General features: G+C 67.7%; 34 protein-coding genes, 1 tRNA gene and 2 pseudogenes. 21 read left to right on the forward strand and 16 right to left on the reverse strand.

Annotation, left to right across the window (positions count from 1 at the left end; all coding sequences use genetic code 11):
- The first annotated feature begins 196 nt into the window (after positions 1 to 196).
- Complete coding sequence (locus tag CcI156_RS18665) at positions 197 to 1,768, forward strand: aldehyde dehydrogenase family protein (protein WP_076807237.1); 1,572 nt, start codon at positions 197 to 199, stop codon at positions 1,766 to 1,768.
- Here the strand turns inward: CcI156_RS18665 and CcI156_RS18670 are convergent.
- A complete protein-coding gene (locus tag CcI156_RS18670; RefSeq protein WP_076807202.1) occupies positions 1,753 to 2,562 on the reverse strand; it encodes a polysaccharide deacetylase family protein in 810 nt (269 codons plus the stop codon). The genes CcI156_RS18665 and CcI156_RS18670 overlap by 16 nt on opposite strands.
- A gap of 315 nt (positions 2,563 to 2,877) precedes the next feature.
- On the opposite strand from CcI156_RS18670, the gene CcI156_RS18675 reads away from it, so the two are divergent.
- Positions 2,878 to 3,615, forward strand: coding sequence for an SGNH hydrolase domain-containing protein (locus CcI156_RS18675; protein WP_076807205.1), 738 nt, complete (start codon positions 2,878 to 2,880; stop codon positions 3,613 to 3,615).
- 106 nt (positions 3,616 to 3,721) lie between these two features.
- Here the strand turns inward: CcI156_RS18675 and CcI156_RS18680 are convergent, their stop codons facing one another.
- Positions 3,722 to 4,036 (reverse strand): hypothetical protein, encoded by a 315-nt coding sequence (locus CcI156_RS18680; RefSeq protein WP_011435485.1) that lies wholly within the window; start codon positions 4,034 to 4,036, stop codon positions 3,722 to 3,724.
- A 144-nt stretch (positions 4,037 to 4,180) separates the two neighbouring features.
- Positions 4,181 to 8,146 (reverse strand): ABC transporter ATP-binding protein, encoded by a 3,966-nt coding sequence (locus CcI156_RS18685; RefSeq protein WP_083718658.1) that lies wholly within the window; start codon positions 8,144 to 8,146, stop codon positions 4,181 to 4,183.
- Positions 8,147 to 8,687: 541 nt separating this feature from the next.
- Here CcI156_RS18685 and CcI156_RS18690 point away from each other — a divergent pair.
- Positions 8,688 to 8,760, forward strand: a tRNA-Lys gene (locus CcI156_RS18690).
- 52 nt (positions 8,761 to 8,812) lie between these two features.
- A complete protein-coding gene (locus tag CcI156_RS27125; RefSeq protein ID WP_035941847.1) occupies positions 8,813 to 9,220 on the forward strand; it encodes a hypothetical protein in 408 nt (135 codons plus the stop codon).
- Positions 9,221 to 9,316: 96 nt separating this feature from the next.
- Here CcI156_RS27125 and CcI156_RS27130 read toward each other — a convergent pair.
- The 3 genes and pseudogenes from CcI156_RS27130 to CcI156_RS18720 all read right to left on the reverse strand — a co-directional run.
- Positions 9,317 to 10,387: pseudogene (locus CcI156_RS27130) on the reverse strand (recombinase family protein); the annotation flags it as partial.
- 30 nt (positions 10,388 to 10,417) lie between these two features.
- A complete protein-coding gene (locus CcI156_RS18715) occupies positions 10,418 to 10,663 on the reverse strand; it encodes a hypothetical protein (protein WP_023841658.1) in 246 nt (81 codons plus the stop codon).
- A gap of 20 nt (positions 10,664 to 10,683) precedes the next feature.
- A complete protein-coding gene (locus tag CcI156_RS18720) occupies positions 10,684 to 10,899 on the reverse strand; it encodes a hypothetical protein (RefSeq protein ID WP_023841657.1) in 216 nt (71 codons plus the stop codon).
- 1,677 nt (positions 10,900 to 12,576) lie between these two features.
- Here CcI156_RS18720 and CcI156_RS18730 point away from each other — a divergent pair.
- From CcI156_RS18730 to CcI156_RS18785, 12 genes are all read left to right on the forward strand, one after another.
- Entirely contained in the window at positions 12,577 to 13,200 is a 624-nt protein-coding gene (locus tag CcI156_RS18730; protein WP_023841655.1) for a hypothetical protein, read from the forward strand.
- A gap of 166 nt (positions 13,201 to 13,366) precedes the next feature.
- Complete coding sequence (locus tag CcI156_RS18735; protein ID WP_232235197.1) at positions 13,367 to 13,777, forward strand: alkaline phosphatase family protein; 411 nt, start codon at positions 13,367 to 13,369, stop codon at positions 13,775 to 13,777.
- A 132-nt stretch (positions 13,778 to 13,909) separates the two neighbouring features.
- Positions 13,910 to 15,367 (forward strand): NF041680 family putative transposase, encoded by a 1,458-nt coding sequence (locus CcI156_RS18740; protein ID WP_076807207.1) that lies wholly within the window; start codon positions 13,910 to 13,912, stop codon positions 15,365 to 15,367.
- Between the two features lie 53 nt (positions 15,368 to 15,420).
- Positions 15,421 to 16,065 (forward strand): alkaline phosphatase family protein, encoded by a 645-nt coding sequence (locus tag CcI156_RS18745; protein ID WP_076807209.1) that lies wholly within the window; start codon positions 15,421 to 15,423, stop codon positions 16,063 to 16,065.
- A 722-nt stretch (positions 16,066 to 16,787) separates the two neighbouring features.
- A complete protein-coding gene (gene rfaE2, locus CcI156_RS18750; RefSeq protein WP_254847512.1) occupies positions 16,788 to 18,833 on the forward strand; it encodes a D-glycero-beta-D-manno-heptose 1-phosphate adenylyltransferase in 2,046 nt (681 codons plus the stop codon).
- On the forward strand, positions 18,830 to 19,942 hold the full coding sequence (locus CcI156_RS18755; RefSeq protein WP_076807214.1) for an NAD-dependent epimerase/dehydratase family protein: 1,113 nt from the start codon (positions 18,830 to 18,832) through the stop codon (positions 19,940 to 19,942). Before rfaE2 ends, CcI156_RS18755 begins: the two co-directional genes overlap by 4 nt.
- A complete protein-coding gene (locus CcI156_RS18760; protein ID WP_139341542.1) occupies positions 19,854 to 20,969 on the forward strand; it encodes a hypothetical protein in 1,116 nt (371 codons plus the stop codon). Before CcI156_RS18755 ends, CcI156_RS18760 begins: the two co-directional genes overlap by 89 nt.
- Positions 20,966 to 22,255, forward strand: a complete 1,290-nt coding sequence (locus CcI156_RS18765) for a cytochrome P450 (protein ID WP_076807218.1) — start codon at positions 20,966 to 20,968, stop codon at positions 22,253 to 22,255. Before CcI156_RS18760 ends, CcI156_RS18765 begins: the two co-directional genes overlap by 4 nt.
- A gap of 5 nt (positions 22,256 to 22,260) precedes the next feature.
- A complete protein-coding gene (locus tag CcI156_RS18770; protein ID WP_076807221.1) occupies positions 22,261 to 23,526 on the forward strand; it encodes a hypothetical protein in 1,266 nt (421 codons plus the stop codon).
- Positions 23,523 to 24,719 carry a glycosyltransferase family 9 protein gene (locus CcI156_RS18775; RefSeq protein WP_076807223.1) on the forward strand — a complete coding sequence of 399 codons (1,197 nt, stop codon included), beginning with the start codon at positions 23,523 to 23,525 and terminating at the stop codon, positions 24,717 to 24,719. The genes CcI156_RS18770 and CcI156_RS18775 overlap by 4 nt, the downstream gene beginning before the upstream one ends.
- A gap of 24 nt (positions 24,720 to 24,743) precedes the next feature.
- Positions 24,744 to 26,474, forward strand: coding sequence for a carbamoyltransferase C-terminal domain-containing protein (locus CcI156_RS18780; RefSeq protein WP_076807225.1), 1,731 nt, complete (start codon positions 24,744 to 24,746; stop codon positions 26,472 to 26,474).
- A 103-nt stretch (positions 26,475 to 26,577) separates the two neighbouring features.
- Positions 26,578 to 27,975, forward strand: coding sequence for a GDSL-type esterase/lipase family protein (locus CcI156_RS18785; RefSeq protein ID WP_023841644.1), 1,398 nt, complete (start codon positions 26,578 to 26,580; stop codon positions 27,973 to 27,975).
- Between the two features lie 67 nt (positions 27,976 to 28,042).
- Here the strand turns inward: CcI156_RS18785 and CcI156_RS18790 are convergent, their stop codons facing one another.
- From CcI156_RS18790 to CcI156_RS18800, 3 genes are all read right to left on the reverse strand, one after another.
- Positions 28,043 to 28,612 carry an HAD-IIIA family hydrolase gene (locus tag CcI156_RS18790; protein WP_023841643.1) on the reverse strand — a complete coding sequence of 190 codons (570 nt, stop codon included), beginning with the start codon at positions 28,610 to 28,612 and terminating at the stop codon, positions 28,043 to 28,045.
- A gap of 942 nt (positions 28,613 to 29,554) precedes the next feature.
- Entirely contained in the window at positions 29,555 to 29,770 is a 216-nt protein-coding gene (locus CcI156_RS18795) for a DUF397 domain-containing protein (protein ID WP_023841641.1), read from the reverse strand.
- The gene (locus CcI156_RS18800; RefSeq protein WP_023841640.1) at positions 29,767 to 30,633 is read right to left on the reverse strand and encodes a helix-turn-helix transcriptional regulator; all 867 of its coding nucleotides are present in this window, start codon (positions 30,631 to 30,633) and stop codon (positions 29,767 to 29,769) included. The genes CcI156_RS18795 and CcI156_RS18800 overlap by 4 nt, the downstream gene beginning before the upstream one ends.
- A gap of 153 nt (positions 30,634 to 30,786) precedes the next feature.
- On the opposite strand from CcI156_RS18800, the gene CcI156_RS18805 reads away from it, so the two are divergent.
- The 4 genes from CcI156_RS18805 to CcI156_RS18820 all read left to right on the forward strand — a co-directional run bounded on the left by CcI156_RS18805 (position 30,787) and on the right by CcI156_RS18820 (position 34,654).
- Positions 30,787 to 31,473, forward strand: a complete 687-nt coding sequence (locus CcI156_RS18805) for an ATP-binding protein (protein WP_083718664.1) — start codon at positions 30,787 to 30,789, stop codon at positions 31,471 to 31,473.
- Positions 31,474 to 31,553: 80 nt separating this feature from the next.
- A complete protein-coding gene (locus CcI156_RS25105; protein WP_139341543.1) occupies positions 31,554 to 32,063 on the forward strand; it encodes a hypothetical protein in 510 nt (169 codons plus the stop codon).
- A gap of 840 nt (positions 32,064 to 32,903) precedes the next feature.
- Positions 32,904 to 33,464: a hypothetical protein gene (locus tag CcI156_RS18815; protein ID WP_018639434.1), complete on the forward strand. Its 561-nt coding sequence runs from the start codon at positions 32,904 to 32,906 to the stop codon at positions 33,462 to 33,464.
- A complete protein-coding gene (locus tag CcI156_RS18820; RefSeq protein ID WP_254847513.1) occupies positions 33,455 to 34,654 on the forward strand; it encodes an ATP/GTP-binding protein in 1,200 nt (399 codons plus the stop codon). The genes CcI156_RS18815 and CcI156_RS18820 overlap by 10 nt, the downstream gene beginning before the upstream one ends.
- Positions 34,655 to 35,052: 398 nt before the next feature.
- Here CcI156_RS18820 and CcI156_RS18825 read toward each other — a convergent pair whose 3' ends face one another.
- From CcI156_RS18825 to CcI156_RS26310, 3 genes are all read right to left on the reverse strand, one after another.
- The gene (locus CcI156_RS18825; protein WP_023841634.1) at positions 35,053 to 36,138 is read right to left on the reverse strand and encodes a hypothetical protein; all 1,086 of its coding nucleotides are present in this window, start codon (positions 36,136 to 36,138) and stop codon (positions 35,053 to 35,055) included.
- 134 nt (positions 36,139 to 36,272) lie between these two features.
- The gene (locus tag CcI156_RS18830) at positions 36,273 to 36,524 is read right to left on the reverse strand and encodes a hypothetical protein (RefSeq protein ID WP_076807230.1); all 252 of its coding nucleotides are present in this window, start codon (positions 36,522 to 36,524) and stop codon (positions 36,273 to 36,275) included.
- Positions 36,521 to 36,703: a hypothetical protein gene (locus CcI156_RS26310; protein WP_023841632.1), complete on the reverse strand. Its 183-nt coding sequence runs from the start codon at positions 36,701 to 36,703 to the stop codon at positions 36,521 to 36,523. Before CcI156_RS26310 ends, CcI156_RS18830 begins: the two co-directional genes overlap by 4 nt.
- Positions 36,704 to 37,076: 373 nt before the next feature.
- Here CcI156_RS26310 and CcI156_RS26315 point away from each other — a divergent pair, with 373 nt between their 5' ends.
- The gene (locus CcI156_RS26315; protein WP_217697720.1) at positions 37,077 to 37,241 is read left to right on the forward strand and encodes a hypothetical protein; all 165 of its coding nucleotides are present in this window, start codon (positions 37,077 to 37,079) and stop codon (positions 37,239 to 37,241) included.
- 21 nt (positions 37,242 to 37,262) lie between these two features.
- Here the strand turns inward: CcI156_RS26315 and CcI156_RS18845 are convergent, their stop codons facing one another.
- The 4 genes and pseudogenes from CcI156_RS18845 to CcI156_RS18865 all read right to left on the reverse strand — a co-directional run.
- On the reverse strand, positions 37,263 to 38,090 hold the full coding sequence (locus tag CcI156_RS18845) for a hypothetical protein (protein WP_139341544.1): 828 nt from the start codon (positions 38,088 to 38,090) through the stop codon (positions 37,263 to 37,265).
- A 161-nt stretch (positions 38,091 to 38,251) separates the two neighbouring features.
- Positions 38,252 to 39,118 (reverse strand): hypothetical protein, encoded by an 867-nt coding sequence (locus CcI156_RS25110; RefSeq protein ID WP_023841629.1) that lies wholly within the window; start codon positions 39,116 to 39,118, stop codon positions 38,252 to 38,254.
- Between the two features lie 31 nt (positions 39,119 to 39,149).
- Positions 39,150 to 39,574 (reverse strand): annotated as a pseudogene (locus CcI156_RS18855) (Tn3 family transposase); the annotation flags it as partial.
- 490 nt (positions 39,575 to 40,064) lie between these two features.
- Positions 40,065 to 40,586: transposase (locus CcI156_RS18865; RefSeq protein ID WP_139341545.1), on the reverse strand; the 522-nt coding region annotated here is incomplete at its 5' end.

Raw genomic sequence — 40,586 nt, forward strand, 5'->3', positions numbered from 1 at the left:
CAGCACCAGCAGCACCAGCAGCACCAGCAGCACCAGCAAGATCATTGGATATCGAGCGGGGGCGATGAGTGACCACATGACGATTTATGCAGGAAATTACCGAGAGTTATTAATCTGATACAGTCATCTAAGAATCCTCGAAATAGTGGGCCGCTTTGCCTGGCGTGATCGGCGGATGACCGTCAATATCACCGGTATGGCCGCAGCATCCAGCAGCTCCCAGCCACGACTCCACATTAAGCCGGGTACCACCTGGTCCGAGGCGTTCACCACCTGCCGCCAGGTTGCCCCCGAGGCGTTCGACGAGGACCGCCTCCGTAATCTCTGGGGCGGGCACTGGCATCGAACTGGAAATCCACTGCACAGCCTGTCCCCCGTCGACGGCACACCGATCGCCGGGCCCCCGATGATCGAGCAGGACGAGGCCCGGGATGCGATCCGGGCCGCTCTCGACGACCACAAGCACTGGCGCGACGTGGCGCTGCCCGAGCGCAAGGCCCGAGTACGCGCCGCCGTTGACGCCATGGACGCCCACCGCGACCTGCTGGCTCTCCTGCTCGTCTGGGAGATCGGCAAGCCCTGGCGACTGGCGCGCACCGACGTCGACCGTGCCCTCGACGGGGTGCGCTGGTACATCGACGAGATCGACGGCATGATCGCCGGGCGCACCCCGCTACCCGGTCCGGTGAGCAACATCGCCAGCTGGAACTACCCGATGAGCGTGCTCATGCATGCCGTGCTCGTCCAGATCCTCGCCGGCAACGGCACCATCGCCAAGACCCCGACCGACGGCGGCGCCGCCTGCCTGACCCTGGYGAGCGCACTGGCCCGCCGGGAGGGTCTGCCGGTCTCGCTGGTCTCCGGATCGGGTTCCCGGCTGAGCTCGGCGCTGGTCCGCGCCCCCGAGATCGGCTGCCTGGCCTTCGTGGGCGGYCGGTCGGCGGGTGGCCAGGTCGCCGCTGCCCTGGTCGACACCGGTAAGCGCCACTTCCTAGAGCAGGAGGGCCTCAACGCCTGGGGTATCTGGGATTTCTCCCAGTGGGACGTGCTCGCCGCCCATCTGAAGAAGGGCTTCGAGTACGGCAAGCAGCGCTGCACCGCCTACCCCCGCTACGTCGTCCAGCGCCAACTGTTCGACAGGTTCCTCCAGATGTACCTGCCGGTGGTCTCCGGCGTCCGGTTCGGCCATCCCCTCGCCGTCGCCGACGACACCGACCAGCTGCCCGAGCTGGACTACGGCCCGGTCATCACCGCGGACAAGGCGACCGAGCTGGCCGCGAAGATCGACGAGGCGATCACGAAGGGCGGCGTGCCGATCTACCGCGGAGACCTCGCGGACGGCCGGTTCATCCCCGGGCAGGACACCTCCGCCTACGTGCCGCCGGTGGCGATCCTGAGCCCGCCGGCGTCGTCCGCGCTGCACCACGCGGAGCCGTTCGGCCCGGTCGACACCATCGTCGTCGTCGACTCGGAGGCTGAGCTGCTGGCGGCGATGAACGCCTCCAACGGCGCGCTGGTTGCCTCACTGGCCTGCGACGACGAGTCCCATGCCCGCCGGCTCGCCGGGGAGCTGCAGGCGTTCAAGGTCGGAGTCAACAAGCCGCGCTCCCGCGGCGACCGGGACGAGCCGTTCGGTGGCCGCGGCGCCTCCTGGAAGGGGGCCTTCGTCGGCGGTGTCCATCTGGCCAGGGCCGTCACCGTAGGCACGGACGCCGACGAGCGGCTCGTCGGCAACTTCCCGAGCTACTCCCTCTACCCGGCCGTCTGACCTGCCCGGCCGCTCCTGCCAGAAGGAGGATTCGACCAGGCCGGTAGGCCGTGCTCGGCGAGTGGTCCAAGGCGCAGGCCGGCGTCGTCGCAGCGCGCGGCGATCCCGGGCAGAGCCCCGAGCGCGCTGCGCCAGGCCCCGGGGGCCGATGTGCAGTCACAGTCGTGCAGCAGCACCGTGGCGCCCCCGCACAGGTCGGGGGCGAGGGTGCCCAGCACGCTGCCCGGCGTCGCCTCGGCCGTCCAGTCGCGTCCCCATGCCGACCACAGGACGGGGCTGAGGTCGAGGCGGCGGGCCGCGACGAGCAGCCCGGCCGAGAGGATGCCGTGYGGCGGCCGGACGAACCGCGGCGCGCGACCGGTGATCTCGACGACCAGGTCCCGGGTGCGGGCGAGATGGTCGTGCGTGGAGCGGGGACCGCGCAACAGCATCGGGCGATGATCCCAGCCGTGCACGGCCAGCTCGTGCCCGGCGGCGGCCATCTCCCGCGCCAACGTCGGTGCGCGTTCCAGCAGACCACCGAGGACGAAGAACGTCGCCCGCACGTCGAGTTCGGCGAGCACGTCGAGAAACTGTGGCGTGGACACGGGATCCGGACCATCGTCGAAGGTGAGCGCGACGTGATCGGGCGCGCCGAGCCCTGYGAGCGCCGGCGTCCACCGCAGCCGTAGTCGACGCAGTGTGGTGAGCGACGGAATGCCGTAGGTGAGCCCGGCCGCGCCGCCCAGGGTCAACGCCGTGGCGGCGGCACGGCGTGCCATGGCGGGCCTGCGCGTCGCAACGGACCGCGTCATGGCAAAAACTCTCCCACAGATCCGGTCTCGCCTTCCGACCGGCGCCCCCATGCCCACCGCCACGGGTACCGCCATGCCCCGCCCCCAGCCTCCGTCTCGGCCACGACCGCCCGCGCTAGCGGAGCTACTCGGGTCTCTGGATAGAACAGCTATGGGCGGTACGTTCAGTAATGTCCGCTCGTGGGGACGGCACACCCGTCACCAGAACAGCGCCGGGCAGGAAGCACGATGAGGTGGTGGGCAGCCGGGCAGGGTCGGACGTGATCGGGGATCCGGTGATACCGGCCGGCGCGGCGGGGCAGGAAGGGGCGGACCGTGCGGATCGGACGGYGGGGACCGATCGGCTGGCTGTTCGTCGTCGCGATCGTCCTGGTCGGGGGTGCCCTGGTGGTGAACAGGACCTCCGACGACAGGCCACGGGTGGCGTTGTGGGGCGACTCGCTCGCCTGGGAGGCGGGTGACGCCTTCGACGAGGCGGCCCGCGCGGACGGCGGGACCGCCGTGCTGGTGCGCACCTGGGGTGGCACGGCTCCCTGCGACTGGCTCATGGACATCCGCGACCAGGCGCGGCGTTGGCGGCCGACCACCGCGGTTCTGGTGTTCTCCGGCAACCAGGTGACGCCCTGTATGCAGGGTCGTGACCTGGTGACGGCCTACCGGGAGGACGTGACGAAGGCCGTCACGATGCTGACGAATCAGGGCATCGAAGTCGTCCTCGTGGATGCGCCGCCACGGCGTGACCAGACGGTCGACGAGGCCGGGATGACCCCGTTGGACCGCCTGTGGCGCCAGATCGCCGCGGAGCACGAACGTACCCGGGTGGTCCCCGCGGGTCGGGTCCTGACCATGGACGGCCGGTTCACCTCGACGATGCCCTGTGCCGCGGGCGAGACCTGCGAGCCCGGCGGGGTCGTCACGGTCCGCAGCCCCGACGGGGTCCACTTCTGTCCGTTGCCCCAGAAGCCGATGACAGCCTGCCCGGTCCCGTCCCCTGGCGCCGTCCGCTTCGGCACCGCGATCGCTCGGGAGACCCTCCAGCCGGCCGCGGGCTGACCGCCAGCCGACCGATCGGGGGCTGACCGAGGGCTGACCGGGCCGATCCACCATCTTCTAGGCTTCCCGGGCTTCCCGGGACCTCGTCGAGAATTCGCCGGAATGTTCAGGCGACCTTGCGGTGCATCCCGATCCGACGGCCGCTCAGCGAACGACGATGATCACCCAGCTCGTCGTGCCAGGAGAGGAACGTCTGATCGGGCGCGCCAACCTGGGAGAGCTTATAGGCGAGTTCGGCAGCGAGCGCCTCGACCTGGTGCGGCTGGTGGACCCGGACCCACAGACCGTGCTCGTCGAACGCGGCGACCCTGGCGCGGTCCCGCAGGTCGGCGTCCAGCCGGTCGGCGAGTTCACCTGGTGTGGCGATTCCGCTGGGCAGCCGTGGCCAGGCGATCTCCATCAACAGACCGTTCGCCTTCATGATCCCCTCCTCTGATCGCCGCCGGCCCCGGGTGACCGCTCGGTCGATCGGGGCGGCGGGCGGGCTCGCTCGTCGCCCCGTGAGGGCATCCCCTCAGACTTGAGGGCGAACCATGACATTACGGAATGAGGTCGCCCTCGCCGGTCAGCCAGCCGCTCGCCGGTCAGCACCGCTGTCCGCGGTCGGGCTGAGATCCACGGGCGTGACGGACTCCGCGGGCGTGACCGACTCCGCGGTGAAGGMGGCCCACAGGCGGGAATACGGGCCGCCGGCGTGCACCAGCTCGGCGTGCGGCCCCTGCTCGACCACCCGGCCGTCCGCCATCACGACCACCCGGTCGGCCCTGGCCGCCGTGGTGAGCCGATGGGCGACGATGATCGTGGTCCGCCGGGTGGCCACCGCCTCCGAGGCTGCCGTGACCGCAGCCTCCGTCGCGAGGTCGAGCGCCGCGGTCGCCTCGTCGAACAGCAGGATGTCCGGGTCGGCGAGCTCCGCGCGGGCGAGCGCCAGGAGCTGACGCTGGCCGGCGGACAGTCCCCGGCCGCGTTCGCCGACCAGATGATCGTAGCCGTCGGCCAGGCGGGTGATGAACGCGTGGGCGCCGACCGCCCGCGCCGCCGCCACGACCTCGGCGTCGGAGGCATCCGGCCGAGCGTAGGCGATGGCGTCCCGGACCGTGCCGGAGAACAAGAACGGCTCCTGCGGAACGACGCCGAGCCGTCGCCGGTAGGCGGGCAGGTCGAAGTCGCGCACGTCAACACCGTCCACCCGCACCGCGCCCTCGGTCACGTCGTAGAACCGGGCGATCAGCTTCACCACCGTGGACTTGCCCGCGCCGGTCTCCCCGACCAGGGCGACTGTCTCCCCCGGGGCGATGCGCAGGCTCACCCCGTTCACGGCGTTTCCCGCCGGCCCCGCGTTTCCCGCCGGCCCCGCRTTCTCCGTCCGCGCGGCAGTGCCTCCCACGTAGGCGAACCGGACGCCGTCCAGGACCACCTCGCCGGCCAGCCGTCCGACCGGTCGCGGGTACTCGGCCGACGGCGTCGAGGTCGGAGTCCGCAGCAGCTCGGAAAGCCGGCGCAGACCGACCCGGGCCTGCTGATAACCGTCGAACACCTGGGACAGTTGCTGCACCGGCGCGAAGAAGAGGTCCACGTAGAGCAGGAACGCGAGTAGTGCTCCCGGCGACAGGGATCCGCCGACGGCCAGGTGGGCGCCGATTCCCAGCACGAGAGCACCCGCGATCCGGGAGAGGAACTCGACGAACGGGAAGTAGAGAGCGATCATCCGTTGTGCCCRCAGCCGCGAGCGGCGGTAGCTGTCCGCGAGCTCGCGGAACCTCGCCTGGTTGACCGCTTCCCGGCCGAACGCCTGGGCGATGCGCAGCCCGGTCAGGTTCTCCTGCAGCGATGCGTTGACGGCGCTGACCCGTTCCCGGGACTCGGTGTAGGCGGCGGAGGAGCGACGCCGGAACACCACCGTCACCACGATCAGGATCGGCAGTACGGCGACGACGACCAGGGCGAGCTCGGCGTCCAGCACGATCAACGCCACCAGGACGCCGAAGAAGGACAGCAGGCTGACGATGGCGGTGGTCAGGCCGGTCTGCAGGAAGGTCGACAGGGCGTCGACGTCGGTCGTCATCCGGGTCATGATCCGGCCGGCGAGCTCGCGCTCGTAGTAGTCGAGCCCGAGGCGCTGCAGCTGCGCAAAGGTCTTCACCCGCAGGATGTAGAGCAGCCGCTCCCCCATCCGGCCCGTGACACGGGTCTGCCACACCTGCACCGCCCAGTTGACCAGCACCACCGCCAGCGCGACACCGGCGGTGGCGAACAGGACGTCACGTGCCCCGACGCTCACGCCGGCGTCGACGGCATGCCGCACCAACGCTGGCAGGGCGAGACCCGCGACGGCGTCTGCCGCCACCAGCAGCAGGCCCAGGATGAGCGGCCAGCGGACCACGGCCAGCAGCCGGTGCAGCGAGAATGCCGGGTCGGGGGCGGCCGCCGCAGCCTGGTCGACCCGCGGCTCGTCGAGCGCCGGGGGCAGGGCGTCGACCCGGGCGAGCAGGTCGGGGGTCGCCGGCATGTCACCGAAGGGGCCCCCGCCGCCGAGCCCCCGGCCGAGACCACCCCGGGTAGCACCACCCCGGAGAACATTTCCCTTTCTTTTCCCTTGCCTACTTCCTTTCCCTTGCCTACTTCCTTGCCTATCCAGAGCCTTTTGCGTCTGATTTATCCCTCTGGACAGGCAAGAAAGGCCGGGGTCGGGAGACGGGGACGGGGACGAGAGCTGGTCGGGAAGGCCCTCGCCGGGGCCGGCGAGCAGATGGCGGAACAGAGGACATCGGGCCGTCAGTTCGGCCTCGGTCCCGACGTCGACGATCCGGCCGGCGTCGAGCACGGCGATCYGGTCGGCAAGGCGCAGGGTGGAGCGCCGGTGCGCGATGAGCAGAGTGGTGCGGCCACGCATGATCGTCCGAAGCGTGTCATGGATCTCGGCCTCGATCCGGGCGTCCACGGCCGAGGTCGCGTCGTCGAGGAGCAGGACGCGGGGATCGGTGAGTAGCGCGCGGGCGAGCGCGACGCGCTGGCGCTGGCCGCCGGAGAGGGTCAGGCCCTGTTCTCCCACGACGGTGTCATAGCCGTCGGGCAGGCCGCGGATGAAGACGTCCGCCTGCGCCGCCCGCGCGGCCGCGATGATCTGGTCGTCCGTGGCACCCGGCCGGCCGTAGGCGATGTTCGCGCGCACCGTGTCGGAGAACAGGAAACTGTCCTCGAAGACGACCCCGATCTGCGCCCGCAGCGACGACAGTGTCACCGTGCGGATGTCCACACCGTCAAGGCGGACCGTCCCGGCCTGGGGGTCGTAGAACCGCGGCAGCAGCATCGCGACCGTCGACTTACCCGAACCGGACGTGCCGACGAGGGCGACCGTCTCCCCCGGTTCGATCCGCAGGCTCACGTCCCGCAGCACGGGGCGAGACGGAGCGTAGCCGAACGTGACACTGTCCAGGTCGACCAGCCCGCGGATCCGGCCAAGGCGCACGGCGTCCGGCCGGTCCGTGATCGCCGGCTGCGAATCGATGATCTCGAAGATGCGTATCGTGCTGGCCTTGGCCTGCTGGCCCACGGTGAGCAGACCGGCGAGGGTCCGCGTCGGCCCGATCAGGGCGCCGAGATAGGTGCTGAACGCGAGGAAGGTACCGAGGGTGATCCGGTCCGTCAGCGCCAGCCAGCCGCCGAGCGCCAGCACCGCGACCTGGCCGAGCGCGGGAACGGCCTGCATCGCCGCACCGAACCTGCTGGTGATGCRCACCGCACGCATCCGAAGCGCGAACAGCCACCGGGCGTCCACCGCCAGCCGGTCCAGCTCGCGGGCCTCCTGTCCGAACCCCTTCACCACCCGGACGCCGGCGACGGCCTCTTCGACCGCTCCGGCAACCTCGCCAGCCTGCTGCTGCGCCGCCCAGGTCGCCGGGAAGACCGTGCGTCGGGCGCTGTAGCCGACGATGAACAGCGCCGGCCCCAGCGCGAGCGCGATGACAGTGAGCAGCGGGGACAGCCAGGCCATCACCACAAGGGACACGACGAAGAGCACCAGGTTGCCGCTCATCATCGGCAGGTAGGACAGCAGACCCTGGACCACGGTGACGTCCGAGATCGCCCGGCTCACCACCTGCCCGGTCTGGAGCTGGTCCTGCCGGGCCCCGTCGAGGCGCTCGATGGCGCTGAAGACGGCGTCGCGCAGGTCGTACTGGACGTCGAGGGAGAGCCGACCACCGACGTAGCGTCGGACGAACGCGGCGGCGAAGACGACGACCCCGGCCCCGAGCAGAATGGCGACGTAGGGTGCGAGAGAGTGGCGGTGCGTGACTACGACGTTGTCGATGACCTGCCGCTCGACCAACGGGACGGCGGCCGTGACGAGCGTGCCGAGCAGCGCGGCGCCGAAGGCCAAGGCGGCGTTGCGGCGGTACACGAGGATCTCGCGGAGAATCCTGCGCAGCCAGCCGGCCGCCGGTTTCTCCGGCCCGGCCTCCTCGGCTTTCTCCGGCCCGGGCGCGGCAGGCTCCTCGGCTGGTTGGGGCCGTGGGCGTGGGCTGGGCAACTGCGATCGCTCGACGGGAGCCGGAGCCGGATGCGGACTGGGGTCCGGCCGATCCGGCGGTCCGTGCGAGGGACGGGCCGTGTCAGCGGACGATGCTTCGGAGCTCGCGGTGGGCCTCCAGGTCGTCAGGTCCGATTCGGTACCCGCGTGACGCCGGTCCGGATCGGACGCGAAGGCTGGGACGAGACGCCAAAGCCGCCGCGTCCCAGCCTCACCGCGGTGTCCCAGCCTGACCGTACGTCCGGCAGGCCCGCGGCGTCGGCCACGTCATGTCTATCAGCGAAACATTCCTGGAACCCCGCTGATGCCCGTCACGGCTCCGAGCCGAGACCACAGGAAGCCGCGGGTCCCGAGCAAGGTCCCGAGCGAGCAAGGTCCCGAGCAAGATCAGCCCCGGAGGACACACAGGGACCCCGGAGCCCCCGCCATCGGCGATCTCCAAGGTGGCCGCCGGTACCGAGCGCCGCGCCCGCACCCCCCGGCCACTCGTCTCCAGCGCCTGGTAGAGTTCTGCATGTCGCCGCGGGGACGCGGAGGCAACGCGCCGCTAGCTCAATTGGYAGAGCAGCGGACTCTTAATCCGCGGGTTCGGGGTTCAAGTCCCTGGCGGCGCACCCGGGTATTCATTGCGCGAACCGGTCCCTTCGGGGCTGTTGTGGCTGGTGGGTGGGCTGCGACGGCGGTCAGGGTGGGTGGCTGGTCGTCGTCGGGGTCGGGTTGTGGGATGCGGAAGACGGGTATGAGCCGGTCGGGTCCGCTGATCTTGACTTCGGCGATGAGTGCTTCGATGAGTGCTTTGCGTTGCTGGTTGGTGCCGGTCTTGATGACGATCGTGATGTTCGCGGCGATGGTGTCGAGGGCGGCGGGGGCGGGTGTGACGGGTTCGCGGGCGATCTGATCGGTCAGTTCGCTGTGGCGGTTGCGGAGCTGTTTCTGTTGGGTGCGGAGTTTCGCGAGGCGTTCCCCGATGGTTTCTTCGTCGATGGTGCCATGTTCGAATGCGGTGAGGTAGCGGTCGATCGCCCGGTTGGTCTGGGTGAGTTCGGTGTCGACGGTGGTGAGTTCGGTGCGTAGGTCACCGCGGGCGTTGCGGTGGGCCTGCTGGGCCCTTTTGACGGCGTCGGCGATGAGGGTGTGCTGCTCGCGGTAGAAGTCGGCGAGGGCTTCGAGGACGGCGTGGTCGATGGCGTCGGCGTCCAGTCGGGGGGCGTCGCAGCGGTCGGAGCCGTAGCGGTTGCGGGTGAAGCAGGTGTAGTAGCGGTATTTGCGGCCATGGCGGCCGGTGGCGCGGGTCCCGAGCATGGTTTTGCCGCAGCGGGGGCAGCGCATCCGGCCGGTGAGGTGGTAGTCGGAGGCGTTGGAGGCCCGGCGGGAGTGGGCTTCGCTGCGGGCGGTGAGCAGCCGCTGGGCGTCGTCGAAGATGGCCCGGTCGATGATCGGCTGGTGGGTGTCGACGACGACGATGTCCCGGAACGATGCTTCGCCGAGGTAGACGCGGTTGTCGAGGTAGCGCAGGACCTGGTGACCGGTCCACTGGTTACCGCTGCGGGTGCGGTGTCCGCGGTCGTTGAGGGTGGTCGCGATCGCGCGGGCGCCGAGCCGGCGGCGGGTGTAGAGCTCGAAGATCGCCCGGATGATCGCGGCTTCGGGTTCGTAGGGGATGAGGGTCCAGGTGGGCTTGTCGACGTGGTAGCCGTAGGGGGCTTGGGTGCTCATCCAGCGGCCTTCGCGGGCTTTACGTTCCATCCCGGCGACGACGCGRTCGATGATGGTGTCGCGTTCGAACTGGGCGAACATGGCCAGCATCTGCAGGAGCATGCGGCCCATCGGGGTGGAGGTGTCGAACGGCTCCGTGGCGGACCGGAACACGACGCCTGCCTCGTCGAGGTCTTCCAACAGTTGGACGGTGTCGCGCAGGTTGCGGGAGAGCCGGTCGACCCGGTAGACGAGCAGGACGTCGATGAGTCCGTTGCGGGCGGCGGCCAGTGCGCGGTGGAGATCTTTGCGGTCGGTGCTGGCGCCGGAGGCGTCGTCGGAGAACCGCAGCGTGATCTCCCAGCCGGGTTGGGAGTCGACGTAGGAGCGGAGCCGGTCTTCCTGGGCGTCGAGGGTGTAGCGCTGGTGGTCGTCGTCGGTGGAGCGGCGTAGGTAGATCCCGACGCGGACGGTGGCGGGCAGGGTGCTGGCGAAGGCGTCGCGGGTGCGGGGGCTGGTGACGCGGCGGGCGTTGGAACGGGGCATGGCCGGGCGGCTCCAGGGTTCAGACGGGGGTCAGACGTGTCGCCGGGGCGGGGTGTGGACGTCGTGCCGGTGGGGGCCGGTGGCGGGCTGGTCGGGGATGAGATCCCGCCCGAGGTGGGCGTCGAGGAACGCGCGGATCCGGTCGTGCTGGGCGTCGAGGGAACCCGGGCCGGCGGCGTCGGGCCGGTGCCGCTGGTAGACGGCGACCCGCAGCAAACCGGGTGGGCTGGCGGCGGGTCGGCGCCGCCAGGGCAGGCGTTGGCGGGTGATGGGCATGGCGTTACCCCCCCGGGGTATTAGGCGGCGTCGTCCTTGGCAGGTGGGGCGGGCCGCTGCTGCTGCCAGTAGGTGATGAGCGCGGCGAGCGCGCGGATGGCGGCACGTTCCTGGTCGTCGGTCATCGGTTCGGTCTCGATCCGTTCGATCTCCACGTGGCGGGTGTCCCGCAGCGGCACCACGCCGCTGTCGTCGTCGGAGTCGTGGGGGTGACCAGGGGTGGTGCCAGCCGTCATATCGCCTCCAGGCGTCGGGAAAACGAGGGGTGCGCAGGGCAGGGGTGAACAGCCGCTGCCGGCGGGGCACGGAGCGGTGTCCGGGGTGGTTCTGGAAAGAGTAACGCCATGCCGGGCCGGATGATGCCCAGGAAAGCAGGGAAAGAAACCCGATTCGGGATCGGATCGTGGACAGAGGAACACCGGAGCCGGGTGCGGATTCCCCTCGCCGGGAAAGCCGGGGGTCGGACCGGGAACGGGTCCGGGTCCGGACCCCGACTCACCCCGGGGTGTTCGTGGGGAATCCGACCGCGGCGGCGGGTCGACCGCTGCCGGCGGCGGCCCCGCAGGCGGCTCGGGCTGCGGCTGCGTGCCGCTGGCCTCCTGTGCTGCAGGTGATGCGGGCCGCAGGGCCCGCGGTGGGTGCGGGTCGGGTGGGCCGGTGCGGCCGGGATCGGGGTGGGCCGGGTCGGGCACGAGGCGGTCTCCTCCACGGGCCGAAAATTGCCGTCGTAGAGGAGACCGGTTTCTGGGCCTGTTTTTGCCATTCACCCTCCAACTTTATTGATAGATCTTTTTTATGGGTCGCGTGCACGGTCCCGCTGTGCATGCCCAGCGGGCCGCTGTGCATCGCCGATTTTCGCTGCTGATTAGTCAAGAATGGCGACCACCCACCGGACCACCAGAGGTAAAGATCGACATGTGCCGCGACGTGCATTCACAGCGATTTCTAGTCTGCATGAACTAGTTCACCCGAACCATGATCGCTGGGCACAGCGATCATGCCCGCGAAGATCGCTGTCATGTCCCAACAGCAGGCACGGACCGACTCCCTCCGCAAGCTGCAGACCGCACGCCACGCCCTGCCGTCGGGTGCCTTCCAGAGGCCATCACCCACGAGGAACCGGTGTCCGGCGCCCGCCGGCCTGCCACATGCTGGCGACCTCGACCGGCATGCCGGTCGAGGCCCTTACCCCAAGACGACCCGCGCACCGCCCCGACCGTCCGGGGGAGCACCAACCGGATCAGCACCACCCTCCGTCGTCCGCACGCCGACCCCGGGGTCCGGGTCCGGACCCGGACCCCGGGGTCGGTCGACAGACTGGGCCGTATCCCGACCGGCTAGGCCGACCACAGACCCACCCGCAGCCGTCAACCGCGGCCCCGCCCGACCGGACCCGAAGCGACACGGAACGCCCGGCCCGGCCAGAACGGCGTCGCCGACGCGACAGCAAGACCCGAAGGATCGACACCACCGGCGGCGGAGCCGGCCGAGACGACCGGCGGAACCAGGAACCAGGAACCAGCGCCACCGCCGGGATTGGACGGAACCAGCTCGCCCAGCACGACCGGCGGGGACCGGCCAGAACGGGGGCACCCGCGGGACCGTGCGTCGTCGAAGAAGCCGGCCTCTCGGTGACGGACCGCGGCGCGGCTGGCGGCTCGGCCTACGTGGCCCATCCGCTGGTCACGGCCCCGCAGCCCTCTCGCTGTGCGGACGCTGGCATGCCCGCGCCGGCCAACCGCCGTACCACCAGCCGCCTGCCGTCTTCCCTGCTCAGCGGGGCACTACCAGCCGGTCTATCTGGCCATGACGCGTACGACCGCGGGTCCGCACGCGCAATTCTCACCCAACAAAGACGAAACCGCTACGCACAGCGATACCGGTGTCCGTTATCCTTCCGGGATATGGCACGTGTGACGCCCGCTCTGGACCGTCTCACCGAGACCGCCAGAGCCGATTACCTGCGCAACATCACCCATCCGGAGATGGTGGGGACCGGCCTGCCCCAAGGGATGACCATGGGTGAGATGCTCGCGTCCAAAACGATCGCCTCAGCAGGCGCGAACAGCTACCTGCAACTCAGCTCCCTCGTCACCATGGCCGTACCACGGCTGTACAACCTCAGGCGTGGGCAAGCCCCTTTCGAATCCGACGAGAAAATCCTGGAGCAGGCAATAGGCGACCCCGCCCTACACGGCGTCGGCAAAGAGATCACCGCGAACGTCGGCGCACTGGTCTGGGACGTCGACGACTATCTGACCGGCCTGCTCTCGCAGACCGTCACCCAGCTTCCCGACCCGCAGGTGAGCGCGCTCCTGCTGGAGCTGTGGCACATCCGTGAGGAGGAGTTCGACCCCGACGCGCCCGGCAGTGAAGTCGACCTCAACGCCGACGATGCCATGTCCGCTACTTTCGATCATCCCCAGCACTACCTGCTGGACCTGATCGTGGACACGATCATCGCTCGGCTCATGAAACGCCACGGCCCCGAACTTCTCCTGGCCTGGGCAGACGCCGTCGGCAAAGCCAGCCGATAGCACCCGCCAGCCTGAGATGATCTGTGATCGCAGCTGGGCGAAAAGACAAGTATCCATCCGTTTTAAGCGAAAGCCGCAAATCATGAGATCACCGGTGCCGGCCTGTCCGAGGGGCACTCTCGCTGACGTCATGCCGTCGTTGCTGGCAGGGCTGGGGGTTCCGGGCATGACAAACGTTCTGGGGCTACCCGGAGCGTCCAGGGTGTGTCTGCTCTTGGTAGATGGCTTGGGATGGCGGCTGCTGCAATCGTACGACACCGAGGCGCCATTTCTATCCGCGCTGGCTACGGACCGCGAACCAATCATCTCAGGATTCCCGACGACGACGGCAACGAGCATCGCCGCGCTCGGCACCGGCGTTCCCTCCGGCGAGCACGGAATCGTGGGCTACACCTTCGCCGTCGGCGTCGGCGCCGACGCCGACGCCGACGAGCTGCTCAACGCGCTGCGATGGCAACGACACGGGCAAGGACCACCCATCGACCTGCGGGCGCGGATCGTTCCCGAGCAGGTGCAGCCACGTCGAACCGTCTTCGAGCGTGCCATCGACGCCGGTGTGGAGGTGCGTCTAGCTTGATCTTTAACCTTGGGCGTCGAACGAGCCGTCGTCTGTGATCACTCGGCTCGGAGGCCACTGTTCATGTAGGCAGCCTTCGGCTGATCATGTTTTCCGACCAAGGCGCACACGCTCGGCACGAAAGCTGTGAGGATGAGTCTGCTGCATGATGCTGCCCGGCAGGAGYCGTTCGCGGAACTGTCTCGTTTCCGGTACGAGTTCTACTCCTGCCTGACCCGGCGAGCCGATGCGTTGTTCGAGCTGGCTGACGCCGTMCTGTGCGCGGACGGCCCTGTGCGCTCGCTGGTGGAGCTGTCGCTGGTGGGCGAACACCGGCGCGGGCACGGTGGCCTCTACGATGCGGTGGCGGCCGGACGGGTGGACATCGCCCGGCTACAGCGGGCCGTGGCCGGGGTGTCGTTGCCACGGGCGGCCGACGGCCGGCTGGTCCTAGCCGCCGATGTCACCTGCTGGCTGCGGCCCGACGCGCACACGTCACCGCAGCGGATCCTGTGCCACACCTACGGACGTGGCAAGGACCAGCACATCCCCGTCCCCGGCTGKCCGTACTCGGTGATCTGCGCGCTGGAGACAGGCCGTAGCTCGTGGACCGCGCCGCTGGACGCCCTGCGGCTGGCACCCGGAGACGACGCCGCCGCGGTCACTGCCCGGCAGATACGCGAGCTGGTCGAGCGGCTGAGGGCAGCCGGGCAGTGGAAAGACCACGACCCGGACATGCTCATCGTGGTGGACGCCGGCTACGACGTGCCCCGCCTGGCCTTCCTGCTCCGCGATCTGCCGGTCCAGGTGYTGGGCCGGATGCGCTCCGACCGCGTCCTGCGCCGCGCGGCACAGCCCCGCACCCCCGGCACCTACGGCCGCCCGCCCCGCCACGGTGGCGAGTTCGTCTTCGGTGACCCCGACACCTGGACCACCCCCGACCAGGCGACCGTGACCGACACCCGTCTCTACGGCACGGCGAGTGCACGGGCCTGGGACCGGCTCCACCCGCGGCTGACCCACCGCTCGGCATGGGCCGCCGACCTGGGTGTGCTGCCGGTCATCGAGGGCACCGTGATCCTTCTGCAGGTCGAGCGCCTGCCCAGCGGGGCCAACCCCAAGCCTGTCTGGTTGTGGTGGTCAGGCACCGGCGCCACCGCCGCTCAGGTCGACCTGCTCTGGCAGGTCTTCCTGCGGCGTTTCGATATCGAGTACACCTTTCGACTGTTCAAGCAGACCCTCGGATGGACGGCACCGAAGGTCCGCACCCCCGAGGCGGCCGATCGCTGGACCTGGCTGATCCTCGCCGCCTACACACAGCTGCGTCTGGCCCGCCCGCTGGCCGCCGACCGACGCCGACCATGGGAGAGACCCAGCCCACCCGACCGTCTGACACCCGCACGCATCCGCCGCGATTTTCGGCACCTGCGCACGAAGACCACCTGCCCCGCGGCAGCACCGAAACCCTCCCGACCCGGCCCCGGCCGGCCACCCGGCCGCAAGAACACCCAGCCCACTCCACGCCATGACGTGCACATAGTCGGCAAAGCGGACCTCACCCAGCGGCGGACGAAGAAGTCCWCGACCCCACGACCACGCCGCACAGGTTAAAGATCAAGCTAGTCGCACCGCATGCGCAGGACGGCAGCGGCTTCACCCGCGCCGTGCTGCGCGGTGGACGGTTCCGTGGAGTCCACGCTCTCGGCGACCTCGCCAGCCATGCCCTGGAAGCGCTGCACAGTCACGACCGGGTCTTCTGCTACGCCTACCACGGTGATCTCGACACACTCGGCCACATTTACGGGCCAGGCAGCGAGCCCTGGCGGCAGCAGCTGGCCCTCATCGACCACCTGGCGGCCCGGATCACCACGGGGCTCCCAACGGACAGCATGCTCGTGATCACAGCAGACCACGGCATGGTCTCCGTCACTGACGGCGACCAGATCGACCTCGACACCGAGCCGATGCTGCGAGACGGCGTACGGATGCTCGGTGGCGAGGCGCGCGTCCGACACGTCTACACCGAACGTGGCGCAACCGATGATGTCTGGTGCACCTGGCACGACGTTCTCGGCACGCGAGCCCTGGTGTCCCACCGAGATGAGGCCATCGATAGGGKATGGTTCGGTCCGCAGATCGCCGCCGACGTCCGCCCACGCATCGGCGATCTCGTCGTCGCCGCCCTGGACAACCTCGTCATGGTGCGATCGGAAGTCGAACCCACGTCGAGCCGATTCATCGGCCACCACGGCTCACTCACCTCTGACGAGCTACTCATCCCGCTCCTGCACGCCTCGAACACGAAGTAGCGCCTTGGCCCCCTGCGCCGCCCCCTTCGCGGACACGCAAGGAGGGGTCCTGGGCCGGGGGCCATACTGCGCGAGCGATTCGGCGTCCGTCCCCGGCGGACTGGCCGAACTGGGGCCCGCCGCTGTCACCGTTTCCGCAGCTCAGCCGTCCATGTGAGCGTGAGGGCAGATGTTCGCAGTGAAGGGAATGACTCGTACCCCGGAGCCGGAGCATCGTCCATGAAGCAAGGCTCCTCACCACGACATGATCMTGAATCCGGCGCAGGAAGGGATCTCTCCCGCTTCCTTGCCTGCCGGGAGCACCGAGACGAGGGACACCTTGATGACGGCAAGTGGCGAGTGCGCCCAGATCACCGCGCGGGCCAGCCCGGTCTTCACAGAGCTTCCGAAGTTCCAGATGACCGGTGCGACAGGATGACGAGGGTGCTTGCAATGGGYCCCAAGCTAGCGGCCTCCCCTGATCGAGCAACCGGCCCAACCCGACCCGGTACGCGAGAAGCCCACGTTAACGGGCCCGAGATTGGCMGGATCGCCTGCGGGCGACGGCCCGAAGGTGCTATACACAGATAGTCAGTGACCGAACGCGATCCGCAGTGGAGGTGGCGGCCGAGCCGAAAATGGTCGTCAGCAATGGAGCCCTGCGCGACGATGCGTAAGATCACGAATTTCAGTATTCAGAGTACGRCATAGCGGAACGTACTGCGGCATACGGAGGTTCAGCTTTGCGGCAGAGCAGCGATTATACTGCTGGTCTGGTTAAAGCGCTGGCTACCATGAATGATGCTCGACTGTCGGCGTGGGGGCGTGCGATTGCTGTGGACCTTCCGTCGGGTGGCCGGCTGCTGGTAGCGGGCAATGGTGGTTCGGCAGCGCATGCGCAGCACCTTGCTGCTGAACTTGTCGGCCGCTTCAAAGTCGACCGTATACCTTTGTCCGCACTTGCCCTCACCGCCGATGCGTCGACACTGACTGCGATAGGAAATGACTTCGGCTTCGGWGAGGTCTTCGCGCGGCAGGTGCAAGCGCATGGCCGRCCGGGCGATGTACTGATCACCATGTCGACGTCTGGGCGCAGTYCGAACCTCCTACGCGCAGTAGCAGTAGCACGAGACCTGGGCATGATGACATGGGCATTGACGGGGCCGGCGCCRAATTCGATCGCCGAGGCTTCTCATGAGTACGTCGATGTCTTCTCCGAATCCGCAGCACATGTGCAGGAGTGCCATCTTGTCGCGATCCATATGCTATGTGTCGCCGTTGACGGTGTACTCGACCAGACCYGGACAGTAGAGGAGAAAGGGGCGCCTTCATCGACTGTTGCAGAGATATCAATGGAAGAGCAGGTGGTGCCGCCGCGACGACCTTCAGTAGACAAGAAGGTCGATTTGGTTGTCCTGGGTGACGTCTTGCTCGACATAGACATCACGGGTGAAGTTAATAGAGTCTCTCCAGAAGCTCCCGTACCGGTAGTCAGTTCACCGAAAGACGAGGCCCGCCCGGGTGGCGCGGGGCTCGCAGCCCTCCTGGCAGCAATGGATGGACATCGGGTCACTTTGATTACGGCACTTGGTTCCGACAAYGCGGCCGATGTGGTCACGGAAATGCTGACAAATGCGGGAGTGTCGATTGTCAATCTCGGGACGTCGTCCGCGACGGCAGTAAAGACACGGGTACGCGCTGGGCAACAGACTATCTTGATGCTCGACCGTGCGAATCCGCCCGGTTCTCTCGGGCCCCTCCCTGCGGATGGAAGTAGGGCGATTCACTCTGCTGCGGCCGTGCTGGTCTGCGACTACGGGCGCGGCGTGGCGGCGGCCGAGGACGTTCGTCAGGCCCTGTCAGAACTTGTCGGTCGGACTCCGGTGGTGTGGGATCCGCACCCGCTGGGACCGGCGCCGGTTGCCGGCATCGCTTTGGCGACGCCGAACAGCCGGGAAGCTGATCATTTCCATCCCGATGTATCACTGACCGGTATCGAAGGGGACATCGAGCGAGCGCGTCGCCTCCAGAGAACGTGGCGGGTCGGCCAGGTCGCGATCACTCGGGGTCGCGACGGCGTGGTGCTGATCAAYGACGACGACGCGCCGCCGTTGGTCATCCCTGCTCCCTTCGTGTCCGGCGGGGACACWCGCGGAGCCGGCGACCGTTTCGCGGTCACCACCGCTGCACTGCTCGGAGCTGGCGTCCTGCCCTCGACGGCTGCGACACGAGCGGTTACCGTCGCAGCCGAATATGTCACGGGAGGGATCGACCTCGGTGCAGCCTCAAAGGGGCAGCCGACAGGGCTCGGCGTCGGTGATGCTCGGTCTCTTGCCGCCCGTGTACGAGCTGGTGGCGGGACCGTCGTGGCGACTGGTGGTTGTTTTGACTTACTGCATCGCGGCCACATCGCACTGCTCCAGCACGCCCGGCAGCTTGGGGACTGTCTTATTGTCTGCCTTAACAGCGATGCCTCCGTGACCCGGTTGAAAGGAAAAGGTCGCCCTCTGGTCTCAGAGGAGGACCGGGCTGGTGTTCTACAGGCGCTTTCGTGCGTAGATGCGGTCGTTCTTTTCGATCAGGACACGCCCGCCGATATACTCAGCCAGCTTCGGCCGCATTTCTTTGTCAAGGGTGGCGACTACGCGATCGCTGACATCGTTGAGCGTGCGGTAGTCGAGCAGGCCGGTGGACAGGTGGTGTTGGCGCCCTATCTGGACGGCCGTTCCACGACATCCCTGATCGAGCAGGCTGGTCGCCGACGCAACGACTCAGAGCGCGCTGTATGACAAGCGCGGTACTTGTGACCGGTGCGGCAGGCTTCATAGGAGGTCACCTCGCTGCGGCTTGTCATGCTGACGGTTGGGAGGTGACCGCGGTCGACCGTAGAKCAGCTGGGCCCCTCGCCGAAGGCGCGGTCCCGATCATTCAGGCCGACGCCGCAGATCCGGCTCTCCTGATCAGGATTAGGTCAGGAGAGTTCGCCGCCGTGCTCCATCAGGCAGCGGTAAGTAATACGCTCGCAGACCGGTGGGATCTCCTCCAAGACGTGAACGTGGACGTACCGTTACAGCTTGCTGGTGCGTGCGAAGTCAGTGCGACACGTTTCGTATACGCTTCATCGAGCAGCGTGTACGGATCTGTCTTTCGTCGAGTTCCCGTTCCCGAGCAGGCCGTCGACGATCGTGCACTGACTTCCGGGCCGCTGAATCTCTATGCCCGGTCCAAACTGCTGTTGGACCAGAGGATGCAGCGGTTCACCGGGCGGATGTCGTGGACCGGGCTTCGCTACACCAACGTGTTCGGCCCGAACGAGGATCACAAGGGCGCCATGGCGTCGATTCTGTGGCAGCTCCTGCATGCCACAGCGTGCGGTCGCCGGATCGATCTATTTAGCGACACCTTGCTTGCGGAGCGGGATTTTCTGCCGGTAGCCTCACTCGTTGACACCGTGCTGCACCTCCTACGCTCATCCATTCCCTCAGGCGTGTACAATCTCGGCGCCGGGCACGCGATCTCCTTTGCCACTATTCTCGGGTGGTGCGCCGGCCTACGGGACGGCGGCATGGTGGATCTGCRGCTGGTCCCCAACCCGATCCCGGATCGGTATCAGTACTGGACCTGCGCCGACATGACAGCGCTGCGCGGCGTTCTCCCACGCGCCGCCGAGGTCACCTCGGATCAGATTCGCGATGCTGCTGGTGAGTTGTACCGATCGTTCGTGCCTGGCTCCGCATCTGACGAAAACCCGAACCGTTCAGGCAAGCTGCCGCGCGGAACTGCCCCTCGACTCCCGGGAGATAATTGTCATGCACAGCCGCCATGCCCGAGACCGGGACCAGAATCAACTGCGCCGGTCGCTGTCGGCACTGTCGATGTCGCTGCGAAGGACGGCTGATGCGCCGCGGCCTGCCGAGCCGCGGTTCGTCTCCTACGACCAGCTGYGTCAACCCGACGGTGCGATCGTCGGYCGCAAGAAGGTCATCCTCATGTCTGGTGGCTGTTCAGTTCCGACGTGCACCATGTGCCCATTTACCAACGAGAACAACTATGGGCTCGGCAGTGAAACCCAGAGCCTCTTGCATCAGGTCTCCCACGTTCTCACCCGCTCCCCAGATGAACCGGCCTATGATGTCCTGGCCTTGTACAACGACGGGTCTTTCTTTGCACCGCGTGAGATCCCGCGAGACGCCCAGCTCGTCATCGCTGAATACGTGGCAAAGGCCGGCGTTCGCCGGCTCGTGGTCGAGTCGCTGCCGCAGTTCGTCACGCCTGCCGTGYTGGCTCCGTTCGTCGATGCTCTTCGCGGGGTCGAACTGGAGGTGGGTATCGGCTTGCAGTCCTCCKACGATCTCGTCCGGGAGACTCTCGTCAACACACGGATCTCCCGGACGGCCTTCGAGCGTGCACTGTTGACCATGAGCGAACTTGGTGTCCATCCGAAGATCTACCTGATGGTCAAACCGCCGTTCCTGACCGACGCGGAAGCGATCACCGATGTTGTCTCCTCCGTGGAGTACGTTCGCGCCCTCGGAATCCAGGGTGTGACGCTGTGTCCGACGCGGGTATCCCCTAACACCGTCGCATGGCGGCTCTGGGAGTCCGGGGCCTATCAGCCTCCGAACCTGTGGACAATCGTCGACACGGTTCGGCGCATCCACGACGCAACGCAGGTACGGGTTGCCTGCATCAACMTGCGGGGCAGCGATTTTGAATCGGTCTTCCCCGACAGCTGCCCTGCGTGCGCTGATCACGTCGTCGACAGCCTGATCCGCTACAGCGAGACCGGAGACGTGGCTGATCTCCCCGACGACTGTGGCTGCCGACCGATGATCGAGGCCACCGCTCTGGACCATGCCGCGATCGTGGCACGCAGCCTGGAATTGCTGGCCCGCAGCAGCTCAGACGAGCGGGTCATCGCGTGAGGCCGCTGCGGACGGGTGGGTTGCCGGTGGTGGACTCGGCCCGCGGCTTCGCCGCCCAGCCGCTGGACTATCTGATCCGTCAGCACACCGAGCACGGCGACATGTTCGCCATGCGCATGGCGGGCGTGCCCACTGTGTTCTGCGGCGGYGCTGGCGGACCAGCCGCCCTGTTCCAGGCCGAGCCCGGACATTTGGAGATCTACAACACCGGTCTGGTCCACGATCTGTTTCGGAGGGCAGTGTTCAACCTTCGCGGTGAGGAACATCTCCAGGCCCGAAGGATGCTGCTGGCCGGTTTGGTCGGGCCGCCGCTGCGCCGCTATGCGACAAGGGCGCTGCGACTCGCGCAGAGTCACGCCGAGCGCTGGTCYGCGGCCCCTGGCTTCGACCTCTACCAGTCGGCCCGGGATCTGACCATGGACGTGTGTGCTCAGGTCATCCTCGGCGTGCGTCCGCACGAGCGTGACCATCAGGCGCTGAACCGTCTGTTCGATGTCTTCGTACGCGGCACGGACGCGCCGTCGGCCCGGCGGTACGCCTCGCCGGCCTACTGGCGAGGTCGCCGCGCCGCCGCCGAGCTGCGTGCRCTGTTCCAGCGGCGGCTCGGTGCCGGCCCTGACCCGTCGCGCGGCGACGTGCTGTCGCACCTGGCCGAGTACGTCGACCAGCACGGTATGGATCCTGCCAGTCTGCCGGACCACCTGTTGGCGCTCCTGATCGCAACCCGTGAGACCACCGCGAGTCTGCTCACCTGGCTGCTGGTGGAACTCGCCCACGACAGCCCACTGGCTGAGGCGATCGGGGCGGAGGCCCGAACCCTGTGTGCCGAGCCGGACCTGCTCGTTGATCGCGAGGCCGCCCCCAGCCTGCGCGCGGCTGTCCTGGAAGCGGAGCGGCTGCACTCCCCGAACACGATCAGCCTGCGCATCGTCGTGGCCGACTGCTCCATCGGCGGATACGAGKTCCCGAAGGGCTGGCGGGCGGCCTACTCACCAGCGGCAAACCATCTCATGCCTCAGCTCTACGACAGTCCGGACCAATTCCGGTCCGACCGGTTTGCTGGCAAGCGGGGTCATTCGGTGAGCAGCCTACTGACCTTCGGGCGTGGCCTGCATGCCTGTCCCGGAAAGCAGTTCGCCGAACTTGTCGTGCTGGCCACGGTGACCGCGACGTACGCTCACCACCGGCTGGCGGTGCTTGGCGGTGTCCCCACCGTGCTGCGGCACCTGCCGGTCAAGGCGCCCACCACGCCGCTGCCCGCTCTCCTGACGACGGCGGGTAGATAGCGAGCATGAACGTCGCCGAAGTCCTGTCCTTGGTCACCCGCTACCACCAGGCCAGTGCTCGTCGCCTGCACCTGGTGCCCAGCGAGAACGCCATGAGCCTGGCGGCCCGGCTCCCGTTCCTCACCGACGTGATCCACCGCTACTGCTTCACCGCTGACGGGGAGAACTGGGCCTGGCCCGGCAACAACGATCTGGCTGCGATCGAGCAGGCGGCGGCGGAGGGGTTGCGCGAGCTGTTCGGCGCCGACTACGTCAACCTCAAGCCGATATCCGGGATCAACAGCATGGCGGTCGCGGTCTCCGCCCTGGCCGACCACGGCGGCACCGTGTTCAGCATCGGCGAGGCCGACGGCGGCCATGGCTCGACTCGCTTCCTCGCCCAACGACTCGGGCTGGCCGCCGTCGCGCTTCCCTACGACCGACGCCGCTACGAGGTCGACACCGACCAGCTGGCCACGCTCGCCGCGGCGACACCGGGCCCGAAACTGGTCTATCTCGACCAGTTCATGTGTCTGTTCCCCCACGACCTGCCAGCGCTGCGCGCAGCGGTCGGACCCGAAACCCTGATCYATTACGACGGCTCCCACGTCATGGGACTCATCGCCGGCGGGCAGTTCCAAGACCCACTGGCCGAAGGCGCCGACTGCCTTGGCGGGTCCACGCACAAGTCGTTCCCCGGCCCGCACAAGGGCGTCATCCTCACCAACTCGGACGATCTTGCCAAGAAGATCGACGAGCACGCCAGTCACTGGGTCTCGCACCATCACGTCGCCGACGTCGCCGCCCTTGCGGTCACCGTCGCAGATCTACGCGAGAGCGGCGGGGAGTACGCCGCACGCACGGTGCGTAATGCCCGGCACCTGGGTGGCGCGCTGGCCGACCGGGGGTTCGCGGTGTGCGCGGCCGAGCGGGGCTTCACCCGCTCRCACCAGTTGTGGATCGACATCGCCCCGCTCATGGACCCCTTCCAGGCCAGCCAGGCGCTGCTGGCGGCCGGGATCGTCGTCAACGCGATCGACGTGCCCTACCTGACCCCCGGTACCGGGCTCCGGCTCGGTGTCCAGGAGGTAACGAGGCTCGGCATGGACACCGATGCGATGTACGAGCTCGCGCACCTGTTCGCGAGACTTCTCATCAAGCGTGACGAGCCGAGCCTCGTCGCTGCCGGCGTCGACGACCTCCGCAGGCGCCACACCCGGGCACACGACGAGGCATTCGACCCGATGATGCGGGACCTCGTCCTGTCAATCCTCGCACGGGAGGACGGTTGATTCCGCGTGCTGAATCCGCCAGCTTCCTCGGACCGGAGTTCACCGAAGAAAGCTTCCTCTGGCACGCTGACTGCCGGCACTTCGTAGGCGGTCTGCCCTGCAAGTACTGGCGTCCCTGCCTGAACTGTGACCATCACGACCCGGTGGACACTCGGATACTGATCGTGATGCTGGGTTTGCTCGGTGACATGCTGATAGCGTCCCCGCTGCCCGCCCGCATCAAGCGGGACAAGCCCGCCGCTCATATCACCTGGCTGGTCGACGAAGCGTGCGCTCCGGTGCTGCGCATGAATCCATACATCGACCGCGTCTTGCCATTCGACTGGCAGGCCGCGGCCCAGCTTCCCTCGGAAACCTTCGACGCGGTCTACAGCTTTGAACGTGCGCCTTCGGCCGCAGGGCTCGTCGATCGCATCCATGCCACCCACAAGGCGGGGCTGGCTTACGGCGGACCGCACAACAGTCTTTATGCCATCGGCGCCGCGGCCCGGCATTTCTTTCTCATGAACACCTGGAACGACTACCGCACCCGCCGCAACACCAAGACCTGGACGGAACTCTACTTCGAGGTTGCCGGATACCGATACGACGGCGAGCCCTACGTCCTGCGAGTACCCCCGGCGGCCGACGGCCKTGTCCGCGCACTGCTCGCGGATGGGACCGACATGCCTCGGGTATGCCTCAACGTCGGAGGCTCCCTGCCCACCAAGATCTGGCCGGTCCGCCACTGGCTCAGCCTCGGTACCACCCTGCGGGAACAGGGATACCAGCTCGTGATCACCRGTGGTCCCACCGACCGGTCGGTGTGCGAGCGTCTTCATCAGGAACTCTCCGGCGACGGCGCCCATAGCCGCTCCGTCCGTTACGCGCAACTTTCCATCGAGGAATTCGCGGCGCTTCCCGCCCACTGCGACGTCATCGTCTCGGGAGACTCCTTCGGCTTCCATCTGGCCCTGGCCCACGAGCGCCCCTGCGTGCTCCTGCTCGGGCCGAGTAGCGGAGCCGAGGTCATCCCCAAACACGTCACCACGGTCACGGCGCTGCGCTCGTCGTCGGCCTGCTCGCCCTGCGCCCACCAGGTGGCCTGCGGTGGAGTTGGAGGCTGCATGGACACCATCGAGCCCGATGACGCTTTCACCGCGGTCGGAGGGCTCCTCGCCAGGCGAGGCGCCGTCCACCGCAGCCATCCGTAGGTAACTGACCGAGAAGGGCATGTCATGGGCTATGTGCTGGGGCTCGGCGGGCCCTACTATCACGACAGCTCGGCCTGCCTCGCCGACGACACCGGCACAATCGTCGCGTTCGTCGAGGAGGAACGCTTCACCCGCCGTAAGCACAACAAAGATTCCCGGTCCTGCTCCCGATCTGCCGCGTACTGCCTGGCAAAGGCCGGTATCCGGCTGGAAGACGTGGAGGAGATCGCCGTCGCATGGAACCCCGAGTGGCCCGAGCCGGCCGACCGCATCACCGACGGCGAGCTGATTCGCGAACTGCTCGCTCCCGGCTATTTCAACGGCTACACCCCTCGATCGCTGACGATTGTTGACCATCATCTGGCGCACGGCGCCTCAGCCTTCTACCTCTCCGGCTTCGCCGATTCGGTGGTGCTGGTCGCCGACGGGTCCGGCGACGGCATGTCCACGACCGTCTACCATGGGACCCCCGCCGGGCTGAATGTGCTTCGCCAATACCCGTTCACCCAGTCCCTCGGCTGGTTCTACGAGACCGTCGCCGAGCATCTCGGCCTCGGTGACTGGACCAGCTCCGGCAAGCTCATGGGCCTGGCCGCGTACGGGCAGCCTGTCCACGAGCTGGGCTTCCTCCGCACCAGCAAGGACAACGGCTACTTGCTGGACCTGTCCCGGTACGGCCTGCCTGCGGCCGACGAAACGGCGCACTACGCGAACCTTGCCTACTACCAACGGCTCAAGCGTGCCTACGCCGCCGCCTTCGCCGACCTCGGGGTCCCCGCTCATCGCCGACCGGTGAGCTACGACACCGCGGCCGGCAGGATGATCGCGGACAGCGGGTTCACGCCCGAGCAGGCGAACCTTGCCGCTTCCGCGCAACACGCACTCGAACGCTGCCTCGTCCAGCTGGCCAGTAGCGCGCTCATCGAGACGGGCAGCGCCCGTCTCTGCGTCGCCGGCGGCGTGGGACTCAACTGCTCAGCCAATGGTGTCCTGCGGCGGCACAGCGGCGCCGAGGAGCTGTTCGTGCCACCCACTCCGGGAGACGCCGGCTGCGCCATCGGAGCGGCGCTGGAATGCCTCCACCGCGCCGGGCGGCTCTCCGTCCCCCGCAGCCCGATGGTCACCACCGCGCTGGGCCCCAGCTTCACCGACGACCAGATTCGCGAGACTCTGGACCGCGTCCAGATTCCCTACAGCTACCACGGCGACGGCATCGTCGACCCCGTCGCCCATGCCCTGGTTGCCGRGTCGGTCGTCGGATGGTTCCAAGGCCCCGCCGAAGCCGGCCCCCGTGCGCTCGGGCACCGCAGCATCCTCGCCGATCCGCGTACGACCGTTACCCGTGACCGGATCAACCGCGACGTCAAACGCCGGGAGATGTGGCGTCCCCTGGCCCCGAGCATCCTGTCCGAGGCCGCCGAGAAGCTCGTCGCCGAGCCCGGACCAGCCGATTTTATGATCGTCTCCTACCAGGCCACCGACGATGCCCGCGCCACGATCCCCGCCACCGTCCACGTCGACGGCAGCATGCGACCACAGATCGTGCATGAGGCGACGAATCCCCGCTACGCCCGCCTGCTACGCGCCTTTGGTGCGGAAAGCGGCGTTCCGGCGCTCCTCAACACCTCGTTCAACCATGACGCCGAGCCCGTGGTCTGCACGCCCACCGACGCTCTGCGGACCTTCTTCTCCACCGAACTCGACGCCTTGGCGCTCGGCGGATTCCTCGTCACCAAGCGTGATGATCGCCACTAGCGGCCGTGACGCCGGAAGGTCAGTCATCCACCACCTCGGCTAGCCTTGGCCTCCAGATCACCTGACCGACTGTCCACCCGCGACGACGCGAGGCCACTGACCCATGACGGTTCTTGACACTCCACCGATCATCGAACAACTGCGATCGCGGTTCGGCTCCGCCCTCCGCGTCGGCCAGGGCTGTGACCTCGCGTCCGACCTCTGCGTCGAGATCGACGACGGCGGATTCCTCACTATCGGTGACCGCGTGTCCATTCGCCGAGGCGCCACCATCCAGGTCCACCGCGGCGGAACTGTCGCCATCGGCAACGACGTCGCCATCGGCGAGAACACGTTCCTGTCCGCCATGGTCGGCATCCGCATCGGTGACGGCGTGGGCATCTCCAACATGGTCGACATCCACGACCACAACCATCGCGAGCGGTCCCGTCCCCACGTGCCCGACGGCGAACCCACCCCATGGGCCAGCGGCTTCGCGGGTGCGCCCGTCATCGTCGAGACCGGAGCGGTGCTCTCCAACAAGGTCAGCGTCACCGCCGGCGTCCGCATCGGCCAGAACACCGTCGTCGGCGCCAACTCGACCGTCACCCGGTCCCTAGGTCCCAACACGGTCGCCGCGGGCGCGCCCGCGCGGCCGATCCGCACCTTCGACGGCCCGCTGGCCACCACCGAGGACCGTCAGACGCTCCGCATCGGCTGGTTCGGCACCAGCATCATGGAACACCTGGAGGGCTACAACGCCCAGATGGCAACCCAGGCGAACCTGCCCGCCGTCGGCTCGTCGGTCACCGTCGAAGCCTGGCGCAACCGTGGCTACGTCCAACGGCTGCATCTCGCCCTCCAGGTCGCCTGGCCCCACCTCGGGTTCGCCTTCGACAACCACGGCGAAGGCGGAGCGACCTCCCGCGACATCCTCGGCATCGTCAGAGGCACCCTCCCACCCGAGGGGCGCGTCTTCGACTTGGCGTTCCTCGGGTGCGGCATCAATGACGTCTGGCGCGGCTTCCAGGGCCGTGCCCACGAGGCTGTCGACGCCGACGAGTTCGACGCGAACTACCGGGAGATGCTTCGGCTTCTTACCGCAGGCGCACGCCGGGTGATCTGCATCAGCGAGACACCCTTCGGCTGGGACGACACCGGCCTGGACATCGACGCTATGAACAACGAACTCGCCCGCTACAACACCCTCGCGGCCCGCGCCGCGACCGACGCCGGAGCCCAGTTCCTCGACGTCTGGCCAGCCTTCACCACCACAGCGCACGCCCTCGCAGGCTGGTCGCCCGCAACCCGCCCCGACCAAACCCTCTGGTCTGACGGGGTCCACCTGTCCGAGCTAGGCGACGCCCTCCTGCTCCGCCTCGTCGACCAGCACCTACACGAGACCGATCTGATCACTGATCTGACCCGCTATGACCTGTATGAACGCGACGAGGCCCGGACCATCTACAACCACCTGGTCGCCGATCATTCGCGCACGGATGTCATAGCGCCACGCCGGTAGACGCCCACCCGACCACCTGCGAGCTTGTCTACTACCCGTCCATACGGAGCAAGGGTCAAAGGGCAGATCACCCGGAAGCGATAAGTATTCGAGCGGCTACAAGCAGGCTTGCCACGCTGCCAAGATAACGAGGCCATGAACCGGCCGGAGGGCTCCCCCGGCCGGATTGAACGTGCAGCGACCAGCAACCGGCCGCGCCGGCCGCAGCGATGTCCGACTCTTGATCGCCGATCAGGAGCGTTTGCTCCGCGCTCACACCGCCCATCCGCATGGCAGCATGAACGAGCCCGGGTTCGGGCTTGCGGCAAAAGCACCCGTCCTCGGGCGGGTGTGGACAGTACAGAACGTCCGCGAGCCCGACCTGAGCCGGCCGCAACTCGTCCACCATGCGCGCGTGGATAGCCGTAAGCTGTTCGGTAGTGATAATGCCACGCCCTATATTGGCCTGGTTTGTCGCCACCGCGAGACGTAGACCGTGATCGCATAATAAATTCACCGCCACCCTGGAGCCCGGCAGCCACGCCCAGTCGGCATTCCGCCGAACACCACGATCAAGATTACGATTGAGGACGCCGTCTCGGTCAAGCACGACGAGCTCTACGCGAAAATCCGCAGGCAACCGTACGCCGACGTTCATCCAGCCTCCATGGCTCCGCAGCTCTGAGGGATCCTATTTCCGTTCAGAATTGACCCTATACCCGAGCTTTTTCATCGGCCGAATCGATCCCGCCGGGATTCCAGAAGTAGGCGCCAGCATGTACTCGTCATATCGTCGACCCATATTCGGGCCAGTTGGGACTCATCGACTCTTTCGTCCAGCCCCAGTGAACGGCGGATCATCGCACCCAGTCTGGCGAGCACCTCGTCCGGCAGCCGRCTCACCGCCTCCAACGCAAACTCGGGCAACTGTCTGGCGTCCGTCGCGTCCGCTTGCGGATCATGGAGATGCTTGACCGCACCCGCATACCAKGTGCACATGTTCCACAACGCCACCCAGGTCGCACCGTCTGGCGAGCCAGATTCTGCTCCTTGCACCGATCCAATGAGCCGTGCCATCGGGGTYGCSTTCCACCACCATTCTTCCTCAGCGTCCGCAAACCTCAGCCCACATCCACCGCCGTCCGGACCCTCCTCCGTCCAGGCCACCAAGGAGATCAACCGTAGAAGCCTTCCGTGATCATCCATACGTGAACAGTAGCGCCGTGACTGATGGATCTCGACGCAACAGCAACATTGCTGGCGCTGTCCGCCAGAACGGTCGGACGGAAGTCAACGAAGGCGGGGAGCCGTGCGCCACGGCTCGCCGTGTTACAGGGGCCCCACACAATCTTCTAATCAGTCGCATGCATGCTGCCAGGGGTTCCGCAGCTCGGATRCCGGTAGGCGTAGCGCTGACTTCCTGAGGGTCCGCCGTAGGTCCTGCCCTGGAGCCGCGCGAGGCGCGTCGGCCTGGCGGCCCCAGATGCGCAAGTTGGGCGACAGGCAGCACAGTGGACAGCCTGCCGGCTCCGCTGCCATCGCGGGCCAGCGGCAAAGATCGCTGAGAAGTAGAGGATCGACGGCGGAACCTACACGTACATCAGGAGCCGAACTCGCCGTCGCGCACTCCCGCGACGAACGCGGTCCACTCGGCCGCGGTGAAGACAAGGATCGGGCCACTGCGGTCCTTGGAGTCCCGGACCGCGCGTCCGCCCTCGGGCAGGGAAGCGACCTCGACGCACGCGCCACTACCGTTGGTATAACTGGACAACTGCCAGGAGAGGCCGTCCCGGTCAAACTCGATCTTGCTGGTCATGACTGCTCCCTCGACAAGCTCGCGATCATCTCGGCGGATGCGCTGGGGTTGAGCGCAAGGGCTCGTAGATGGTCGAGCTTGTCTCTATATTGCCGCACCTCGTCGGGCTTCTCCACGTACAGGCTGCCCGTCAAGACCTCCACGTAGACGACTTCTGGATCATCAGGGTCCGGGAACCCCAGATGCGTGAAGGAGGTTCCGAGTGCGGCATGCCCGCCGACGTCGAACGGTAGCACCTGGATCGTGACGCTCGGTTGGGCTCCGGTGTCCACCAGGTGCCTGAGCTGGGCGTTCAGCACGTCGCGCCCGCCGATCGGCCGGCGGAGCGCGGCTTCGTCGAGCACGACCCACAGCCGCGGTGGCTGCGGCCCGTTGAGAAGGCGTTCCTGGCGGCTTGTTCGCAGAGTCACGCGGCGGTGTACCTCCTCGTCGGGCAGCTCCGGCCACGTCGAGCGGATCACGGCGGCGGCGTACTCCGGTGTCTGGAGCAGTCCTTCCACGAGTGAGGACTGGTAGGTGTTGATCGACGAGGCGTCGGCTTCCAAGCCGATGTAGACCTCCATCCAGCGCGGGACGACGTCACTGAAGCTGCGCCACCAGCCTTGCCGACGTGTCTCCTTGGCAAGCGTGAGGATCGCCTCCCGCTGCTCGGTGTCCTGTACGCCGTAGACGGCCAGGAGATCGGCCACATCGACGGCGCGGACGGCGACCCGCCCGTTCTCGATCCGACTGATCTTGGCATCAGACGCACGGATGGCCTGTCCCGCCTCCTCGGCGGTCAGGCCGGCCGCCTCCCGCAACCTGCGCAGCTCTACCCCGAGCCGACGGCTGCGCACCGTCGGCCCTGCTGATGACTTCGCCACGCTTCCTCCGCCACCGGACGCCCGACATCTGATCGCAGTCTGCCAGCGTCTGGGTCCGGTTCGCTGGCCTCTCACATCCACCATAAGCAAGGCTACAGATGCAGTTGCATTTAAAGGTACAGAGGTCCATCATCACGCTTCGAGGGCGCTCCGGTGCAGACGGGGCCGCTCGTCGGCCTGGGGTTTGTCGTGCCGGGGCGTCCTCCTCGCAGTCAGCTGTCCCCGCCGGATGACCACCGCAAGGCGAGGCCCGGCGGGGACAGCGCGAAGATCGAGACGACGGGCGGAGATGACCTCGTGTGCGCTGTGGTGACCTGCCAGCGGRCAAGCAAGATCACACTTCCGGCAGTGGCGGTAGCGGTTCCCCAGCTCCGATGGTTCGTCCGGTCCGTGCTGCGCGAGTGGGGGCTGTTGCCCCTGATCGAGGTCGTCGAGCTGGTGGCCAGTGAGATGGTCACCAATGCGGTGATGACTACCGATAGAGGCATCGCCGATGGGCAGGCAGTGGTGCAAGCGCGTCTGGTCTGCGCAGAGGGCCGCCTGTTTATCGATGTGTGGGATGCCGATAGCCGCCCGCCGGTCCGCCAGGCGCCGGAGGATGACGCGGAAAGCGGACGAGGTCTACTGATCGTGGAGTCGTTGAGCCAGCGGTGGGGATATCGGCCCGGCACCCACGGCGGGAAAGTTGTGTGGGCTGAAATCGAGGCGCGACTTCCAGTCACATCCGCYGGTCTACCACGACGTATTCCTGCCCCTCTCCACGCCCATTCCCTTCCCGGCCAGTCGCTGCCAGATGTCGAGGTACTGCGACGGGTCCGCGACCGCCTTCATGCACTGTGAGGCCCCGTCKGATCTGATGTTTCTGCGCGAGCGAAGCATGTCCCGGAACTCGACAGGAGGAAGCGGTGAGAAAGATGAGCATGAGGGTCGAGCAGAGTACCCTGCGCGACCGCATGCGTGGCTCCGGGATGACACATGCCGAGATTGCTGTCGAGTTCACCCGTCGCTATCGGCTTCGCCCTCGCTCCGCGTTTCGCCATGCCCACGGCTGGACACTGCAACGGGCTGCCGACCACATCAACGACCATGCTGCCCGTCTCGACATCGACCCGGAGGGCAAGGCTGGCATGACCGCTCCGCGCCTTTGTGAGCTGGAGCATTGGCCATTTCCCGAGCGGCGTCGCATTACCCCGCAAATCCTCGTGCTACTCGCGACTGTGTACGGTACGGATGTTCATAATCTACTTGATGTCTACGACCGCGAACGCCTCCGGCCGGCCGACCGGCTGCTTATCGACGCTATGGAATGCTTCGACGGAACGACAGCCTGCGTCTGTGGCCGCCGCAGGGGACGCGGAGACGCATTCCCGAGCGTCCCGGTACCATCACTTGAAGTGTCGACATCTACCCGATTTGCGCGATCTATTTAACCGCAGTACCCACAGCCGCGTTATCTCCCGCCGACGGTCTTCATGACGACACCGGTCCCACCAGCGATCTGCTGGGCAGCGATCCTGTCCCCAACGGGGCGGCGAGATCAGCGTTGCCGAGTTCCGGCTGGACTTCATTGAAGCACTGAATGGGCTGCGCTCCCTCTGATAGTCTGCTGGCCCACCGGAGCAGATAAACCCCTCATCACCCTGTGACCCACTCCGGGTGCTCAGCCACCTTGAGGCCAGAATCCTGTCGATTCTGTCGGTCGTCGCGGACGGTTGGGCTCTCTGGCCGCCGGTTTTGAAGGTGAGGGCGGACGCCGCTTCGTCGAGTCGGATCGGCGGAGCGCGCTGCCGTGCACGCAGCGCCCAGAAGCTGGTCGAGAAGGTGACGGTCCTGGGGCGGGCGATCCGGCGGGGGTGTGATGATCGTCGGCCTGCACAGTGGGCGGAACCTGTGCCTGGGCGGCTACGGCTTCCTGTGCCAGGTGCACCCAGAGGCGGGCTACTACGTGGTCGGGCGGKAGGGATTGCGGTCGCGCTGTGCCAGCGGCCACGTGCAGATCCCCAGCGCCCCGTTCTTGCCAGCGATCTTGTGGTTCTTTCGGGCCAGGTAGTGCTTCCGAATGACTAGCCGCTTTATGGCCTGAATGTGTCAAATTGTGCTGGCGTGTCGTTCCGACTTGGAAGTTGGAACGGGCCGGTGCGTGTCCGGCAAGGCAGGCTGAAGGGGACAGTCCGTCGCATTGGTGTGACGGACCGGCGCCGGATGTCTGCGAGGTGGGCATGGTGGCTCCTCGTTCGGACTCTCGCGGTCGCCGCTGGCCGGTCCGCGGGGTGGCCGTCGGGTTGCTGGCCGCGGGCGTGCTCGTGGTCTCCTGCAGCTCCGATGACAGCGCCGAACCGGCTCCTGGGCCGGCGACGTCGCTCGGTCGATCCTCGGGGCCGCAGGTGACGGTGTCGCCGTCGCCCACGTCACCAGCTGATGCTGCCGGGCAGCGGGCGGTGGCCGCCTATGTCGGTCTGTGGGAGGCGATGGCCGAGGCGAGTCATACCTCGGACTGGCAGTCACCCGAGCTGGCGCGGTACGCGTCGGGGGACGCGTTGCAGGCAGTCTCCGGCGGCCTGTACGCCGATCATTACAACGGGCTGGTGTCGCGTGGCGCCCCCGTGCTGCATCCGGAGGTCACCTCCGTGGAGCCGGCCGACGCGCCGACGACGGTGATGGTGTTCGACTGTTCCGACAGCACGAACTGGCTGCGCCACCGTGCGGACGGGGCGCCGTTCACCGACGAGCCGGGTGGGCGGCGGGCGGTGACGTCCGAGGTGCGGCTGCATCAGGACGGGTCGTGGAAGGTGACCCGGTTCGCTGTCGAGCCGGTGGGATCATGCAGTTGACACGTCTCGTCCTCACCGGCACCTGCCTGCTCGGGTTCCTCGCCGCAGGCGCGCCGGCGTTCGCTGACAGCTACGCGACTACGGACTGTGCGCAGAATCCGATCCCGGGCTGCGACCTGGTCGCGGGCGGTGATGGCCTCACACCCGCAGCCCCTGGCGGGCAGGCGCCGCCACCGCAGGACGGCGGGAGCGGTGGCTCGGGTCGCGGTGGGTCGTCCCRTCCGCCGGGCGACGTGGCGCTCGACCCGGCGGACGTCGCGCGCTGCTCCTACGTCCGCAGCGACTTCCAGCCCACCACAGAGGCGATCCGGCCGGTGCTGTTCCGCCCGGCCCCCGACGGCGGTCTGCGGGTGGTCGCGGCGGTCGACCGGCCCGGCCCGCTCCTCGCGCGGCCGGTCGCGACGGGGCCGGACGGTCGGCCGGGTGCCTGGTACGTCTACCAGTGCCAGACCGACGGCGTGCGGGACGCGTTGTACCGGCCGCCGGTATGGATACCCGACGGCCAGGGCGGGCCGGCGGCGGGCGGGCCGGATGTGGGTGGGCTGGCGGAGCAGGCCCGCAGCCAGCTGCGGCTGCAAGGCCCGGCGATCGCGTTGAGCCCGATCGGCCGGCAGTTGATCCGCTTGCCGACCTGGATGTGGCTGGACCCCGCCGGCTGGCGGCCGGTCTCCGCTACGGCCGCCGCCGGCGGCGTGTCGGTCACCGCCACGGCGACCCCGACGGGGGTTGACTGGGTGATGGGCGACGGCGCCCAGGTCCACTGCACCGGGCCCGGCACCCCCTACCCGGATGGCGGTGACCCGAAGGCGTCGTCGCCTGACTGCGGGCACACCTACCAGACGGTCTCCGAGGATCAGCCCGGCGGTGTGTTCACCGTGACCGCGACGGTCACCTGGAACGTCACCTGGGCCGGTGGTGGCCAGGCTGGGGTGTTCGACGGGCTCATAACCGTTTCCACCGTCCCGGTCGCCGTGATCTCCATTCCCGCGCTCAGCACTGGCGGCGGCTGCCCGCCCGCGGCCTCGATTCGTCGCACGGTGTCCGGCTCGACGAACGTGATGGTGGTCAGGGGTTCGTCGGCGCGAGCAGAGTGCCGAGAGCGGTGGCCGCGTCGAGGAGATCGAGAACCTGGCGGAGACCGACATGGACCCGCTGGCCAACGGTCTGGGTGGCGTGCGGGACACGCGTGAGGTACCGGGCGTCGACGAGGCCGGGCGTTGCGGGTCTGGACGTGTCGGACAGTCATGCCCTCGGTCAGGGCCGTCCAACCGTCCCCGAGAGCGGCAGGCAGGTCACGGTTGAGGTGGTCCCGGTAGGGCGGCGGCGTCATCGAGGCATTGGAAGACGCTCCCGGTCTGCTTGGCAGTCTTCCCGACCGCCTCTGGGGTCGGGACATTGCGGTGGAAGACGTCGCGGAGCAGCGTCTCCAGCGTGGCGCACACGTCTTTGATCGCCGATTCGTAGATGCTGGTGAGACCGCCCGCGGCCTCCAGCCTGGCGCGCTGGCCATCGGGGAGACTCCGCCAAGGTCGCGATGACGGCTGTGAGCAGGGAACTTACAGCCRTTGGCGCCAGCGATGATCGCTGTTTAGCGTGCGAGGAGCTGGTCGGTGAGCTCGATCGTCGCGAGGTACCACCAGAAGATCCAGTCGAGAAAGTCGACGCCGTAGTCGGTTTTCTGTTGTTCGTTCTGGTGCCGGATCGCGAACTTGTTCGCGATCGTGAAGAGGTCGCCTTCGTCCTTACTGAGCAGCTCATCTTTGATCAGCTGTCGACGTTCTTCGAGAACGCCGCTGAGGACGACGACCGCGGATCTCTTGGTGTGTTCGTCGGCGTGCCGTGCCCGGTACAGGCTGATGGCGTGGCGGAGCCGGTCAGCGGCCGGGCTTTCTTGCTGGGCCATGCTGCGCAGGAGGTCCGAGCGGGCGGGATCGGTGCTGGTGACCAGGCGACCGACATCCTCGCCTTCGTCCGCGAGGTGGATGCCGAGGTCGCTTCGTTCGAGCAGACCGTTGACGCGCCACCGGTAGACGACGCGGCCTGTGGCGGGAGAGAAATCGCGGTAGTGCCAGCCGCATCCGTCGTAGTCGTGTAGTCCGCGAGATCGGGGGCGCGCTACCAGGTCGTGGAGCACTTCGACCACGTCGCAGAACACGTCTATGTTCTGTGCGAGGCGGTCCGGCGTCAGCGGCCACAGGTCCGCGGCGCCGATGGCGCGCTCGATGACGGCCGAGGGGTCGATCTCGCTGGGGTCGTCGACGCAGTCCTTACCGAACGCCTGCTCGAAGTATCCGTGGTTGTTGAGATGGCTGACGATGTCGATGAACTGGCGGGCTGTGGCACGCAGACCGGCACGGTCAGGGGAGGTACCCGCCCGGCGTTCGGACCAGTACGGGCGGTACTGCGGTGTTGTGGTCTCGCGGAGCTGTTCGGAGCTGGACATCAGGTCGCGGAGGAAGGCCTGCCCGTTACTCAGGCCACGTGGAGGCGGGGACTGCGCGGCTGCCTGACGGAAGTCGTCCTGGGGAGTAGGGCCTGCGAACGCGTGATCGAGAAGTAGTAGGCAGCGGTCATCCCAGTCACGGTGGATCCTGCGGTGGTTGAGCAGGTTGCTCGCTTCGTGGACGAACAGGTGCCGTGGCCAGACGAGTTCGTAGTCGCCTCCGTCGTACATGAGTCGTGTTCCAATCCGGGTCAGCGGCCGGCGAGAGTCGAGGACGAGAAAGATCCACGCAGCGGCACTGGTGATCTTTGATGGGAGCGAGCAACCCTGGACCAGCCTCGCGGCTGGCTACCCCCTTCCGTGCGTCATGGTCCAGTTCGACGCGGGTGGAAAGTGCCGGGGTGAGACCCAGGATGAAGCTGGTCGACGAGCATCTGCGCGAAAGCATCGAGCACCAGCTCATGCGAGGAGCGGCTCTCTGCGGRGTCGCGGCCGGGGACCAGCTGCGCCCAGTAGACCTCGCGGTCGGCGAGGCGGACAGAGACCCTCCCGCCGCGTTCGACGACGGTCGTCACGTCGAGGTTGGTCGTGGTGCGCCAGATCTCCTGGCCGCTCATGCCGAGCTCCCTGTGGTGGCGGGCCGCTTGTCGACGCTGGCCTTGTCGAGGTGACCGCTGACGCCGGAGGCCAGGTCGATGTGGATGTTGCGGCGGGCGACGCTGGCGCGTTCCAGGGCGTCGATCTGGTGGTCGGGGTTCTGGTCGGCGGTGGCGACCTGCACGTATCCGATCAACACGGCCCCAAAATACTCGACACGGACGTCTCCTACCTTTGACCGTCGACGGGGGCTGCCGACGTCGTGATGCGGGTCGRGGGGTGCGGCTGGCGGGCGTCGACTGACGACCGTTTGCCGACTCTGTGTTCGCCGGGGTGGTTTCGAAGGCCCTGCGGCACAGGAGGATTCTGTACGCACCAGGATCTCGCGCCGGCTTCCAGTCGATGCGGGTGTTGTGCACTCATGGTGGGAGCTGTCGATGTTGATGAACCCTCATCCGCAGGTGCTCGTCCCTGACGGGACCACCGCGGACGGTCTGCAGTGGCAGCTGCGCTGTCCCTCCTGCGGAGCCGATACTGTGGACCKGGCGGATTTCGCCGAAGATCACAGGGCCGTGACGGTGTTCCCCGACCGCGACGACTACGACAGCCCGATCGGTACACGGGGCGGATACGTCCAGGTCGATCTTCAATGCCCGGTCGGGCATCGTTTCGCGCTGATCGTGGCCAACCACAAGGGGGCCGAGTTCGTGGCTGTGGTTCCCTCCAGCGCCGGCTGATCCGCGCCCRCCTGCTCTCCGTCAGGGCGGKAACATCTCYACGATGATCTGAGTCTGGTGTTCGCGGGCGGCGGTGAACAGCGTCTGCAGCGCGGCCCAGCCCGGCTCGGTTGTGCTCAGCGACAGCCACCAGAGTCGGCTCTGGGCATCGTAGATCGCCCCGCTCGCGCGGATGAGGTCGAGCTGCGCCTGCCATCTGGGGCCGGAGGCGGGCATGGGGATGATGCGAAGCCGTGGTGCCCTGCCGGTCGGGGCTGCGATGCCGGTGGCCGGATCGTCCCGGGTGGCAATGATCGGGTCCGGTTCGTCGCAGGCCAGCGCCTCCAGCCAGGCGTGGGCGAAGGCGATGCCTTCCTGGATTGCCTGAGGGTCGGCTTCTCGGCGCCGCGCTACGCCCATCGCTTTGTTGACCCGGGCGTGAACGGTGGCGTAGGTCAGGTTGCCGGTGTGCACGATGCGGCCGATGAGCCGGTTGAGGTCGTCGCGCGGGTCGGATGGCGGTTCCCAGTCGGCGTCAGCCGCAAGTGCGGCCGCTTCCACCTCACCGCACCGGTCGCAGATCATCAGCGTCCCCGGGACCGGTGCGTGACCGCAGGAACAGCACACATAGCCATAGCAGGTGGCGCAGGACATCATCGCGCCGTCGCTGTGGTCGTGGAACTGTCCCGGATGAGCCCTGTCCCAGGCGGCGGCTTCGGAGATGCAGTCCCCGGTACACACCGGTGGGTCGCGTTCCACCATGGTGACCGGTTGTGGAGGGGGGATGCCGGCGGCTTCCCGGGCGGCGGCCTCGCGGGCGCGGTGTTCTCGGCTGGCCTCGTCGCGTCGTGCGCGGGCTTGCAGACACATCTCCCGTTCGGGGTCGGTCAGATGTGTCCAGCAGGCCACCGACCGGGGTAGGTCCGGCCAGTCGAGATCCGGTTGTCCGAGGCCTTGGCGTTGTCCGGGCCATTCCGCGGCGTCTCGCTGGCAGCGTTGGCCGTCGCGCCGAGGACGTGTGCACTTCACAGTCACGTCTGTGATCTGGAGCGTCCTGGCTGGCCCCGCCGCCTCGGCGAGGCGGGCGGTGGCGAGGGGATGACGGCCCGGGTCGCGGCTGCCTCCAGGGCGTCGAGGAGTTCGGCGAGTCGGTCTGTACCGGTGAGGTCTGCTGCGACGGCGGGGAGCTGGTCTGTCAGGAGCAGGACCGGGTTGTCGGTGCGGCCCACCAGGCTCCATCCGTCCGCGCTGGCGCGCAGAAGCCGCGCCGGGCCGGGCGTGGCACGGCGGGACCGCACGCTTCCTGGAGCGGGGGCCGAGTCGGCGGCGAGCCGCCAAGCGGCGTCGAGGGCCTGTGTGACGGCGGGATGGTCCAGGTCGGCGAGCCTGGGCAGGATGTCGTGCAGGCGCAGGCGGGGCTCGTCGAAGCCGGTGTCGTCGTCGACGATCAGATCTTCCAGACCGCCGGCGAGACGGTCGGCGGCGCGGCGGCGTTCCGCACCGGGCCAGGCGGTCCTCTGCGGTGGTCGCAGCGGTGTCTCCACCCCGGTCGGATCATGCGGGTCCGTCCGATCCGCGAGGGCCAGGTGGCATTCGATGGGCCAGCCCGGCCGGTAGGCGAGCAGACGCTTGGGGTTGGTGGAGATCCCGGTCTGCAAGCCGGTGTCCCACAGGGCCAAGGCGCTGCGGGCGGCGCCGGTGTCCGTGCCGACCTGGGTCCATCGGGCCCCGGTGGTGTCCTGACCGAGAAGCAGTGCRTACCCGTCATATGTGACGGGCAGATCGAGGGCCGCGCAGGCAGCCGGATAGTCATCGGCGAGCTCGCCAGGAAACTCCTCGACCGTCAGCAGAACCACGGTCACCGCGGCGAACCCGGACGGCTCCTCCTGCTGGCTCATAGCGGTCTCCTCATCAGGATCGTCCTCGGGGCTACGCAGAGCCCACAGGCCAAAGCCTTGGGGCGGGGGAAAAGGAGTAGCAGCCCAGAAAGTTAAGATGGGCATTCCCGGACAGGGAGAGCCGGGCGACGTCGGTGTCGGGTCTGGCGTAGGACAGCGAGGTAGCGGGTGTTCCACAGCACGGCGGCGTTGAGGTCAGGTCGAGGGCGCCGGGCTGGTCCTCCTGCCCTTCCCGGTAGATCTGCCCGCAGCGGCCGTGGAAGATCACGCGGGCGAGTTTGTGGCGGGATTCCTGCACGGTGGTCTGGGTGTTCACCTCACCACCCGGCGATGGGTGTCGTCGAGAGGTTCCATTATCGCCAGCAGAGCCAGAGTCTTCGCGATGCGGCCGTACTCGGCGAAGGCCTGCCCCAGCGGGGTCGGGTGGCCATCGCGGCCGAGCATCCGCAGGAATTCTAGCGGCACACCTCAGAACGTAACCGTCGGACGCGCAGGCAGAGAGCAAATCGGCGAACCCAGCCACCCCGTGGTCTAGATCTGCCCCCCCGGTACGGGATAACGACCGCGTGCGGCCCCGCGCGCGACCCAGTAGCCGAGGTGAGCCACCGCCGCGGCGACCCAGCGGAGCGCCAGCAACGGTGTCCCCGCCGGCCACAAGCCCCACGCCGCCCACGGGGAACCGGACCGGCCAGCAGCGGCGCTGGCACCGCCACGGCAACGCACAGCGAGAGGCCACAGGGCCGTGAACAGCGGATGTGTTACCCAGGCCGAGCCGCCAGCCACGTCTTCAACGGTGAGGGCAGTTCGCCGCCTGGACGCCGGCCGCGACATCGGCATACCCCCTTCCCATGGGGTATCCCCTCTGGTGCGCACGCGGGTATCCCACTTGATGGGATACCCGCCTGCGGCGTGCTGGCGCAGGTCAGACATCCCATGGTTTTCGTTGTCAAGCGGCGACGTCGAGTGTTGCTTTCTGTGTCCATGCGGTTGCCTCACTGTAGGGGGTGTGGGTCTTGAGGCAGCCGTGCAGGATTCCGACGAGCCGGTTGCCGAGCTRGCGCAGCGCGGCGTGGTGCGACGTGCCGCGCGCGCGGATCGCGTCGTAGTACGACCGGGCGCCCGGGGATGCGCTCAGGGCCGAGAGCGCCTGCTGATRTAGCGCGTCGGCGAGCCGGTTGTTGCGTGCGTAGCGGGCCAGGACCGTCTTCTTCTTCCCGGAGGCGCGGGTGATCGGGCTCGTGCCGGCGTAGTTCTTCCGTGCCTTCGCGTCGGCGTAGCGCGTCGGGTCGTCACCGAACTCGGCGAGCACCCGGGCCGCGAGGACCGGTCCCAGGCCGGGCTGGGACAGCAGGATCTTCGCGTCCGGGTGCTGGTCAAAATGGTCCGCGACCTGCTCCTCGAGCCGGGCGATCTCGCCGTTGAGGGCTGCGAGCAGCCCGGCCTGGGCGCGCACGACCGCGGCGTAGGC

It is taken from the genome of Frankia sp. CcI156 (genome assembly GCF_001983015.1).
In the GTDB taxonomy this organism is placed as follows: domain Bacteria; phylum Actinomycetota; class Actinomycetes; order Frankiales; family Frankiaceae; genus Frankia; species Frankia casuarinae.

What these genes read in the sequence shown, in the direction of transcription:
- CcI156_RS18720 (WP_023841657.1), bottom strand. Translation starts at nt 10,899, where the DNA reads ATGACGGCTGGCACCACCCCTGGTCACCCCCACGACTCCGACGACGAC.
- CcI156_RS18795 (WP_023841641.1), bottom strand. Translation starts at nt 29,770, where the DNA reads ATGACCAGCAAGATCGAGTTTGACCGGGACGGCCTCTCCTGGCAGTTG.
- CcI156_RS18715 (WP_023841658.1), bottom strand. Translation starts at nt 10,663, where the DNA reads ATGCCCATCACCCGCCAACGCCTGCCCTGGCGGCGCCGACCCGCCGCC.
- CcI156_RS25105 (WP_139341543.1), top strand. Translation starts at nt 31,554, where the DNA reads ATGAGGGTCGAGCAGAGTACCCTGCGCGACCGCATGCGTGGCTCCGGG.
- CcI156_RS18735 (WP_232235197.1), top strand. Translation starts at nt 13,367, where the DNA reads ATGACAAACGTTCTGGGGCTACCCGGAGCGTCCAGGGTGTGTCTGCTC.
- CcI156_RS18790 (WP_023841643.1), bottom strand. Translation starts at nt 28,612, where the DNA reads ATGAACGTCGGCGTACGGTTGCCTGCGGATTTTCGCGTAGAGCTCGTC.
- CcI156_RS18680 (WP_011435485.1), bottom strand. Translation starts at nt 4,036, where the DNA reads ATGAAGGCGAACGGTCTGTTGATGGAGATCGCCTGGCCACGGCTGCCC.
- CcI156_RS18825 (WP_023841634.1), bottom strand. Translation starts at nt 36,138, where the DNA reads ATGTACGACGGAGGCGACTACGAACTCGTCTGGCCACGGCACCTGTTC.
- CcI156_RS18785 (WP_023841644.1), top strand. Translation starts at nt 26,578, where the DNA reads ATGACGGTTCTTGACACTCCACCGATCATCGAACAACTGCGATCGCGG.